57 protein-coding genes (2 of these 57 only partly in view) are annotated in these 55,660 nt (G+C 68.4%); 28 read left to right on the forward strand and 29 right to left on the reverse strand.

Annotated features, from left to right (window positions below):
• The 3 genes in view from GT347_RS03985 to GT347_RS03995 are tightly spaced (at most 2 nt apart) and all read right to left on the reverse strand, a layout consistent with a single transcriptional unit that may run on beyond the window.
• Positions 1–11, reverse strand: partial view of a CaiB/BaiF CoA transferase family protein gene (locus tag GT347_RS03985; protein ID WP_160550728.1) — the start only. It extends 1,096 nt beyond the left edge of the window; only the first 11 of its 1,107 coding nucleotides appear in the window; its start codon is at positions 9–11; its stop codon lies off the left edge, out of view.
• Positions 8–1,171: a CaiB/BaiF CoA transferase family protein gene (locus GT347_RS03990; RefSeq protein ID WP_160550729.1), complete on the reverse strand. Its 1,164-nt coding sequence runs from the start codon at positions 1,169–1,171 to the stop codon at positions 8–10. Before GT347_RS03990 ends, GT347_RS03985 begins: the two co-directional genes overlap by 4 nt.
• Before the next feature lie 2 nt (positions 1,172–1,173).
• Entirely contained in the window at positions 1,174–2,322 is a 1,149-nt protein-coding gene (locus tag GT347_RS03995; protein ID WP_160555211.1) for an acyl-CoA dehydrogenase family protein, read from the reverse strand.
• 168 nt (positions 2,323–2,490) lie between these two features.
• Between GT347_RS03995 and GT347_RS04000 the strand changes: the two genes are divergently transcribed.
• Complete coding sequence (locus GT347_RS04000) at positions 2,491–3,756, forward strand: acetyl-CoA hydrolase/transferase family protein (RefSeq protein WP_160550730.1); 1,266 nt, start codon at positions 2,491–2,493, stop codon at positions 3,754–3,756.
• Positions 3,757–3,787: 31 nt separating this feature from the next.
• Positions 3,788–4,621 carry an HpcH/HpaI aldolase/citrate lyase family protein gene (locus GT347_RS04005; protein ID WP_160550731.1) on the forward strand — a complete coding sequence of 278 codons (834 nt, stop codon included), beginning with the start codon at positions 3,788–3,790 and terminating at the stop codon, positions 4,619–4,621.
• Between the two features lie 2 nt (positions 4,622–4,623).
• On the opposite strand, the gene GT347_RS04010 is transcribed toward GT347_RS04005, so the two are convergent.
• The 5 genes from GT347_RS04010 to GT347_RS04030 form a co-directional block, all read right to left on the reverse strand.
• Entirely contained in the window at positions 4,624–5,604 is a 981-nt protein-coding gene (locus GT347_RS04010) for a tripartite tricarboxylate transporter substrate-binding protein (protein WP_160550732.1), read from the reverse strand.
• A gap of 239 nt (positions 5,605–5,843) precedes the next feature.
• The gene (locus tag GT347_RS04015) at positions 5,844–6,473 is read right to left on the reverse strand and encodes an FMN-binding negative transcriptional regulator (protein ID WP_160550733.1); all 630 of its coding nucleotides are present in this window, start codon (positions 6,471–6,473) and stop codon (positions 5,844–5,846) included.
• Between the two features lie 15 nt (positions 6,474–6,488).
• A complete protein-coding gene (locus GT347_RS04020; protein WP_160550734.1) occupies positions 6,489–7,415 on the reverse strand; it encodes a 2-hydroxyacid dehydrogenase in 927 nt (308 codons plus the stop codon).
• A gap of 6 nt (positions 7,416–7,421) precedes the next feature.
• Entirely contained in the window at positions 7,422–8,384 is a 963-nt protein-coding gene (locus GT347_RS04025; protein WP_160550735.1) for a Bug family tripartite tricarboxylate transporter substrate binding protein, read from the reverse strand.
• 56 nt (positions 8,385–8,440) lie between these two features.
• Complete coding sequence (locus GT347_RS04030) at positions 8,441–9,862, reverse strand: amidase (protein WP_160550736.1); 1,422 nt, start codon at positions 9,860–9,862, stop codon at positions 8,441–8,443.
• An 86-nt stretch (positions 9,863–9,948) separates the two neighbouring features.
• Here GT347_RS04030 and GT347_RS04035 point away from each other — a divergent pair, with 86 nt between their 5' ends.
• Entirely contained in the window at positions 9,949–10,740 is a 792-nt protein-coding gene (locus GT347_RS04035) for an IclR family transcriptional regulator (protein ID WP_160550737.1), read from the forward strand.
• Positions 10,741–10,767: 27 nt separating this feature from the next.
• Here GT347_RS04035 and GT347_RS04040 read toward each other — a convergent pair whose 3' ends face one another.
• The gene (locus GT347_RS04040) at positions 10,768–11,511 is read right to left on the reverse strand and encodes an IclR family transcriptional regulator (protein ID WP_160550738.1); all 744 of its coding nucleotides are present in this window, start codon (positions 11,509–11,511) and stop codon (positions 10,768–10,770) included.
• Between the two features lie 109 nt (positions 11,512–11,620).
• Here GT347_RS04040 and GT347_RS04045 point away from each other — a divergent pair, with 109 nt between their 5' ends.
• Complete coding sequence (locus tag GT347_RS04045) at positions 11,621–12,808, forward strand: multidrug effflux MFS transporter (RefSeq protein ID WP_160550739.1); 1,188 nt, start codon at positions 11,621–11,623, stop codon at positions 12,806–12,808.
• Between the two features lie 14 nt (positions 12,809–12,822).
• On the opposite strand, the gene GT347_RS04050 is transcribed toward GT347_RS04045, so the two are convergent.
• Entirely contained in the window at positions 12,823–13,239 is a 417-nt protein-coding gene (locus GT347_RS04050; RefSeq protein WP_160550740.1) for a hypothetical protein, read from the reverse strand.
• 109 nt (positions 13,240–13,348) lie between these two features.
• Here GT347_RS04050 and GT347_RS04055 point away from each other — a divergent pair, with 109 nt between their 5' ends.
• On the forward strand, positions 13,349–14,020 hold the full coding sequence (locus GT347_RS04055; protein ID WP_160550741.1) for a winged helix-turn-helix domain-containing protein: 672 nt from the start codon (positions 13,349–13,351) through the stop codon (positions 14,018–14,020).
• On the opposite strand, the gene GT347_RS04060 is transcribed toward GT347_RS04055, so the two are convergent.
• Complete coding sequence (locus GT347_RS04060) at positions 13,987–14,418, reverse strand: BLUF domain-containing protein (RefSeq protein WP_160550742.1); 432 nt, start codon at positions 14,416–14,418, stop codon at positions 13,987–13,989. The genes GT347_RS04055 and GT347_RS04060 overlap by 34 nt on opposite strands.
• Positions 14,419–14,556: 138 nt before the next feature.
• Between GT347_RS04060 and GT347_RS04065 the strand changes: the two genes are divergently transcribed.
• The 9 genes from GT347_RS04065 (at position 14,557) to GT347_RS04100 (ending at position 22,845) form a co-directional block, all read left to right on the forward strand.
• A complete protein-coding gene (locus tag GT347_RS04065) occupies positions 14,557–15,081 on the forward strand; it encodes an RNA polymerase sigma factor (RefSeq protein WP_160550743.1) in 525 nt (174 codons plus the stop codon).
• A gap of 1 nt (position 15,082) precedes the next feature.
• Complete coding sequence (locus GT347_RS04070; protein WP_160550744.1) at positions 15,083–15,919, forward strand: anti-sigma factor family protein; 837 nt, start codon at positions 15,083–15,085, stop codon at positions 15,917–15,919.
• A 194-nt stretch (positions 15,920–16,113) separates the two neighbouring features.
• Complete coding sequence (locus tag GT347_RS04075; protein ID WP_160550745.1) at positions 16,114–16,767, forward strand: DUF6088 family protein; 654 nt, start codon at positions 16,114–16,116, stop codon at positions 16,765–16,767.
• On the forward strand, positions 16,760–17,011 hold the full coding sequence (locus GT347_RS27375; protein ID WP_229722668.1) for a hypothetical protein: 252 nt from the start codon (positions 16,760–16,762) through the stop codon (positions 17,009–17,011). The genes GT347_RS04075 and GT347_RS27375 overlap by 8 nt, the downstream gene beginning before the upstream one ends.
• Positions 17,012–17,112: 101 nt before the next feature.
• Positions 17,113–17,250 carry a hypothetical protein gene (locus GT347_RS27380; RefSeq protein ID WP_229722670.1) on the forward strand — a complete coding sequence of 46 codons (138 nt, stop codon included), beginning with the start codon at positions 17,113–17,115 and terminating at the stop codon, positions 17,248–17,250.
• 110 nt (positions 17,251–17,360) lie between these two features.
• Positions 17,361–18,380: a tRNA dihydrouridine(20/20a) synthase DusA gene (gene dusA, locus GT347_RS04085; RefSeq protein ID WP_229722672.1), complete on the forward strand. Its 1,020-nt coding sequence runs from the start codon at positions 17,361–17,363 to the stop codon at positions 18,378–18,380.
• Between the two features lie 94 nt (positions 18,381–18,474).
• The gene (locus GT347_RS04090) at positions 18,475–20,481 is read left to right on the forward strand and encodes a hypothetical protein (protein ID WP_160550746.1); all 2,007 of its coding nucleotides are present in this window, start codon (positions 18,475–18,477) and stop codon (positions 20,479–20,481) included.
• A 35-nt stretch (positions 20,482–20,516) separates the two neighbouring features.
• Entirely contained in the window at positions 20,517–22,349 is a 1,833-nt protein-coding gene (locus tag GT347_RS04095; protein WP_160550747.1) for a M14 family zinc carboxypeptidase, read from the forward strand.
• A gap of 88 nt (positions 22,350–22,437) precedes the next feature.
• The gene (locus tag GT347_RS04100) at positions 22,438–22,845 is read left to right on the forward strand and encodes an RNA-binding protein (protein WP_160550748.1); all 408 of its coding nucleotides are present in this window, start codon (positions 22,438–22,440) and stop codon (positions 22,843–22,845) included.
• Between the two features lies 1 nt (position 22,846).
• Here the strand turns inward: GT347_RS04100 and ybaL are convergent, their stop codons facing one another.
• The 4 genes from ybaL to phaC form a co-directional block, all read right to left on the reverse strand.
• Positions 22,847–24,562: a YbaL family putative K(+) efflux transporter gene (gene ybaL / locus GT347_RS04105; RefSeq protein WP_160550749.1), complete on the reverse strand. Its 1,716-nt coding sequence runs from the start codon at positions 24,560–24,562 to the stop codon at positions 22,847–22,849.
• 165 nt (positions 24,563–24,727) lie between these two features.
• Positions 24,728–25,465, reverse strand: coding sequence for an acetoacetyl-CoA reductase (phbB, locus tag GT347_RS04110; protein ID WP_160550750.1), 738 nt, complete (start codon positions 25,463–25,465; stop codon positions 24,728–24,730).
• 86 nt (positions 25,466–25,551) lie between these two features.
• Entirely contained in the window at positions 25,552–26,730 is a 1,179-nt protein-coding gene (locus GT347_RS04115; RefSeq protein ID WP_160550751.1) for an acetyl-CoA C-acetyltransferase, read from the reverse strand.
• 49 nt (positions 26,731–26,779) lie between these two features.
• Complete coding sequence (gene phaC / locus GT347_RS04120; RefSeq protein ID WP_160550752.1) at positions 26,780–28,384, reverse strand: class I poly(R)-hydroxyalkanoic acid synthase; 1,605 nt, start codon at positions 28,382–28,384, stop codon at positions 26,780–26,782.
• A 91-nt stretch (positions 28,385–28,475) separates the two neighbouring features.
• Between phaC and GT347_RS04125 the strand changes: the two genes are divergently transcribed.
• Positions 28,476–28,766: a hypothetical protein gene (locus GT347_RS04125; RefSeq protein ID WP_160550753.1), complete on the forward strand. Its 291-nt coding sequence runs from the start codon at positions 28,476–28,478 to the stop codon at positions 28,764–28,766.
• Here the strand turns inward: GT347_RS04125 and pgeF are convergent.
• Entirely contained in the window at positions 28,683–29,507 is an 825-nt protein-coding gene (gene pgeF, locus GT347_RS04130) for a peptidoglycan editing factor PgeF (protein ID WP_229722674.1), read from the reverse strand. The two genes, GT347_RS04125 and pgeF, sit on opposite strands and share 84 nt — an antisense overlap.
• A 79-nt stretch (positions 29,508–29,586) precedes the next feature.
• Between pgeF and GT347_RS04135 the strand changes: the two genes are divergently transcribed.
• From GT347_RS04135 to GT347_RS04145, 3 genes are all read left to right on the forward strand, one after another.
• A complete protein-coding gene (locus tag GT347_RS04135) occupies positions 29,587–29,889 on the forward strand; it encodes an antibiotic biosynthesis monooxygenase family protein (RefSeq protein WP_160550755.1) in 303 nt (100 codons plus the stop codon).
• 76 nt (positions 29,890–29,965) lie between these two features.
• Positions 29,966–30,661 carry a fumarylacetoacetate hydrolase family protein gene (locus GT347_RS04140; protein WP_160550756.1) on the forward strand — a complete coding sequence of 232 codons (696 nt, stop codon included), beginning with the start codon at positions 29,966–29,968 and terminating at the stop codon, positions 30,659–30,661.
• Between the two features lie 20 nt (positions 30,662–30,681).
• Positions 30,682–31,230 carry an NUDIX hydrolase gene (locus GT347_RS04145; RefSeq protein ID WP_160550757.1) on the forward strand — a complete coding sequence of 183 codons (549 nt, stop codon included), beginning with the start codon at positions 30,682–30,684 and terminating at the stop codon, positions 31,228–31,230.
• A gap of 6 nt (positions 31,231–31,236) precedes the next feature.
• Here the strand turns inward: GT347_RS04145 and GT347_RS04150 are convergent, their stop codons facing one another.
• The 9 genes from GT347_RS04150 to GT347_RS04190 form a co-directional block, all read right to left on the reverse strand.
• Positions 31,237–32,964 carry a ShlB/FhaC/HecB family hemolysin secretion/activation protein gene (locus GT347_RS04150; protein ID WP_160550758.1) on the reverse strand — a complete coding sequence of 576 codons (1,728 nt, stop codon included), beginning with the start codon at positions 32,962–32,964 and terminating at the stop codon, positions 31,237–31,239.
• 98 nt (positions 32,965–33,062) lie between these two features.
• A complete protein-coding gene (locus tag GT347_RS04155) occupies positions 33,063–34,088 on the reverse strand; it encodes a hypothetical protein (RefSeq protein ID WP_160550759.1) in 1,026 nt (341 codons plus the stop codon).
• A gap of 2 nt (positions 34,089–34,090) precedes the next feature.
• The gene (locus GT347_RS04160; protein WP_160550760.1) at positions 34,091–35,764 is read right to left on the reverse strand and encodes a hypothetical protein; all 1,674 of its coding nucleotides are present in this window, start codon (positions 35,762–35,764) and stop codon (positions 34,091–34,093) included.
• 18 nt (positions 35,765–35,782) lie between these two features.
• On the reverse strand, positions 35,783–36,571 hold the full coding sequence (locus GT347_RS04165) for a fimbrial biogenesis chaperone (RefSeq protein WP_160550761.1): 789 nt from the start codon (positions 36,569–36,571) through the stop codon (positions 35,783–35,785).
• Between the two features lie 64 nt (positions 36,572–36,635).
• Complete coding sequence (locus GT347_RS04170) at positions 36,636–37,148, reverse strand: hypothetical protein (protein WP_160550762.1); 513 nt, start codon at positions 37,146–37,148, stop codon at positions 36,636–36,638.
• Between the two features lie 126 nt (positions 37,149–37,274).
• On the reverse strand, positions 37,275–37,730 hold the full coding sequence (locus GT347_RS04175) for a hypothetical protein (protein WP_160550763.1): 456 nt from the start codon (positions 37,728–37,730) through the stop codon (positions 37,275–37,277).
• A 141-nt stretch (positions 37,731–37,871) separates the two neighbouring features.
• Positions 37,872–39,191 (reverse strand): DUF1501 domain-containing protein, encoded by a 1,320-nt coding sequence (locus tag GT347_RS04180; protein ID WP_160550764.1) that lies wholly within the window; start codon positions 39,189–39,191, stop codon positions 37,872–37,874.
• A 17-nt stretch (positions 39,192–39,208) separates the two neighbouring features.
• On the reverse strand, positions 39,209–40,690 hold the full coding sequence (locus GT347_RS04185; RefSeq protein ID WP_326830383.1) for a DUF1800 domain-containing protein: 1,482 nt from the start codon (positions 40,688–40,690) through the stop codon (positions 39,209–39,211).
• A 178-nt stretch (positions 40,691–40,868) separates the two neighbouring features.
• On the reverse strand, positions 40,869–41,507 hold the full coding sequence (locus tag GT347_RS04190) for a glutathione binding-like protein (protein WP_160550766.1): 639 nt from the start codon (positions 41,505–41,507) through the stop codon (positions 40,869–40,871).
• Between the two features lie 111 nt (positions 41,508–41,618).
• Between GT347_RS04190 and GT347_RS04195 the strand changes: the two genes are divergently transcribed.
• Positions 41,619–42,626 carry an aldo/keto reductase gene (locus tag GT347_RS04195; protein WP_160550767.1) on the forward strand — a complete coding sequence of 336 codons (1,008 nt, stop codon included), beginning with the start codon at positions 41,619–41,621 and terminating at the stop codon, positions 42,624–42,626.
• Positions 42,627–42,669: 43 nt separating this feature from the next.
• Here the strand turns inward: GT347_RS04195 and icd are convergent, their stop codons facing one another.
• Positions 42,670–43,923: an NADP-dependent isocitrate dehydrogenase gene (gene icd, locus GT347_RS04200; protein WP_160550768.1), complete on the reverse strand. Its 1,254-nt coding sequence runs from the start codon at positions 43,921–43,923 to the stop codon at positions 42,670–42,672.
• 192 nt (positions 43,924–44,115) lie between these two features.
• On the opposite strand from icd, the gene GT347_RS04205 reads away from it, so the two are divergent.
• Positions 44,116–44,328: a hypothetical protein gene (locus tag GT347_RS04205; RefSeq protein WP_160550769.1), complete on the forward strand. Its 213-nt coding sequence runs from the start codon at positions 44,116–44,118 to the stop codon at positions 44,326–44,328.
• A 99-nt stretch (positions 44,329–44,427) separates the two neighbouring features.
• Positions 44,428–44,895 (forward strand): DUF192 domain-containing protein, encoded by a 468-nt coding sequence (locus tag GT347_RS04210; protein ID WP_160550770.1) that lies wholly within the window; start codon positions 44,428–44,430, stop codon positions 44,893–44,895.
• Between the two features lie 10 nt (positions 44,896–44,905).
• On the opposite strand, the gene GT347_RS04215 is transcribed toward GT347_RS04210, so the two are convergent.
• The 3 genes from GT347_RS04215 to xseA form a co-directional block, all read right to left on the reverse strand.
• Entirely contained in the window at positions 44,906–46,774 is a 1,869-nt protein-coding gene (locus tag GT347_RS04215) for an alkaline phosphatase D family protein (protein ID WP_160550771.1), read from the reverse strand.
• A gap of 120 nt (positions 46,775–46,894) precedes the next feature.
• The gene (locus GT347_RS04220) at positions 46,895–47,476 is read right to left on the reverse strand and encodes a superoxide dismutase (protein ID WP_160550772.1); all 582 of its coding nucleotides are present in this window, start codon (positions 47,474–47,476) and stop codon (positions 46,895–46,897) included.
• 49 nt (positions 47,477–47,525) lie between these two features.
• A complete protein-coding gene (xseA, locus tag GT347_RS04225; RefSeq protein ID WP_160550773.1) occupies positions 47,526–48,824 on the reverse strand; it encodes an exodeoxyribonuclease VII large subunit in 1,299 nt (432 codons plus the stop codon).
• A 172-nt stretch (positions 48,825–48,996) separates the two neighbouring features.
• Here xseA and GT347_RS04230 point away from each other — a divergent pair, with 172 nt between their 5' ends.
• The 7 genes from GT347_RS04230 to GT347_RS04260 form a co-directional block, all read left to right on the forward strand.
• Positions 48,997–49,629 (forward strand): MotA/TolQ/ExbB proton channel family protein, encoded by a 633-nt coding sequence (locus GT347_RS04230; RefSeq protein WP_160550774.1) that lies wholly within the window; start codon positions 48,997–48,999, stop codon positions 49,627–49,629.
• 38 nt (positions 49,630–49,667) lie between these two features.
• Entirely contained in the window at positions 49,668–50,096 is a 429-nt protein-coding gene (locus tag GT347_RS04235; RefSeq protein ID WP_160555213.1) for an ExbD/TolR family protein, read from the forward strand.
• Entirely contained in the window at positions 50,093–51,124 is a 1,032-nt protein-coding gene (gene lpxK / locus GT347_RS04240; protein ID WP_160550775.1) for a tetraacyldisaccharide 4'-kinase, read from the forward strand. Before GT347_RS04235 ends, lpxK begins: the two co-directional genes overlap by 4 nt.
• Positions 51,125–51,169: 45 nt before the next feature.
• Positions 51,170–51,352, forward strand: a complete 183-nt coding sequence (locus tag GT347_RS04245; RefSeq protein WP_160550776.1) for a Trm112 family protein — start codon at positions 51,170–51,172, stop codon at positions 51,350–51,352.
• Between the two features lie 11 nt (positions 51,353–51,363).
• Positions 51,364–52,146 (forward strand): 3-deoxy-manno-octulosonate cytidylyltransferase, encoded by a 783-nt coding sequence (gene kdsB / locus GT347_RS04250; protein WP_160550777.1) that lies wholly within the window; start codon positions 51,364–51,366, stop codon positions 52,144–52,146.
• Positions 52,147–52,426: 280 nt separating this feature from the next.
• On the forward strand, positions 52,427–53,392 hold the full coding sequence (locus GT347_RS04255) for a hypothetical protein (RefSeq protein ID WP_160550778.1): 966 nt from the start codon (positions 52,427–52,429) through the stop codon (positions 53,390–53,392).
• Between the two features lie 164 nt (positions 53,393–53,556).
• Positions 53,557–55,660, forward strand: the beginning of a protein-coding gene (locus GT347_RS04260; RefSeq protein WP_160550779.1) for a hypothetical protein. Its footprint extends 7,640 nt past the window's final position; 2,104 of the gene's 9,744 nt are visible here — the first part of the coding sequence; the start codon lies at positions 53,557–53,559; the stop codon falls past the right edge of the window.

A 55,660-nucleotide genomic window follows, 5' to 3' on the forward strand; every position in this document is an offset into this window, starting at 1 on the left:
GTGAGCTTCATGGCGCGGCTCCCTGGTCCACCCGCGATGGCAGGAGTTCTTCGTTGTCGGCGCCCAGCGGCGCGCACACCGCCTGCTGCAGGCGCTGGCCGTCGAAGCGCAGCGGATTGGCCAGCATCCGGAAATCCGGCCGCAGCGGATGCGGCACCTGCCGCACCACGCCGCTGTCGCGCACCGCCGGGCTTTCCAGCGCCTCGACCAGGGTGTTCACCGGCGCCACCGGCAGCAGGCCGCCCAGGCGGTCGAGCCAGAAGCGGGTGCCGTGCTTGCGGAGTTCGGCATCGAGCAGCGGTGTCAGCGTCTGCCGGTGTTCGCCGCGGCTGGTCGGCGTGGCGAACTCGGGCCGCGCCAGCAGGTCGGTGCGGCCCAGCGCGTCGAGCAGCGCCAGCCAGAACTTCTGGGTCATGCACATGATGAAGATCCAGCCGTCCGCGGTCGCGAAGGTCTGCACCGGCCCGACCGAGAGATGCCCGCTGCGTGCCTGGCGCGGCGTGACCGCGCCTTCGTTGAGGTACCAGGTGGCGGCATAACCCAGCTGGTGCAGGGCCACGTCGAAAAGGCAGGTGTCCACATCGCAGCCGATGCCGCTGCTGCGTGCGCCCAGGATGGCGCCCAGCAGGCCCACCGCCGCGGTCAGGCCGGTGGTCTGGTCGATGATGGAAGGCGCACCGAAACGCGAGGGCGGGCCGTCCGGCTCGCCGGTCAGGTGCATCAGGCCGGTCTCGGCCTGCATCAGGTAGTCGTAGCCCGGCCAGGCGGCGCGTTCGTTGTCGCGGCCGTAGGCGGAGATGTGCAGGCAGACCAGCCTTGGATTGAGGTGTTTCAGGTCGGCGTACTGCAGCCGGAGCTTGGCCGGCTGGTCACCGCGCAGGTTGTCGACCACCGCGTCCATGTCCGCGGCCAGGCGCTCGAATTGCGCCCGGCCCTCGGCCGATTTCAGGTCCAGCGTGATGCTTTTCTTGTTGCTGTTCCAGGTCTGGAAATACTGGCTGTCCGCCTCGCCCAGCCGGTAGGGGCCGGTGTAGCGGGCGGGGTCGCCGCCGCTTTCGAGGTTCTCCAGCTTGATGACCTCGGCGCCCATGTCGGCCAGGAACATGGTGGCGTAGGGTGCGGCGCCGAACTGCTCGATCGACAGCACCCGCAGGCCTTGCAGCGGCTTCATGCTCAGGCCGCCAGGTTGCGCTTGACCCACTGCCTGGCGATGATGATCCGCTGCAGTTCGTTGGTGCCCTCGCCGATGCAGGTGAGCGGCGCGTCGCGGTAGAGCCGCTCGATGTCGTACTCCTTCGAATAGCCGTAGGCGCCGTGGATGCGCATCGACTCGATGCTGTTCTCCAGCGCCGCCTCCGAGGCGAAATACTTGGCCATGCCGGCCTCCATGTCGCAGCGCTCGCCGCGGTCGAAGATGGCCGCCGCGTCCAGCGTCAGCAGGCGCGCGGCGCGGGCCCGGGTGACCATCTCGCCGAGCTTCAGGCCGATCGCCTGGTGCTCGTGGATCGGCTTGCCGAAGGTCTTGCGGACCTGGGCGTATTCGGTGGCCAGCCGCAGGGCGCCCTCGGCGATGCCGACACCACGCGAAGCCACGTTGATGCGGCCCAGCTCCAGCCCGCCGGTGGCCTGGTAGAAGCCCTGGCCTTCCACGCCGCCGATCAGGTGGTCCGCGGAAATCCGGTAGTTGTCGAACACCAGCTCCGCCGAATCGATGGCCTTGTAGCCCAGCTTCTCCAGCTGCCGGCCCACGGTGAAACCCGGCCCCTTGGGCGCGATGAACAGGCTCATGCCCTTGTGGCGCGGCTCGGCCTCGGGATCGGTCTTGACCAGCAGCGCGAAGCAGGAGCCCTGGATGCCGTTGCTGATCCAGGTCTTGGTGCCGTTGATGACGTAGTCGTCGCCCTCGCGCCGCGCCGTCATGCGGATGCCCTGCAGGTCGGTGCCGGCATCGGGCTCGGTCAGCGCCAGACCGCCGCGCACCTCGCCGCTGGCCAGGCGCGGCAGCCATTGCTGCTTCTGCGCCTCGGTGCCGAACTTCTCGATGGCCAGGGCCAGCATCAGGTGCGAATTGAAGATGCCGGTGATCGACATCCAGTAGGACGAGATCCGCATCACGATCTTGGCGTAGGTGCTGGCCGGCAGGCCCAGGCCGCCGTATTCGGGGCTGATGGTGGCGCCGAAGAGGCCCAGCTCCTGCATCTGCGCCACGATGGGCGCGGGCCATTCGTCGGCATGGTCGTAGTGCTTGACGACCGGCACGACCGACTTCTCGATCCAGCGGTCGATCGCGTGGAGCAGCTCGGCTTCGTCGGCCGGGGTCATCGAATTCATGGAGTGCAACCTTGCTGAGTAGTGGGTGCATCACCGCGATGCGCCTTGAATTCATTGTTGTACGTACATGTCGATGAAGTCCAGAGGCTTTTGCTGGTAGTTTCACTAGGCGCTCTTCTTCCGAAGCCTATAGACTTGTCCGTATGAGATATGCAAAACATGCCGTCCGTGCCTGAGCCGCGGGAACAGCCCGAACTGGCCCGATGGCTGCGTCCCGGCGACCATGTCTGGTGCGGCCAGGGCGCGGCCGAGCCGCTGTCGCTCACCACCGCCCTGGTGCGGCAGGCGCCGCGGATCGGCCGGCTGAATGCCTTCATCGGCATGCTGTTCAGCGACACCTTCGCCGATGCGCGGCAGCAGGGCCTGGCGCTCACCGGCTACGGCGGCATCGGCAACGGGCGGCACCTGCTGAAGTCCGGCGCGATGCAGGTCGTCGCCTGCCACTACTCGCAGATCGCCGGCCTGGTGGCGCGTGGCGAGCTGCGCTGCGACGTGGTGATGCTGCAGCTCTCGCCCCGCGGACCGGACGGCCGCCACAGCCTGGGCATCGCCCACGACTACCTGCCGCTGCTGGCCCGCCATGCACGGGTGGTGATCGCCGAGGTCAACGAACAGATGCCCTGGACCCACGGCAGCGCCGAGGCGCTGGACGCCCTGCGGATCGATGCCAGCGTGCAGGTCTCGCGCCCCCTGCTGGAAACCGGCGGCCCGGCGCCCGGCGATGTGGAGCGGCGCATCGCCGCCCATGCCGCCGCCTTCGTGGAGGACCGCTGCGTGCTGCAGCCCGGCGTCGGCACGGTGCCCGACGCCATTCTGGAAAGCCTGGGCGACCGCCGCGACCTGGGCATCCATGCCGGTCTGGTGGGCGACGGCGTGCGCAAGCTGATGCAGTCCGGCGCGGTCAGCAATGCCTTCAAGGAGTTCGATGCCGGCCGCAGCACCACCGGCCTGGCCTTCGGCAGCCAGGCGCTCTACCGCTTCGTGGAACGCAATCCGGACATCGTGATGCGCGACCCGGACACCACCCACGCCGCCGCCTCGCTGGCGCGGCTGTCGCGGCTGGTCACGCTGAACTCGGCGGTGGAGGTGGACCTCGGCGGCCAGGTCAATGCCGAGTTGGCCGGCCGCGCTTATGTGGGCGCCATCGGCGGCCAGGGCGACTTCGTGCGGGCGGCGCTGAACAGCCCGGGCGGCCGCTCCATCATCGCCCTGCCCTCGCTCACCAAGGACGGCGCCAGCCGCATCGTCGGAGCGCTGGCCGGCGGCGTCGTCACCACGCCGCGCAGCGATGCGGATATCGTCGTCACCGAATGGGGCGCGGCGCAGCTGCGCGGCCAGACCATGGCCGAACGTTGCCGCCGCCTGATCGCGATCGCCGCGCCGCAGCACCGCGAGGCGCTGGAGCGCGGCGCCACAGCCCCTTGACCCGACGGAGACCCGAACCGAGATGCCACCCATGAACCCAGCCCGCGCCTTCGAGGCCCGCACCCTGCTCTTCGTCCCCGGCGACCGGCCGGAGCGTTTCGCCAAGGCCGTCGCCAGCGGCACCGACTGCATCTGCATCGACCTGGAAGACGCCGTCGCATCCGACCGCAAGGCCGCCGCGCGCGCCGAGGTGATGCAGTACCTGCAGCAGCGCCAGGGCGGGCCTTTCGTCTGCATCCGCGCCAACGGCCTGCGCACCGCCGAGGGCCTGCGCGACCTGCTCGCCCTGCTGGAGGTGCCGCCGCCCGATGCCGTGCTGCTGCCCAAGACCGAAAGCGCCCAGGAGCTGCAACTGGCCAGCGAAGTGGCCGGCGACGGCCGCCTGCGCTGGATCGCCCTGATCGAAAGCGCGCAAGGCCTGCGTAATGCCGACGACATCGTGCTGCACAGCCCCCATCTGGCAGCGCTGATGTTCGGCGGCGTGGATTTCAGCGTGGACATCGGCGCCGCCTTCCAGTGGGAATCGCTGCTGTACGCCCGCCAGAAGCTGGTCTGCGCCGCCGCGCTCAAGGGCCTGCCGCTGATCGACGTGCCCTTTCTCGACCTGGACCGGCCCGAGGCCCTGGCCGAAGAGACCCGGCGGGTCGCCGCCCTGGGCTTTGCCTGCAAGTCGGCCATCCATCCGCGCCAGGTGGCCGACATCCACCTCGCGCTGCGGCCCACCGATGCCCAGCTCGACAAGGCCCGCCGCATCGTGGAGGCCGCCGAGGCCGCGGGCGGCGGCGTGTTCACCGTGGACGGCAAGATGGTGGACGCCCCGGTGATCGCCGGCGCACGCCGCACCCTGGCGCTGGCGCCGCGCTGAGTTCACTCGGGCACGATGCCCGTGTCCTTCACCAGCTTCTCCCAGAACTTGGCTTCGCTGCGGCTCTGGGCGTTGAACTCGGTCACCGAGTTGGCCACCGGCACGGCGGCCTGCTGGGCCAGGATCTCCACCATCTCGGGCGACTTCACCACCGCCGCCACCTCGTGCTGCATGCGCTCCAGGATCTCGCGCGGGGTTTTGGCCGGCGCGTAGATGCTGTAGGTGATGTAGATCTCGAAGTCCTTCATGCCGCTCTCCACCATGGTCGGCGCCGAGGGCAGCAGCGGCGAGCGGGTGCCGCTGGTGATGCCGATGGCCTTCAGCCGCCCGGCCTCGATCAGCGGCTTGGCCGAGAGCAGCGTGGTCACCGCGAAACCCAGGTTGCCGGCCGCCGTGTCGGCGACCAGCGGCGCGCCGCCGCGGTAGGCGATGTGGGTCACGTCGGCCAGGTGTTGCTTCTGGTTGAACATGGCGCCGACCAGGCGGGTCATGCTGTCGGAGCTGCCGTAGGAGCCGTAGGCCTTCAAGTCCTTGCGGATCGCCGCCGCCAGCTCCTGCGGATTCGAATACGGCGCATCGGCCTTGGCCGCGAACACCATCGGCGACTGGGCCACCCGGGTCACGCCGACCAGGTCTTCCAGGGTGTCGAAGGGCAGCTTCTTCTTGATGTAGGGGTTGACCAGGTGCGCGGTCACCACCAGCACATAGGTGTAGCCGTCGGGCGGCGACTTGGCCACGTATTCGGTGCCGATGATGCCGTCGGCGCCGGTGCGGTTGTCCACCAGCACCGGCTGGTTGTCGAGCCGCGGGCCGAGCCGCTGCGCCAGATGCCGCGCGATCGCGTCGGTGCCGCCGCCGGCCGCATAGGGCACGACCAGGCGTATGGGTTTGTCCGGGAATGCCGCATGGGCGACGGTGGCGCAGGCGGCCAGCAGCAGCGCTGCGAGGCGGGAGGCCGGGCTCGGCCGGGATGGGATGGGCAAGGCGGTCTCCTGTGCACCGGATTCGATGGTGTCCGGCATGCAGGCCATGTTGTACGTACATATCCGATGGCGAATCGGGATTTGCCCTGAATTCCAGCAACAGGCCTCAATGCGTCCTCACCTTTGGAGACCTTCGCCGAACGCAAAAGTCCCGAGCCTAAAAGATACGTACAAGCCACGGATTCCGACACGCGTCCGTCCGTCAGAGGAACTCGGATCGAAAGACGAGCCCGCGGACCTCATGCAGCCGGTTCGCGCTGCCGCATGAACTCGGCCGCGGCCTGGTCGCCGCGGTCCGGCGAGGACGCCAGCGCCTGCATCACGCCCAGGCGGTCGGCCGGCGACTTGTCCTGGTTGAACTTGAACTTGCCTTCCAGCGAGTCGATCGGGATACGCACCGCGACGATGGCCTTGAGGCGCGAGGCGATCAGCTCGGCCGGCATCTCCGGAAAACGCCAGGCGCCGCCCAGGGGCTCGTCGTACTGGCGCACGGTGCGGTCGAGCACGGCCCGCACTTCCTCCGGGCCCTCCAGGCACAACGGCAGGCCGCGCGCGTGGATGGCGGCGTAGTTCCAGGTCGGGAAGGTCAGCTGCTGCTGGTACCAACTCGGCGAGACATAGGCGTGCGGGCCCTGGAAGATCACAAGAGCGGGCGCACCGGCCAGCAGGTCGGCGAGCTGCGGATTGGCCCTGGCCAGGTGGGTGGTGAGGGTGCCGGCCGCACCGTCTTCGGCATCGAAGAGAAAGGGCAGATGGGTGGCCTGGGTGCCGCTGGCACCGTGGGTGATCAGGGTGGCGAAACTCCACTGGCGCATGCAGCGGTGGAGTTCGGCCAGGTCGTGGTTTTCGTAGGCTTTGGGGGTGTACATGGGTCTCTATCTTGATCAATAGCCGCGTGCGGCATCCACCAGGTTGAGCAGGGGCTGGCCACCCTGCAGGCGGCGGATGTTCTCGGCCACCTGCCGCACCACCGCGGCCGGCGAGGCCATGGTGGCCATGTGCGGGGTGACGACGATCTGCGGCATGTCCCACAGGGGGCTGGCCGCATCGAGCGGCTCTTGCGGGAAGACATCGAGTACCGCGCCGCGCAGATGGCCGGATTGCAGCGCGGCGATCAGGTCCTCGGCCACCAGATGCTCGCCCCGGCCGCAGCCGACCACGCAGGCGCCCTGCGGCAGGCGGGAGAACAGCGCCTGGCCGAGGATGCCGCGGGTGTCGTCGGTCAATGGCAGCAGGTTGACGAGGATGTCGGTGGAGGCCAGGAAGTCCTGCAGGCCGGTCGGACCCGCATGGGTGGCGACGCCGTCGATCGCATGCGCGCCGCGCGCCCAGCCGCCGACCCGGTAGCCCTCGGCCAGCAGCCTGGCCGCCACGCTGCGGCCCAGCGCGCCCAGGCCCATGATGCCGACCCGGCATTCGCCGGCCGGGCGCAGCGGGGGCCGGCTCCAGCGGTGGCTGCGCTGCTGGCGCAGGGCCAGGTCGAAGCCGCGATGGAAATGCAGCACGGCCCACATCACGTACTCGACCATGCCGCGTGTCAGGCCTTCGTCCACCACCCGGCAGACCGGCAGGCCGGTGCCGCTGCTGCCGGGCAGGATGTTGTCCACGCCGGCGGCGATGCTGTGCACCAGCCGCAGCCGCGGCATCTGCTCGTAGAGGCCGGGCGGCGTGTTCCAGCAGACGGCCACTTCGGCATCCAGGCAGGCCGGATCGGGCCAGACCGAACAATGCGCTGCCGGCAGCGCGGCCTGCAGCAGGGGGCCCAGGTATTCCAGCTTCGAGGTCTGGCTGAGCAGGGCAATGTGGGTCATCGAATGTCAGTCCGCCTTGATGTTGGCGGCTTCGATGATGCGGGCATTGCGCTTCAGCTCACGCTGCACCTGGTCGCGGAACTGGCGTGCATCGGAATAACGCGGATCGAAGCCGGCCGCCTCCAGCGCTTCCTGCGTGGCCTTCTCGGCCATCATGTCCTTCAGTTCGTGCTGCAGGCGTTCGACGATCTCCGGCGGCGTGCCCTTGGCGGTGACGATGCCGAACCAGGTCTCGAAATCGAAGTCCGCGATGCCGCTTTCCTGCATGGTCGGCACATGGAGAAGCTGCACCGCGCGCTGGCGGCCCAGCACCGCGATCGGCTTCACCTTGCCGCCGCGGATCTGCGGCATGGCGGCGACCATGGTCTCGATGGTCAGCGGGATCTGGTTGCCGATCAGGTCGGTCATGGCCGGGGCGCTACCCTTGTAGGGCACATGCACCAGGTGGGCGCCGGTCTTCTGCGCGAAGTACTCGCCGGCCACATGCGGCAGCGAGCCGGTGCCGAAGGAGCCGAAGCTCAGGGACTCGGCGGCAGACTTGCTCACCACGTCCTTGACCGTGGCGATGCCGGTCGCCGGATTGGTCAGCATCACCAGCTGCGATCCGCCGGCGATGCCCAGGTAGTCGTAGCTGGCCAGCGGGTCGTAGCCCATGTTCTTGTAGAGCAGCGTGTTGACGGTGTAGGAAGAGCCGCCCATCAGCAGGATGGTGTAGCCGTCCGGCCTGGCGCGAGCCGCGGCGGACGCGCCGATGGAGCCGTTGGCGCCCGGCTTGTTCTCGATCACCACCGGCTGGCCCAGGCGGCTTCCCAGGCGGGTGGCGAGGATGCGGGCCAGCACGTCGGTCGAGCCGCCGGGCGGGAAAGGGGCGATCAGGGTCACCGGCTTGGACGGATAGGTCTGGGCCAGGACGGGGGCGGCGCCGAGAACGGCCAGGGAGGCCACGGCGGTGCAGAGAAGTCGTTTCATTCGAAGGCTCCGGTACGGTGATGAGGGTGGAGGGACGGGACGGGATTCGGAAAGACTCACAGGCCTGCCAGCAAGGGCGGCAGCCGGTGGCGGCAGGGCACGGCCTGCTCGAAGGCATGGGCGAAGGCCAGCAGGGCGCGCTCCTGGCGGTAGCGGCCGACGATCTGCAGGCCGACCGGCAGGCCGTCGGCGGTGAAGCCGCAGGGCACGGAGATGGCGGGCAGGCCGGTCAGGGAGAGGTAGTAGCCGGAGCGCATCCAGTCGATGTAGTTGCCCATCGGCGTGCCGGCGATCTCCTGCACATGCTCCCACTCCACCGGGAAGGGCGGCACCTGGCTGACCGCGCCGACCAGGAAGTCGTGCGACTGCATGAAGCCGTGCATCTGCTGGAACAGCGCGGCGCGCGCCTTCTCGGCCCGGGCGATGTCGGAGCCGCCGGCCTCGCGGCCCACGCCGATGTTCCAGTGGATGGCGGGCTTGAAGGCATCGGGATGGCGGTCGGCGAGTTCGCCGTAGGCCAGGTCGAAGGCGACGCCGCGCAGGGTCTGGAATGCGTGGTCGGCATCGGAGAAGTCCGGGCAGGCCCGGCTCACTTGTGCGCCCATGGCCTCCAGCACCGAGGCCTGCGCCTCTATCACCTGCGTGACAGCCGGATCGGTGGGCAGGCCGCCCCAGGTCGGCGCGAAGGCCACCCGGCTGCCGGCCACGCCGCCCTCCAGCGAGCCGAGGAAAAGCGCCGGGTCCTGCTCGATGGACATGGGGTCGCGCGCATCCGGCCCGGCCATCGCCGCCAGCAGCAGGGCCACGTCGCCCACCGTGCGGCCCATGGGACCGACGACGGTCAGCAGGTTGTAGGGATTGAGCGTGGGCCACTGCGGCACTCGCCCGGGCGAAGGCCGCAGGCCCACCACATTGCAGAAGGAGGCCGGATTGCGCAGCGAGCCGCCCATGTCGCTGCCATCGGCCAGCGCCGCCATGCCGCAGGCCAGCGCGGCCGCCGCGCCGCCGCTGCTGCCGCCGGCGGAGCGGCGCAGGTCGTAGGGATTGCGGGTCGCACCAAAAAGGGTGTTGACGGTGTGCGAGCCCGCACAGAATTCGGGAATATTGCTTTTGCCCAGGGTGATCGCGCCGGCCGCCTGCTCGCGCTGCACCAGCAGGCTGCTGACCGTGGGGACGAAATCGCGGTACAGCGGCGAGCCCTGGGTGGTGCGCATGCCCTGGGTGGCGAAGCAGTCCTTGTGCACCATGGGCAGGCCGTGCAGCAGGCCCAGGGGCTCGCCGCGTGCCTGGCGCTCGTCGGCGCGGGCCGCCTCGGCCATCGCGGCATCCAGGTCCAGGGTGACCAGGGCGTTCACATCCGGATTGCAGCGGGCTATGCGTTCGATGTGCGCAGCCAGCAGTTCGCGGGCGCCGAGATGGCCGTCCTGTATTTCCTGGCGCAGTTCGGTGGCCGGGCGGTCGCAGAGTTCCATGGTCATCAGTCTTGAAGTATTGACATACAATACAAACTATTTTCTATAAATACTTTTAAGCCAGATTCGTGCCTGGCGAAAGAGGAATGACCATGTCCGAAGAAGCGCAGGACGGCTTTGCCGAGGAAGCCGGCGAGAAGAAGGAGTACCTGTACGTGGCGGCGGTGGAGCGCGCGATGCGGGTGCTGGAAGCCTTCGCGACCCGGCCGGGCGACCTGGGCCTGACCGAACTGGCCGACATGACCGGCCTGGGCAAGAGCGCGGCCCAGCGCTTCGTCTTCACCTGGGAAAAACTGGGCTATCTCAGCCGCGACGGCGGCTCGCGCCGGCTGCGCCTGACTTCGAAGGCGGTGGAACTCGGCCACTCCTATCTGAAAGGCGATCCGCTGATCGCCCAGGTAGCCCCCCACCTGGCGGTGCTGCGCGACCAGTTCGGCCTGGCGGTCAACCTGAGCCTGCGGCGCGGCGACGACATGGTCTATCTGCTGCGCCTGCCGAGCCGCCAGCTCACCCTGGCCGAGATGCTGCCCGGTCGGCGCCTGCCGGCCTGGTCCAACGCCAGCGGCCGCATGCTGCTGACCGGCTGCCGCGAGGACGAGCTGCGCGAGATGTACCGCCGCCAGCCGCCGATCGCCTTCACCCCGCGCACCACCACCGACCTGCCGACGCTGCTGGCCGAGATCGCCCAGGCCCGCGAAGACGGCTACGTCATCACCCAGCACCAGGTGAACATGCACCAGATCGCGGTGGCCATCCTGGCCACCGTGTCCTCCGGCGCGCAGGTCGCCATCGGCATGGCGACCACGCTGGACGACTATTCGCCGGCACGGGTGCAGGCCGAGCTGATTCCCGCGCTGTTCCGGGCGGCGGCGGCGCTGCGCTGAGGCGGCGGACCGTCCCGGCCATCTCGGCTATCGCGGCTGAACCCAGGCCTTCAAGGCCTGCTCCACGCCGGCGCGCGCCGCCGCGAAGCGGCCGGCGGGCACCACCACCGACACGGCCAGCGGCATGCCTTCCCGCGGCGGCAGGCCGATGCCGATGGCGCAGATGCCGAGCGCATGCTCTTCCAGGTCGTAGGCGAAGCCGCCGTCGCGGATCGCCTGCAGCTGAGCGATGAGGGCGTCCGCATCGGCCAGGGTGCAGGGGGTCATGCGGTCGAGCGCGCCCGCGCCGTAGAGCCGGCGGATCGCCTCGTCCGGCAGCTGGGCCAGCAAGGCCTTGCCGCTGGCCATGCTGTAGGCGGGATAACGGCGGTCGATGCGGGGAACGGCGCGCTCCTGCTGATCGCTCAGGAAACGGTCGAGGAACAGCACTTCGCTGCCCGCCAGGCTGGACAGGTCGACCGTCTCGCCGGTGGACTCGAACAGGCGATAGAGCCGGGGCCGCAGCTCCCGCGCCACGCCCGGTCCGGCCAGTTCGCCCAGCCTGCGCAGGCCCCAGCCCGGGCGCACGCCGCCGATGCCGGCCTGCACCAGGTGCTCGGCCTCCAGCGCATCGACGATGCGCTGCACGGTGGAGCGCGCGAGGCCGGTGGCGGCGGCCAGCTGGCCCAGGCTGCGGCCATCGCCGTGGGAGGTGACCTCACGCAGGATCGCGGCGGCACGCGCGATGACCTGCACGCCGGAGGCAGGAATATCGGGGGAATCGGAAGACATGTGCACGGACTGTACCGCATTGCGGTACGATGCCTGTACCACAATACGGTACACCCACTCGGTCATGGCTTCCCGCTCGATTTCCCCAACCTCTCCTTTCTACGTCGTCATGCTCGGGCTCCTGTCCGCCCTGCCGCCCATCGGCACGGACGCCGGCCTGCCCGCCCTGGCCAGCATGGGCGCCGAACTGGGCGTGGCGATACCGCAGGCCGCGCAGACGCTGACCATCTTCATGCTGGGATTTGCCATCGCGCCCGTGCTCTTCGGCCCCTTGTCCGACCGCTACGGCCGCAAGCCCATCCTGATGCTGGGCGTGCTGCTGTTCTCGGTGGCGGCGCTGGGCTGCGCCATGGCCGGCAGCATCGGCACCCTGCTGCTGATGCGTTTCCTGCAAGGCGTGGCGGCGGGCGCGGCTTCTTCGCTGCCGGCGGCCATCGTGCGCGACGTCTACCACGACGATCTGGCGCTGTCGCGCCAGTCCTATGTGGCCCTGGTCAACGGCGTGGCGCCGCTGGTGGCGCCCATCCTGGGCGCGGCGGTGCTGATGTTCGCCGGCTGGCGCACCATCTATGCGGCGATGGCGGTCATCGGCGCCGGCCTGCTGCTGCTGGCGGCCACGGGTTATGCGGAAACCGCGCCGCAGCCCGCGCCCGGCGTGCGCCGTCCCTCGGTGCTGCGCGCGGCGCTGCAAGGCTACGGCACCGTGCTGGCCGACCGGGGTTACCTGGCATCGACCGGCCTGCTGGCCGCCACCTTCGGCGTGATGTTCGCCTACATCACCGGCTCCTCGGCGGTGTTCATGGGCATGCTCGGCGCCTCGCCGGCGCTCTACAGCCTGCTCTTCGCCTGCACGGCCAGCGGCACCATCATCGGCGCGGCCAACAACGCGCGGCTGGCGCGGCGTTTCGGCGGCGGCCGGACACTGGCCACCGCCGCGGTGCTGAACCTGCTGGTGTCGATCGCCCTGCTGGCCGTGGGCCGGCTCGGCATCCATTCGCTGGTGCTGACCGCCGCCTTGATGGTGCTGAGCAATATCTGCGCGGGCGTCATCATGCCGACCGCCACGCATGGCGGCCTGCGCCGGCTCGGCCATGTGGCCGGCAGCGCGGCCGCCCTGCAGCGCTGCATGCAGATGGTGGCCGCCTCGGCCTTCGGCACGCTGGTGGGCCTGGTCGGCGGGCAGTCGCTCGCGGCCATGGGCACGGCCATGACCGCGGCCTCGCTGCTGGCCCTGGGATTCCTGCTGGCCGGGCGGCGCGCCGCAAGCGCCACCCTGGTGCCCTCGGGCGGCGCCTGACGGGCCGTGTCCGCTCAGCCCCGGCAGGCGGCCGCCAGGATCCGTTCGCGCGGATCCGGCACCAGGCCGCCGAAAGCCATGGGTTTGGCCGGCGGGAAGACTTCCCTGCGCACAGGGCCCGACCACTGGGCGTCGCGATAGCGGAGTTGTTCCTCGTGGAATATCGATCCGCTGGAACACTCCACCAGGACGGTCGAGAGATAGGACTGGAAAGACTCCCCGTCCGCATCCTGCCGGGGCTTGGCCAGCGTCACGCGGAAAAGCAGCCTCTGGCGATCGCTCCGTCTGCCGATGGAAGCGGTGTCCAGTTCGGTCGCATCCGCATGCGGATCGCCGCGGTCACCGGCAATCGCAAACCAGTTGCCGGCGCGGGACGTCGAACAGAAGAGGCAGATGGCAAGGCCGGCCACGAGCCGGAAATCGAGCTTCATGCCGCCAGTCGCGTCGGATGTGACAATAATTCCGTCATATGTGACGAATTATAACGAGGACATACGGCGCTTCCCGGGGTTTGCCCGCAGGGCGAGATAGCATTTGCACATGGGTGAAAAACAACAGTCGGCGCATGCATGGATCGGGACGCCGCCGCGGTCGCTGGAAAGGCTGGCGTCCAGAGGCGTGCGCTTCGACGACAGCGACGATTTCCTGCTGAGCGCCGAGCCGTTCGAGCATCGGCTCTACGTCGTCGACCTGCAGCAACGAGGCGTGCCGGGCGCCGACCTGGTCCGGCTGATCCGCCGCCGCAGCCAGGCCGGGCTGGTGGCCTTGAGCGCCGCGCCGCATGCGCAATTCGTCCAGGTGCTGGAAAGCGGGGCCGACTGCATGGTGGACCGCCTGGCCCCCGCCGCGCATGTCGAGGCGGTGATCGCGGCGCTGCGCAGGCGCCTGGAGATGGCCGCCGCGCCGTCCGGCCCCTGGAAACTCAAGCAGGAGCAGGCCCGGCTGCAGGCGCCCGACGGCACCGAGATCATGCTCAGCCGCAGCGATGTGACCCTGCTGAGCGCCTTCGTGCAGGCCGAGGGCGGCGTGGTCGCCCGCGCCGACATCACCCGCAGCTTGTGGGGCCCCGAAGCCACCGACATGGACGGCGCCCTGCATGCCGCCCTCTACCGCCTGCGCAAGAAAGTCGAACAGGCCGGCCAGACCGCCTGGCCCGCCCATGCGGTCGCGGGCGTGGGTTATGAATTCCGCGCGCCCTTGCTGCTCGGCTGAGCCGGCGCCGCGGCGACGCCGCTGAACATCAGCTGCACCAGCCGCAGGGCGCGCGAGGGTTCCACCGGCTGCAAGCCCACCAGATGCTCGACCAGATCGTCGGCGCCCGGCCGCTCGGTGAATGCCATGGACCAGTCCGCGAAGCGCCGCGCATCCAGCCCGGCCTGCAGCAGCCGGGTGACATCCGCATGCCGGGCATCGGCATCGATGCAGGCCATGGTGCGTTGCAGCGCCTCCCGCGGCCCTTCGAGCACCTGGGCGAAGAAGCCGCCGGTGCACAGCAGGGCGCCGGTGATGCCGGCCTGGGCATTACGCACGCGGGCGACCAAGAGAATGTCCGATACCTGCCCGGGCAGGGCCAGCGACCGGCTCACGTAGAAGATTTGGTGCAGCGGCATCAGGCGGCCATTGTGCCGCCAGCGTCCTCGAAATTTTCCGCCCGGCAGCGGAATAAGCGCGGCAGGCCGGGCGTCTATCCCCATGTCGCCGCCCGCGCCTTGAGAATGGCGGCCTGATCTCCACCCCCGACCCGCCCCATGCGTGACCAGGACGAAGCCGCCATCGTCGCCTGCATCCCCAACCTGCGCCGCTACGCGCGCGGGCTGCTGGCCGACGCCACGCTGGCCGACGACCTGGTGCAGGACACCCTGGAGCGCGCCTGGAGCCGCTTCTCCCTGTGGCAGAAGCGCGGCGACATCCGGGCCTGGATGTTCGGCATCATGCACAACCATTTCATCGACGGCGTGCGCGCCCGGGGCCGGCGACCGGAAGACAGCATGGGCGACACGCTGCCCGAAGCGCCGCAGCGCGCCAGCCAGTCCGACGGCATCGAGCTGCGCGACCTGGACCGGCTGCTGCAGCGCCTGCCCGCCGAACAACGCGAGGTGATGCTGCTCGTCGCGGTCGAGGAGATGAGTTATGCCGAAGCCGCCGCAACGCTCGGCGTGCCGATCGGCACGGTGATGTCCCGCCTGGCGCGCGGCCGCGAGAAGCTGCGCCAGGAACTGCAAGGCCGCGAACCCTCCGCGCATGCCGCGGCGCCCTTGCGCAGGATCAAGTGACATGGACGCTTCCCCACTCAAACCCCTCTCCGGCGACGGCGGCAAGCCGGTGACCGAAGCCGACCTGCACGCTTATGCGGACGGTCTTCTGGACGCCGCGCGGCATGCCGAGATCGATGCCTTCCTGGCCGCCCATCCGGCCGAGCGCGAACGTGTGGACGACTGGCGTGCCCAGAACCTGGCACTGCGGCAAATGCTCGATCCGGTCCTCTCCGAACCCCTGCCCTTGCGCCTGCCGCTGCAGCCCGCGCCCCGCGCCGGCTGGCGGGAATGGCCCTGGCGCTCGCTGGCGGCCGGCGTGGCGGTCGCGATCGTCAGCACCGGCTCGGCCTGGTGGGGCCGCGGCGCCTACGACGCCCGGCTGCAGCGCAACGCCACGCTGGCGGCGGCGCAGGCCGGCACGCTGCAGGGCTTCGCCCACCGCGCGGCCGTGGCCCATGTGGTCTACAGCCCGGACCTGCGCCGGCCGGTGGAGGTGGGCGCCGACCAGGAGCAGGCCCTCGTCACCTGGCTGACCAGACGTTTGGGCGCCGCGGTGAAGCCGCCGGACCTGCGGGCCCTGGGCTACGCCCTCATCGGCGGCCGGCTGCTGCCGGGCGACAAGGGGCCGGTGGCGCAGTTCATGTTCGGCGGCGCGCAGGGCGAACGGCTGACGCTGTACGTCACCCGCGAGGACGCCGGCCGCGAAACCGCCTTCCGCTTCGGCCAGGACGGGCCGGTGAATGTCTTCTACTGGGTCGACAAGGACTTCGGCTACGCGATCTCGTCGAGCGACAGCCGGCCGGAGATGCTGCGCGTGGCCGAGGCGGTCTATCGCCAGCTGGATACGGGCAGGTAGGCTGCCGACTCCCGTCAGCACGGGGGTTGAAGTGCCCCTGAGAATTCAGAGCGTCCCAGGCTGCTGAATGCCTGGAAAAAGTGTGCATGACTGGCCCGCGAGCCGGCATGTCTTGCACGTCTAAGTAATTGATGGTGTTTGATTTTTTAACAAAATCAACTCCAAGCTGTTAAAATGGGCGAATGGGTTACGCCATGAAGCTCGCCGACCGCATGCGCCAGTCGATTCGACGTCGCTCAGGCCATGTCGTGCTGCGCGCCGAGCTCGCGCCACTGGGCAGCGCATCGCAGGTTTCCGAAGCCTTGAAGGAGCTCCAGCGCGACGGGGAACTGCTGCGACTGGGCGCAGGCGTCTACGCCAAGGCCCGCCGGGACGAATCCACCCACGAGGTGACCCCGGTCGCGGATGTCGAGACCCTGGGGCGCGAGGTGGCGCACAAACTCAAGGCCCGGGTGACCGACAGCGGGAATGGCACGCTGGTGCTGGACACAGGTGACCGTCGTCTCTCCCGCAAGCTGGCTCTGGGCCCTGGCAGCGTTCAATACGTCAACAATCGCAGCCGCAGGGCCCTCACTGAAAGCAGAAGAAAGCCATGGGACATGGCGATTTTCCCGACCTCCGATGTGGGCGACTATGTGCGCCGGCTAGCTAGCTTTCATGGGGTCAGGTATATGCCGACGGCTGCCGATCAATGGGCCGAGACGGTGACCCGACTGGCAGGAGACGAAGTACGTTCCGGCCCGGTGCAGGATCTGTTGGTCGCTCTCAAGCGTGCAGGCAAGCTCACCAAGGACGACATGGCGAGCTTGCTCGTGAACTACCTGCGGGAGCGCAAGCAGGGTGTTTGATCCGTTCAAGGATTTCGAGACGTCCGGCTACCTGCGCAACAAGTTCGCCGAGAAGGATCCGCAGATCGTCCAGGAACTGGAACACCAGATGTTCCGCGCCAGTCTGGACGAAGCCATCACGCACCTGGCGAAGCGGCGAGGCGCCTTGCGTTATGAAGATTTCCTCGCCGTCCATCGCATCCTCTTCGAAGGCTTCTATCCCTGGGCATCGAATGGCACCGTGGCAGCAAGTCGGATTACCTGACCGCACTGAGCGCCGAGATCGCTACGCCGGGCAAGGGCATCCTGGACGCCTATCTGCTGCCATTCGTGGGCAAGAGTCAGGAACGCCAAGCATGGGGCGGCATGATCGGCGGACTGCCGGGCCTGGACGGCAACGGGGTGGGCGACGCCGTTGCGGGCAACTACGAGGACGCGCAAGTCTCCGAGCAATATCGCGAATTCGAGCGGCGGCGCGGATACCGCATTGATGAGTGCTCTTGAAGTCGAGCCCATGGTCTCCCGACACCCGGCTCCGCCCGGGGTTGAAGCGCCTCTGAGAAAATAGCGCCCCGCCGCTTCGATGTGAACCCGGCGCAGGACCGCCCCGCCAGATGAATCCCCAAGACGCCCCCCGGCCCGCCAGCCAGCCGACGCCCGCACGCCTGAGCGTGGCGCCCATGCTCGACTGGACCGACCGCCACTGCCGCTATTTCCACCGCCTGCTCAGCCAGCGCGCCCTGCTCTACACCGAGATGGTGACCACCGGCGCGCTGCTGCATGGCGATGTGGCGCGGCACCTGCGTTTCGACGGGAGCGAACATCCGATCGCCCTGCAGCTCGGCGGCAGCGAGCCGGCCGAGCTGGCGCAGGCCGCGCGCCTGGGCCAGGACTGGGGCTACGACGAGATCAACCTCAACTGCGGCTGCCCGTCGGAGCGGGTGCAGCGCGGCGCCTTCGGCGCCTGCCTGATGCGCGAGCCGGCGCTGGTGGCCGACTGCGTGAAGGCGATGGTGGATGCGGTCGGCATCCCGGTCACCGTCAAGCACCGCATCGGCGTGGACCGCGAGGACAGCTATGCCTTCGTGCGCGACTTCGTCGGCACCGTCGCCGAGGCCGGCTGCACGCGCTTCATCGTGCATGCCCGCAGCGCCTGGCTGCAGGGCCTCAGCCCCAAGCAGAACCGCGAGGTGCCGCCGCTGCGCTACGAGATGGCGCGCCAGCTCAAGCAGGACTTCCCGCGGCTGCACATCGCGGTCAATGGCGGCATCGCCAGCCACGAGCAGATCGCCGAGCGCCTGGCCGAGGTGGACGAGGTGATGGTCGGCCGCGAGGCCTATCACAACCCCTGGAGCCTGGCCGGCTGGGATGCCGCCTTCCTGGGCGGCGCGCCGCGTGAACTCAGCCGCGAAGCGGTCGAGGAAGCCATGGTCGATTACATGGAGCGCGAAGCCGCCGAACACGGCACGCCCTGGTATGCCGTGGCCCGCCACATGCTGGGCCTGCGCCACGGCCTGCCCGGCGCACGCGGCTGGCGACGGGTGTGGAGCGACCACCGGCTCAAGGGCTTGCCGGCGCGCGAGGTGCTGGCCATGGCCCGCCAGGCGCCGCCGGTCGCCGCGGAAGTCGACTGAGGATTCCTGCGCAGGGACATCGCTTCGCCAAGCCGGGCGCGGGGGGCGGCGCGCACGCAGAGACTGCGAAGGCTCTTCAGCGCGAACGATTCTCATGCTCACACTCGACCGGCTCCCGACTTCCTCGCCCGATCAGGCCCGCAGGCCGATCCCCAGCTCCCCTTCCGAATCCGCCGGCATCAGCCCGTTGACGCAGTACCGCGCGCAGCATGTGCTGGCGCAGCTGCCGCCCGCATCCGGCACGGCCTGCAAGGACGACTATTCGGCCGCCTCGTCCACCGCCACGGGTACGCCATCCGTGGCCGAGCTGCGCATCGGCAGGCGCTGGCTGACCCGCCAGCTCAGGCTCGTCGACGAACACGCGCCGCACGGGCTGCTGGCCACGCTGGAGCGGGTGCGCCTGCTGCGTTTCCTGCTGCGCCTGCGCTACCAGGACGGCTGGGACGACCTGGCCAGTCTGCTGCCGCTGGTGCTGGCCAAGTCGCGCCAGCCCTATGTGGAGATCGCCCTGCTGACGGGCTTTCTGCTGTTCGTGCTGATGTCGTCCAGCGCCGCCGTCCGGGCCACGATCCAGGGCTTTTGGGTCGACTATCCGGAGGCCATGGACACCCTGCTGCGGCAGCAGCAGCATCTCATCGACAGCCTGCTGCGTGCGCCCGACGGCGTGGCCCGGGACGCCGGCATCGCGGCGCTGCGGAACCTGCGCGAAGGCAGGAAGCTCCAGCAGCAGGCACCGGGGCCCGATGACAGCCCGGCCGCCGTCGAGATCCGCTACCAGGCCCGCCTGCTGCAGCGCCTGCAGGACGCCGCCACGCGGGCCGACCTCAAGCGCAAGTCGGCCCTGCTGTCCAACGCCATGCTGCTGATGCTGGGCGGCATGCTGGTGTCGATCGCCAAGGCCATGACCGGCGCCATCCTCGCATCGGCCGAGGAAGCGGGCCGGACCGGGCAGGTGGGGCGGCTGACGCCGGTGGAGCAAAGGCTGCAGATGGCCGTGCCCATCGTCATGGCCACGGCACAGCTGCTGCAGGCCGGCTCGGGCGCCATCGGCCTGCGCACGCACCAGCTGCAGCACCGGCAGCTGCGGGCCGACCTCGCGGCGGCGCGGCAGGCCTTCGGCGAGGCACCGTCGCAGGCGCTGGACCTGTACCTGCAGGAGCAGCGGTTCCGCGCGCGCACCGCCGGCTTCGGCCAGCTCTGGAGCGGCAGTCTCAGCCTGGGGCAGCTGATGATGCTGGTCGCCAACATCCTGTTCTTCCTGCGGCCCGCCGTGGTGCTGCCGCTGGCGATACCGGGCGCCCTCCTCACGCTTGCTAGCAGCGTGCTGATCGGCGCGAACGAGGAGCGCGAAGAGGACTTCGACGGCGCCGGGGCGCCCCGGCATCTGCACACCGGCCCGCGCAACCAGGGACTGCAGCTGCATGAGCAGGGCCTGGACGCCACCTGGCAGGCCGGCATGGCCGACTATCTGCGCGAGCAGGAATGGGTGGTGCGGTCGCAGCTCTGGAGCGCCCTGCTGGCCATGCTGGAGGCCAAGGAAGACCTGCTCGCCCCCTGGCCCCGCTGCTCGGCGCGGGAAAGGCGCGCGGCGGTCGCCCGGCACATCGGCAGGAGCCAGCGCAGGCACCTGCTGCCCGCGGGCGTCGAACGCATCGCGGAGCTGCTGCGGCAGGAGTACCCGATCGATTTCTTCGACCGGCCGGTGCGCGCCATCCACCAGGCCATCCACACGCAGATGCAGGCCCATCCGGACGCGGCGGCGATCCAGCGGCATTTCGATTTCCGCCAGGAGGTGTTCGCCGCCACCATGGACATCCTCTCGCGGCGCCCCGAGGCCCGGTGCTCGGCCCTGCTGCAGCGGGTGGCCGCCATGCCGGGCGACCGGCTGCGGGCCGATGCGGATTTCTTCGACCATCTGGCGCAGGATCCGGTCGCCGACGCCATCCACCTGCAGGTACGCAACCAGCGCCTGGCCGGTCACCTGGCGCGCCGCTCGCTGGCACGCCGCGCCGACCATCACGAGATGCTGTCGCGCCTGGCCCGGCTGCGCGGGCCCGCCCGGGCGACGTCCGCTCACGAAGTCGGCGATTCGGCGGTCTAAGATGCGCGCGGTCCAACGCATTCCAGGAGAACCGCATGCCCTCGTCCCATGATCTGCCAGACGCGTCCGCCGCCACGAACCGGCCGCCGCGACTGGCCCTGGCGGGACCCCTGACCCTGACGCTGCTGCTGGCGGCCTGCCAGTCCACGCCGCTGCCGACCTGGCAGAACACCCAGCCCAGCGCCCCCGGCTACCGCGCGCCGCCCGCCCAGGTCATGCCGCCGGCCGCCCCGCCGGTGGTCGACATGGCGCCCGGTGTGCAGGTGACGCCGGTGCGCCCGCTGGACGCGGTCGACCCCGGACTCGCGCCCACGCCCGCCCCGGCGCCCGCCGAGCCCTTCGTGCAGACCGAGGTGCCGCCCTACGGCCCGGCCGTGGCCGCGCGTTTCCCCGCTCCCACCGTGCGCTACGCCACGCCCGGCCTGGCCGACGGCCGCAACACCTTCAGCAGCAGCGCCGAGATCCACGCCTGGCTCACCGGCCTGGGCAGCGCCACCGGACGCGGCAACGAGATACGCGCCGGTGTCGTCAGCATCGGCAACTCGCAGCGTGGCGAGCCGCTGGAGGCGCTGGTGCTGACCCGTTCGGCCAATACCGAGCCGAGCACCCTGCTGGCCGATGGCCGGCCCACGGTGCTGCTGATCGGCCAGCAGCGCGGCGACGAGCCGGCCGGCGCCGAAGCCCTGCTGGTGCTGGCCCGCGAGGCCGCCGCCGGCCTGCTGCAGCCGCTGCTGGGGCGCATCAACATCGTCATCGTGCCGCGCGCCAATCCCGATGGCGCCGCGGCCGGCAGCGCCGCCACCGCCGACGGCACCGACCTGGCGCGCGACCACCTGGTGCTGCGCACGCCCGAAGCCCGCGCCATCGCCCACCTGGTGCGCGACTACCGGCCGCTGGTGATGGCCGATGCACGCGAATACCCGGTCACCCGCGCCTTCGCCGAGAAGTTCGGCGCGGTGCAGCGGGCCGACGTGCTGCTGCAGTACGCCACACCGGGCAACGAGCCCGAGTTCGTCACCAAGGCCGCCGAGGAATGGCTGCGCCGCCCGGTCAGCGCCGCGCTGGAGCGCTCCGGCCTCAGCCAGGACTGGTATTTCCACGCCGCGCTGGACCCGGCCGACCGCTCGCTGACGATGGGCGACGCCCTGCCCGGCGACCTGCGCAACGCCGAAGGCCTGAAAAACGTGGTCAGCCTGCTGGTCGCCACCCGCGGCCAGGGCCTGGGCCGCATGCACCTGCAGCGCCGGGTGCACAGCCAGGTGGTGGCCCTGTCGGCGGTGCTGCAGGGCGCCGCCACCAAGGCCGACGAACTGCGCCAGCTGCGCGAGTTCGTGGACCGCGATGTCGCCTCCCAGGCCTGCCGCACCGATGCCGCGGTGGAGGTGCTGCCCACCACCCAGCGCCGCAAGGTCACCCTGCTCGACCCCGAGACCGGCGTGGACCGCCCCACCGATTTCGACTGGAATTCCTACCTCATCCCGCGCACCGTGCACAGCCGCCGCAAGCCCTGCGGCTACTGGCTGGACGCCTCGGCCTCCGGCGCCATCGATCGGCTGCGCGATGCCGGCGTGCAGGTGATGCGGGTGGCCGAGCCCTCCTCCCTGCTGATGGACAGCTACCGCGAGACCGCGCGCCGCGACGACACCGACCGCGGCACCGTGCTGGTCGATGTCTCCGTCAGCCGCGCCCTGGCCGATGTGCCGCAGGGCAGCTTCTACATACCGCTGTCGCAGCCGCTGGGCAATTTCATCTTCGCCGCGCTGGAGCCCGACGGCCCGGACAGCCTGTTCGCCCGCCGCGTGATCCCCAAGCTGGAATCGGTGGGCCGGGTGGCCAACCTGCCGACCCTGCGGCTGGAGGAATATTGATTCCTTGTCCTACAGCTGGGGCGGCAGGCGCCGCCTAAGCTGCCTCGCTCAGCGCCACGTCGGCGTGAAGACCAAGAGGAGACAGGCCATGAGCGAGTTCGTGATGGATCCCGGAATGCTGACCATGGGCGGTGTGTTCTACCCCACCGGCCATGCAGTCATCATGTTTCCCGACAAGGCCGATGCCGACAGCACGGCCGCCGCCCTGGTGACCGAGGCCGGCTTCTCGGGCGACCAGGTGCGCACCCTGTCGCCCGCCACCTTCCTTCGCGATATCGCCAAGTCCGAGGAAGGCAGCGATATCCCGCTGCCCTCGGTGGGCACCGAAGGCGCCACCGTGCGCTCCTTCGAATCCCTGGCCCGCCAGGGCCATCACGGCCTGGTGGTGGCGGCCGATTCGCGGGAAGACACCGAGCGCCTGATGGCCGTGGCCCGCCGGGTGCCCTTCTCGCTGGCGCAGAAGTACCGCAGCCTGGTCATCGAAGACCTGAAATAACTCAGCCGTGCGCGCCGGCGCTGCCCGGCCGCGCGGCCCGCGCCAGCACATGGCGCACCATGGCCTGGGCCAGCTCCTGCTCGCCCAGGAACACGGTGCCGGCATGCTCCTGTTCCAGCAGGCGGGCTTCCTCCTCGTTGTGGCTGCGCACCACGACCTCGATCTCCGGATTGAGCGTACGGGCCGTCTCGATCATGCGGCGGATGTCCATCGACTCCGGCACCGCCACCACCAGCATGCGGGCGCGGGCGATATGCGCCTGGATCAGCACCGAGGGCTCGGCGGCATTGCCGAACACCGCCACCGTGCCCTGCTCGCGCAGGCGCTCGACGATCTCGCGGTTCTCCTCGGCGATCACATAGGGCAGGCCCTGTTCGGCCAACGCGGCGGCGATGCGCCGGCCCACACGCCCATAACCCACCAGCACCACCTGGCTGGAGAGATAACGCTCGTGCGTGCCCATGGGCAACTCGGCCAGCGGATCGTCGCGCTGCTCCAGCTTGCGGGCGAAGGCCGAGCGCTTGAGCAGCCAGTTGCTCAGCGGCGCGCTGGCGCCGAAGATCAGCGGATTGATCGAGATCGAGATCAGCGCGCCGGCCAGCACCAGGCTCTGGCCCTCGGCCGGCAGCAGGCCGAGCGAGCGGCCCAGCGCCACCAGGATGAAGGAGAACTCGCCGATCTGCGCCAGGCTCGCCGAGATGGTGAGCGCCATCTGCAGCGGATAGCGGAACAGCATCACCAGCGCCGCCGCCGCCAGCGACTTGCCCACCACGATCACCGCCACCACCGCCAGCACCTGGAAGGGCCGCTCCACCAGCACATGCGGGTCGAACAGCATGCCGACCGACACGAAGAAGAGCACCGCGAACGCATCGCGCAGCGGCAGGGATTCCTCGGCCGCGCGGTGGCTGAACTCGGACTCGCGCATCACCATGCCGGCGAAGAAGGCGCCCAGCGCGAAGGACACGCCGAACAGCGCCGCCGCGCCGAAGGCGATGCTCACCGCCGCCGCCACCACACACAGCGTGAACAGCTCGCGCGAGGCGGTGCGGGTGACCTGCCACAGGATCCAGGGGAACACCCGCCGCCCCACCACCAGCATCAGCGCCACGAAGATGCCGACCTGCAGCAGCGTGAAGCCCACCGTCTTGAGCAGGGTCATGACATCGGCCGAGCCGCCACCGTTGCCGCCCAACACGCCGGCCAGCGGCGGCAGCAGCACCAGCACCAGCACCATCGCCAGGTCTTCCACCACCAGCCAGCCCACGGCCACGCGGCCGGTGAAGCTGTCGAGCAGGTTCAGCGTCTCCAGCGCCCGCAGCAGCACCACCGTGCTGGCCACCGACAAGGCCAGGCCGAAGACCAGGGCGGCGCCGACCGGCCAATCCCACCACCAGGCCAGGCCCATGCCCATCAGCGTGGCCGCGGCGATCTGCACCAGCGCCCCCGGCAAGGCGATGCGCCGCACCGCCAGCAGGTCGTCGAGCGAGAAATGCAGCCCCACCCCGAACATCAACAGCATCACGCCGATCTCGGACAGCTGCGCGGCGATCTCGGCATCGGCCACGAAGCCCGGCGTGAACGGTCCGATGATGACCCCCGCCAGCAGATAGCCGACCAGCGCCGGCAGCCGGATCTTGATCGCCAGGAAGCCCAGGATGAGCGCCAGGCCCAGCCCCGCTGCGATGGTGTTGATGAGGGAGACGTTATGGGGCATCGGTCGTGGAGTCCTCTTCCGGGGAGTGAATGGGTATCGATTGGATCGCCCACTTATAACCGCTGATGCCTTGCGAACCGCCCAATTCCGGCCTTCATCACGGGCTTTGCCGCCATGAAAAAAGCCCGCCGGGTGGCGGGCTTCGTCGTCGCGGTGCCGTGCGGCTCAATGCATGTGCAAGCCGCCGTTGACCGCGAACTCGGCGCCGGTCGTGTAGCCGCCTTCGTCCGAGGCCAGCCAGGCGATGATGGAGGCGATCTCCGTCGGCTCGCCCAGGCGCTTGACCGGGATGGTGGCGACGATCTTGTCGAGCACGTCCTGGCGGATCGCCTTGACCATGTCGGTGCCGATATAGCCAGGGCTCACGGTGTTCACCGTCACGCCCTTGGTGGCCATCTCCTGCGCCAGCGCCATCGAGAAGCCGTGCATGCCGGCCTTGGCGGCCGAGTAGTTGGTCTGCCCGGCCTGGCCCTTCACGCCGTTGACCGAGCTGATGTTGATGATGCGGCCCCAGCCCTTTTCCACCATGTCGCCCACCACCTGCTTGGTGACGTTGAACATGCTGTTGAGGTTGGTCTCGATCACCGCGTCCCAGTCCTCGCGGGTCATCTTGAGGAACATGCGGTCGCGGGTGATGCCGGCGTTGTTCACCAGCACGTCGATGGCGCCATGTTCGGCCTTGGCCTTGGAGAAGGCCTCGACGGTGGATTCCCAGTCGCCGACATTGCCGACCGATGCGTGGAAGGTGAAGCCCAGCGCCTTCTGCGAGGCCAGCCACTTCTCGTAGTCACGCGTCGGGCCGCAGCCCGCGATGACCTTGAAGCCGTCCTTGTGCAGGCGCTGGCAGATGGCGGTACCGATGCCGCCCATGCCGCCGGTTACGTAAGCCACTTTCTGGCTCATGGATCACTCTCCTGAATCTTGTGTGTTGTGGATGCCGCCTGCGCCTGGATCGGTGCATGCGGCCTGAGGACTAGTTTGGCGCAAGTTCAGCGCTCGATGGTCAGGGCAACCCCCATGCCGCCGCCGATACACAGCGATGCGATGCCTTTCTTGGCATCGCGGCGCTGCATTTCGTGCAGCAGGGTGACCAGGATGCGGCAGCCCGATGCACCGATCGGGTGACCGATGGCGATCGCACCGCCGTTGACGTTGACCTTGGAAGTATCCCAGCCCATCTCGTTGTTGACCGCGCAGGCCTGGGCCGCGAAAGCTTCGTTGATTTCCAGCAGATCCAGATCGGCTGCCTTCCAGCCGGCCCGGGCCAGCGCCTTGGTGGAAGCAGGAACCGGGCCCATGCCCATGATGGCCGGGTCCAGGCCGGCCGTGGCGTAGCTGGCGATGCGGCCCAGCGGCTTCAGGCCCAGGGCCGCCGCCTTCTTCGCGGTCATCACCATCACCGCCGCGGCGCCGTCGTTGATGCCCGAGGCATTGCCCGCGGTCACGCCGCCGGCCTTGTCGAAGGCGGGGCGCAGGCCCGACAGGGCCTCGGCATTGGTCTTGCGGTTGATGAACTCGTCGGCCGAGAACACCACCGGGTCGCCCTTTCGCTGGGGGATGGAGACCGGCACGATCTCGTCGGTGAAGCGGCCGGCGTCCTGCGCGGCCGCGGCCTTCTGCTGGCTGGCCAGGGCCAGCGCGTCCTGCTGTTCGCGGGTGATGCCGTACTGCTTGGCCACGTTCTCGGCGGTGATGCCCATGTGGTACTGGTTGTAGACGTCCCAGAGACCGTCCACGATCATGGTGTCGACCATCTTCCAGTCGCCCATGCGCTGGCCGTCGCGCGAGTTGGGCAGGATGTGCGGCGAGGCGCTCATGTTCTCCTGGCCGCCGGCGATGACGATCTCGCTGTCGCCGGTGGCAATCGCCTGGGCCGCCAGCATCACCGACTTGAGGCCGGAGCCGCAGACGGCGTTGATGGTCAGGCCCGGCACCTCGCGCGGCAGGCCGCCCTTGAGCAGGGCCTGGCGTGCCGGGTTCTGGCCGGCGCCGGCGGCCAGCACCTGGCCCATGATGACCTCACCGACCTGCGCGGCCTCCAGGCCGGAACGCGAGAGCAGCTCGCGGATCACGATGCTGCCCAGCTCGGTGGCGGGAATCTTGGAAAGCGAGCCGCCGAACTTGCCCACCGGTGTGCGGGTGGCGGCGACGATGACGATGTCTTCCATGGTGGTCTGCTCCTGGCGAAGATATGGATGAAGAAGATGGGAAGGAGGCTCAGGCCTTCTGCCGCACGTAGCGGCCGGGCGCCGCCTCGATGGCGGTGTGGCCATGGCCGCCGTAGGTGCGCGGCGCGGCATGGCGGCGGCCGGCGTGGCCGGCGAGCCATTGGCTCCAGTCGGTCCACCAGCTGCCCGGACGTTCCTCGGCGCCCGCGAGCCAGGCCGGCTGGGTGAGCGGCAGCACGCCGTCCTCGCGCACCCAGTAGCTGCGCTTGTGTTTGGCCGGCGGGTTGATGACGCCCGCGATATGGCCGGAGGCGCCCATGACGAAACGGCAGGGCCCGGTCAGCAGCTGGGTCGAGGCATAGGCGCCGCCGCCCTGCGCGCCCACCGGCACGATGTGGTCCTCGCGCGAGCCGTAGACATAACTCGGCAGGTCGAGCAGGCGCAGGTCCACCGGCTGGCCGCAGACGGTGGCCGCGCCCGGCCGGCACAGGCGGTTTTCCAGGTAGGTGTTGCGCAGGTACCAGGCGTAGAAGGGGCCGGGCAGGTTGGTGGCGTCGCTGTTCCAGTAGAGCAGGTCGAAGGGCGCAGGCGTCTCGCCCTTGAGGTAGTTGCCCACCACGTAGTTCCAGACCAGCTCGTTGGGCCGCAGGAAGCTGAAGGTCGATGCCAGCTCCTGCCCGCGCAGCAGCCCGCCCTGGCCGAGGCTTGCTTCACGGGCGCGCACCGCCTGCTCGTCGATGAAGATATCGAGCACGCCGGTGTCGGAGAAATCGAGGAAGGTGGTCAGCAGCGTCATCGACTGCGCCGGCTTCTCGCCCTGCGCGGCCAGCACCGCCAGCGCGGTGGCCAGCATGGTGCCGCCGACGCAGAATCCCAGGGTGTTGATCGTCTTGCTGCCGGTGATCTCCTGCACCGTGTGGATGGCGCGGATGACCGCGTCCTGGATGTAGTCGTCCCAGCCGGCCCGGGCCAGCGATTCGTCCGGATTGCGCCAGCTGATGACGAAGGTGCGGTGGCCCTCGGCGACCGCATGGCGGATCAGCGAGTTGGCCGGCTGCAGGTCGAGGATGTAGTACTTGTTGATGCAGGGCGGCACCAACAGCAGCGGGCGGGCGAAGACCTTGTCGGTCAGCGGCTTGTATTCGAGCAGCTGGAACAGCGCGTTCTCGAAGACGACCGCACCCTCGGTGGTGGCCACGTTGCGGCCCACCTCAAACTGGCCTTCGTCGGTCTGGCTGACATGGCCGCGCCGCAGGTCGGCGGCCAGGTTCTGCATGCCCTGGGCGATGCTCTGGCCCTGGCTGTCGACCGCCTTCTGCAGCGCATCGGCGTTCAGCGCCAGCAGGTTGCTGGGCGCGGTGGCGGCGGCCCACTGGTCGACGGCGAAGCGGATGCGCTGGCGGGTCTTGTCGTCGGCCTCCACCGCATCGGCCATGGCGGCCATGGTGCGGCTGCCCAGCAGGTGCGCTCTTGCGGCGAAGGTCGCCAGCGGGTTGTGCTGCCAGGCCTCGCCGGCATAACGGCGGTCGGCGATGGGCGGCGCATCCTGCGGCGGCGCGCCCAGTTCGGCCAGGCCGCGGAGGTAGTCGGCCTGCAGGGCCAGGAGCCGGGTCGGATCCAGCCGGGGCAGAAAGCCAGTAGGTTCAGAATCCATATGTCTCTTCAACGGCGCTTGCTGCCAAACATCGGGTCCGGCATCGGCCAAGGGCAGTCAGCCAGGATCATGATGCACGCGAATTCATTGTATGTACCTCGTGGTAATCGCCTGGGTCTATGTGGCTTTGATGATGGCGGTGGCCGAGGCCACGGCCAGCACCGGCACGCTGCTCGGCGCCATCATGACCTTTGTTCTTTACGGCTTGCTGCCGGTGGCGCTGGTGGTCTACCTGCTGGGCACGCCGCGCAGGCGCCGGGCCTTGCGGCGGCAAGCCCTGGCCGAACGCCGGGCGGCCTCAGCCCAGCTGCCAGATGCTGGCCGCCATGCGGCCGGTGCTGCCGAGCCGGGCGGCATCGCGCCGGTGCGAGAAGAACCTTGATGCATCGCTGACGGTGCACCAGCCCTGGCCGCCGTCGTTGCCGTAGGCCTGCGCCACACCCGCGGCCATGAGCCGGCGCCGCGCCAGCGCGGCCAGGTCGGCCCACCATTTGCCCGGGGCGGCGCCGGCACGAAAGCAGCCCGAGGCCAGCGGATCGCTCGCGACAAAGGCCAGCCGCACCTCATCGCCCACCTCGAAGGCCTGCGGCCCGATGCAGGGCCCGAGCCAGGCCAGCAGCGGCGCCTGCGGCTCGCCCAGGCGCTGGCGCAGCGCCGCCACACAGGCTTCCAGCACGCCGCCGGCCAGCCCGCGCCAGCCGGCATGGGCCGCGCCGACGATGCGGCCACCGGCATCGCACAGCAGCACCGGCAGGCAGTCGGCCACCATGACGGTGCAGGCGCGGCCGGGCACGGTGGCGGTGCAGGCATCGGCCTGGGGCATCTCGGCGCCTGGCTGCAGCAGGTCGAGGTCCACGCAATCGCTGCCGTGCGGCTGGCGCATGAAGACCGGCGCGGCGCCCGTGGCCGCGCAAAAGATCGCGCGGTTGGCCGCGACGGCCTCCGCGTCATCGCCCACATGGTCGCCCAGGTTGAGGCTGTCCCAGGGCGCTGAAGAAACGCCGCCGTTGCGGCCGCTGCAGACCGCCCGTACGCCAGCCGGCGCGGGCCAGTCGGGAATCAGCCAGTCCGGGGCGGGGCTTCGGTCGGAATCGATGGGCAGGGCCAAGACGGGTTCGCGCAAGTGGCGGTAGAGTGGCGGGCGGTCGAGCATAGCGCCGGCCCGCGCCTCATCCCTCCCAACAAAGACAAGCAGCATCGCCATGATCCTGGAACACGCCGACATCCGTATCGCACCCGGCCGCAACGCGGAATTCGAAGAGGCCATCAACCGCGGCCTCAACACCGTGCTGTGCAAGGCCAAGGGCTTCATCAACGCCAAGGTGATGCGCGGCATCGAATCGACCGAGCGCTACCTGCTGCTGATCGAATGGGAAAGCGTGGCGGACCACAACGTGGGCTTCCGGGAATCGCCGGCCTTCGCCGAATGGCGCGCCATCATCGGCCCGTTCTTTGCTGCGCCCACCGTGGTCGAGCATTTCGAAGCCACCGCCGCCAAGGCCTGATCGCCCCCAGAGCCGCGTGGCACACTGCGCGGCGCGTTTTTCCATCCCCATCGAACGCCTTCCGTCGGAGACCTTCATGTCCTTTGTTTTCCCGCCGATTCCGCAGCCGGCCGTGCCGGTGGCCGGCCGCAGCGAACTGTTCCCCGTGCACCGCATCTACTGCGTGGGCCGCAACTACGAAGATCACGCCAAGGAGATGGGTTTCACCGGCCGCGAGCCGCCCTTCTTCTTCATGAAGCCGGCCGATGCGGTGGTGGTGGTGGCCGAGGGCCAGACCGGCTCCCTGCCCTACCCCAGCCTCACCAAGAACTTCCACCACGAGATCGAACTGGTGGTGGCCATCGGCAAGGGCGGCAAGAACATCGCCAAGGCCGACGCCATGCAGCATGTCTTCGGCTACGCCGTGGGCCTGGACATGACCCGCCGCGACCTGCAGAACGAAATGAAGAAGCAGGGCCGCGCCTGGAGCATCGGCAAGGGCTTCGACCACAGCGCGCCCATCGGCCCCATCGTGCCGGCCGCGCAGGCGGGCGATGTGGAGAACGCCGAGATCTGGCTGAAGGTCAATGGCGCCGACCGCCAGCGCAGCCATGTCACCAAGCTGATCTGGAACATCGCCGAGACGATCGAGATCCTCTCGGCCGCCTGGGAGCTGCAGCCCGGCGACCTGATCTATTCGGGCACGCCCGAAGGCGTGGGCGCGGTGGTGGCGGGCGATGTGCTCGAAGGCGGCGTGGCGAGCATCGGCACGCTGAAGCTGCAGGTCGTCTGAGCGGCAGCGGCGCTGTCCTCGTGACCCAACGCACCCCCATCCGCCATTGCCGCGAATGCGGCAGCGCCGTGGTCTACCGGCTGCCGGACGACGGCGACACGCGCCAGCGCGCCGTCTGCCCCGCCTGCGGCACGGTGCACTACGAGAACCCGCTCAACGTGGTCGGCACGGTGCCCTGGCTGGACGACCGGGTGCTGCTGTGCAAGCGCAACATCGAGCCGCGCCGCGGTTTCTGGACGCTGCCGGCCGGCTTCATGGAGCTGGGCGAGACGACCGCGGCCGGCGCCGAGCGCGAGACCGACGAGGAAGCCGGCGCGCAGATCGAGATGCAGCCGCTCTTCACCGTCATCAATGTGGTGCGGGTGGGCCAGGTGCATTTCTTCTACCGCGCGCGCCTGCTGTCGGACCGCTTCGATCCGGGCCACGAGACCATGGAAGCCCGCCTCTTCACCGAGGACGAGATTCCCTGGGACGAGATCGCCTTCCACACGGTGCGCGACACGCTGCGGCATTTCTTCGAAGACCGGCGCGCGGGCAGCTTCGGCCTGCACCATTTCGATATCGGCTGAGCGCCTTCAGAAAGCCAGCGACAGGTTGAAGCCGGCCGCCACCCGCGCGGTGCGAAAGCCCTCGGGCTTGTGCAGCGGCCGGCCCAGGAAGAGGTCGTAGGACCAGGCTCCCCGGGCCCCGCGCAAGCCCAGCACGCCGCCGGTGAGCGAACGGCCCAGCAGCAGTTCGGCGGAGGGGCCGCCCACCCGGCCGGTGTCCAGGCCCAGGTAGGCCTCCTGGGCTTCGGCGTATTTCAGGGCGATGTCGTTGCGCCAGAACCAGCCGCGTTCCGCGACCAGGGCGCTTTCCCCGTCGAAGCCGCGCACGCTGTAGCGCCCGCCCAGCGCCAGCCGATCCTGAGGGGTGAGCGGCGTGCGGTTCCACTGCCCATGCCAGCTGCCGCCGTAGCGCAGCGACTGGCCGGCCAGGGCGAAGGGCTGGGTATAGGCCAGGTCGCCGATCAGCAGCTTCAAACGCGAGCTGCCCTCGCCGAAGGCCTCCTCGGGTGCGGCCTGCGCTCCGAAGGCGCCGGTGCCGCGCCGCCAGCCCAGGCTGGCGTCGAGCACCGCATCGCCGATGTATTCGCGATGCGCCAGGCTGGCCTCCCAGCCGGCGGTGACGCGGTGCTGCACATCGATCTCGGTGTCGTCGATGAAATTGTTGGCGCTGCGGCGAAAGCCGCGCAGCGAGGCGGTGGTGCGCCGCGCCGCGTCGCGCCACAGCAGGCGGCTGGCGCGCATCTCCAGGTTGTCGCTGCTGCCGCTGTAGCGATAGGTCTGGCTGGCGCCGGCGACCGACTGGAAGTAGTGGTTGTGGCTGGCCGTGCCGCCGAAGAGCCAATAGCCCCAGGGCAGCGAGTAATGCACGATGGCCGAGCGGGTGCCGCGCTCGTCGCTTTCACTGCGTTTGCCGAGGTTGTGGCCCAGGCTCAGGTAGAACAGGTCGTTGAGTGTCAGCGCGTTGTCGTAGGACAGGGTGGCGCCGGCCTGCTGGCGGCCGGTGGCGCGGGTGCCGCCGTCGTCCAGCGCCAGGTTCAGCCGCAGCGGCAGGGCCTGGCGGTAGGAGACCAGCAGATCGCTCTGGCCGGGCCGGGTGTCGGCACCTTCGTAGGGCTCGACCTGGATGTCGGCCTCCACCGTGGGGATGCGCTGGAGGTTCTCCAGGCCTTGTTCGATATCGCGCAGCTGCAGCAGATCGCCCGGCCGCAGCGGCAGCGCGTTCCAGGTCTGCAGCCGCGGGCTGCTGTCGGGCGTGGGCCGGACCGCATGGACGACGCCCGGCACCAGGGTGACATGGAGCCGGCCATCGACCAGGCTCTGCGCACCGGCAAGCACCCGCGTGGTGACAAAGCCGCGGGCCAGCAGCGCCTGCTGCATCCGCGACAGCACGATCTGCAGGCCGGTGTCGCCCAGGCAGCGGCCGAGGGGCGAGTCGTCCTGCCCGGCGCCGGCAGCGGTCGCGGGCAACCAGGCGAAACGACCGGCCATCGGGCCATCCAGCCGGATGTCATGCACCGGCTGGCAAGGTGTCTCGCTCGCCGGCAGGGTCTGCACGGGGGGCGCCTGCGGCCTTGCGCCGGGCACCTCGCGGCTGCTCTCCTGAACGCCGCGCAGCTGCCGCTCGCGCTCCTGTTGGCGCAGCAGCTGTTGTGTGGCGGGCCCGGCCGGCTGCGCCGCGGCGGCACAGACCCACAGCACGGCAGCGGCGCCGACCAGCGATGACGCCGACCCACTCGATTTCCATTCGTGAAACATCCCATCTCCCTTTGTGAATAGGGTCGAAAGCCTACGTATCCGGGATGGCCGGCCGTCGGGTCCCGGCCGGCGTGCACGACCGTCTGCGCGGCGCTCCCTCACCGGCCGGCGGCGGGCGCCGGCTGGCAGTTCATGCGGATGGGCCGGTAGCTCGAAGCCTGGTCGCCGTCGGCCAGGGCCGCAGCGCCCGCGCTGCAGCGAAGGGGTGCATCGAAGCCCTTGACGGTGATGAAGCGGGTCAGTTCGGGGCTGTCGTCGCGGCTTTCGTACACCAGGCTGCGCAGTTGCCGGTCGGGGTACATACGCACGATTTCCCGGCCCTCGGCCTTGTAGCTGCGCTCCGGCGACAGGGCGACCGAGGCGCCGGATGCATCCTGCAGAAAGAAGGATTCGATGGCCCAGAAGCCTTCCACGATGGTCAGCACCCTCACGTTGCCGCGGTCGAGATAAGCCGATGGCGGCGCCGCGCCGTCCTCGGCCACCGGCCCGGGGCTGGCCAGCAGCTCGCCGACGCGCCCCGGCGAACGCGGCAGCAGGCGCGTGCTGCGGGCCGGCACCTCGAAATTCCGTCCGTCTACCTTGACCTTCTGCACCTCTTCCGAGCGGTTGAGTACCGAGACGCCAGCGGTGCCGCCGTTGTCGTTGAAGAGCTGCAGGCCGACCGGGCTGCTGCCGTCCCGGGTGAAGGAGATGCCTTCGCGGGTCAGGGCATAGGCGGTGGAGAGGCTCGTGCTCGCCGCCGTGCCGCCGCCGTGTCCGGACCAGCTCAGGTTGCTGGACTGGGCCAGCGGCCCCCACTGCCCCTGGACCGACGCGGTTGCGGAGCCGTAGCCGCCCGATGCCGAAGCGCCGCCTTCACCCGAATCCACGCTCCTGGACACCCCGACCGCCACCGAACGCAGGTAGCCCTGCGACTCGGCGTCGAACGTACGGGCGGCGCTCAGGCTGGCGCTCTGGTGGCCGGCGTCGTCGGTGGAGAGGCCGCCGGTCACCACGAGCTGGTTTTCCAGCGGAAACATCAGGGAGACGAACAAGGAATTGCTGCCCAGCCCGAAGTCGTGCACGGCAAAGCCCTGCAAGGTGGTCACGACGGAGCCCAGGCGCAGTCGGGTCGATGCCGTCAAGGTCAGCTGGCGGCTGGCGAAAAAAGGCGTGCGGATCTCCTGCAGGGCCAACCGGACCGGAAAGTCCTTCTTCGACAGGCCCAAACGCCAGGACCGGTAGTCGGAGGAGTTGAAGCACAGCACCTGCCCCAGGCCGCGCAGGCCGTCCTGCCCGGGGTGCCGTACCAGGCGGCCGCATCCGCCGCGGCCACCTGGGTCAGGTCCCGGGGCGCGCCGTACTGTGTGGTGCTGGCACTCAGCCTCAGGTCATGGACCAGCGGCACGGTCGCATCCGCCCGCAGGCCGTACTCGCTGCGGCTACCCGCCATCGAGCTCAGGCTCCAGAGCGAGGCACGATCCCCCATCGAGAACGCCAGGCGCTGGCGCGCGGCGATCCACTGTGCGCTCGCCTGGTAGCGGCGCGCGTCCGAGGCATAGGTGTAGAACGCACTGGCCTGGTAGACATCCGAGCGATCCAGGTGCCGGTTGTCCTGGTCCAGCTGGGACATGACCTGTCCCGCGTCCACATAGAACATCGAGCGGTCCTGCGCCAGCGCCACGGGCTGCGTCTGCCGCTCCTGCGCGGTGGAAACCACCTCGACCGTGCGCTGTTCCACGCGCCCCCCGGCATCGCGCACCGAGGCTTCCACAAAGGCATCGGCATAGCCCTCGAACTCGACCCATTGCTCGCCGGCCGGAACCGGTCCGGCGAAGAGTTCGGTGCCGTTCGACACGATGCGTACATAGCTGTCCGACCTCAGCAGCAGCCGCACCTTGCTGCGCCCGCCATAGGCGGTGAGCTGTCCGCCGTTGCTGCGGTAGGCCAGGCCCAGGATGGACGGCCGGGCAAAAAAGGAACCGGCATCCTGCCAGAGCGCACCGCTGGCCGTCGCCGTGAAGACACCCGCGTAGCCACGGGCCGTGTCGCCGAGCCGGCGTCCCACGGCGAGCAGCCGGTAATTCAGCGCAGTGCTGCGGCCGTTCTCGTCGCTGTAGGAAGCCAATCCCCCGGGGACCGAGGACAGCAGGGTGGCCGACGATGCCGTCGGCGGCGGCACCGGGTTGGCCATCTGCTGGGCCTGCGCGCTCAGGTCGTACTCGAAGGTGGTATCGCCCCGGGAGGCAATGCCACGCGACGCCAGGCCGAGATACTGCGACGAAACCAGACTGCCTCCCCCGCCTGTCCTGCCCAGCCAAAGAGAGGAGGAGCCGATCAGCGCATAGGCCGGATTCGCCGCCTCCACGAACGCCGAGCGCCGGTCGGCCGCGACCAGATCCAGCCGGCGGCCACCGGCTTGCGGCGTGAATTCGAGCCAGACATCGACGCAGGCGCGCGACGAGTCCACGACCGCGATGCAGCGCCGCGCACCGACCTGGAATTCCGGCTGCTCCGCCCAGGCCCGGGCCGCGGCGGGCTCGAACCCCCAGGCGCCCAGATGCTCGACCAGCGGCCCGAGCGAGGCCGGCAGCAGCAGCAGCGCGGGCGCATCTCCACGATCCTGCGCCGGTCCCGGCCCCGGCCCCGGCCGCTGCACGAGCACCACGTCCGGCAGGCTCCTGGCCTGCCAGTGCAGGTGGTATTCCTCCTCGCCCGTCCCGCCGCGAAAGCCTGCGGGCATCTCGCGCAGCATCTGCAGGGGCGCCGCCTGGGCGGCCAGGCACAGCCATGCCGCACCCAGCAGCAGCCATGCAGGCATGGACCGGGCGGCCATCTGTCAACGCCGCTCGGCGCCGGAAGCGGCCACGGGAAGATAGATCGCCTTGAGTGGAGCGCTGAAGCCGAGGTCGCCATACACCAGCAGGCCCACGAACGGACTGCCACGCCGCCGCCGCAGGCCGACCCACTCGCCCGGCATCAGGGACTGCTTGGGAAAATCGAGAATTTGCTCGCAATCCGTCAGCTTCTGCCGATCGGAGGCGCATTCATAACCGCCGGCGAGGAATATATGCTGGCCCGACCTGTTTTCCAGGCGCCAAACCGGCGCCGCCGCATCGGGCATCAGATGGAAACTTTCGGCATCGATCGCGCGATATTCCGTCTTTTTCACGACCACCATGATTTCATACGCCATGGCATAACCGAAGACCGAACCGCTGGCGGCTCCCTGAGACTTCATTCTGGAAACGTCGGCTACCCGGACGTAATATGCGTGCGAGTCGTCCTGCTGGCGCCGCGGATCGGCGATGATCCGCAGAGGAAAGGACTTCCCGGCCCCCAATGTGAATTCATCCGGCGACGCCAGCACTGCCTCGCCATTTTCGGGGCGGGTTTTCCGGATATTTCCTTCGAGATCCAGGCTGTAAATCGTGACCGCCAGAAAGACCGGCTCCGTGCCGCGGTTGGTGACGCCCACCGAATCGAAATACCGGTTGCCCGGGCCGAGCGTCGCATAATTCTTCTCCAGCACCCAATCGACTGGCGCAGCGTGCGTAGCCGCGCAGGCGCCGAAGGCAGCCATTGCGCACAGCAGGCGCGCCGTCCGGATGAATATTGAATTCGTCATGGGAATCGTGATTCGGCAAAAAGAGGGCCACCGATATCGGTGGCCCATGGCGAAACTCTGATATTCAGATGGGGGAAGCGACAATCGTGATGACGCTCTCGTAGACGTGGACCTCGTCCAGAGGCGCATCGCCCAGCGTCGCCATCTTGCGGACATTGCCGATGCCGCAGGCGGCCGCGGAGGTGACGGTCCTTCCGGCGGGGACATCGAAGCTGATCCCGGCGAATTCGAGACGCGCCCAGGGTCCGTCGATCAGGCTCACATTGAGCAGATAGGGGAAGGTCTGGCCATCGGCGGCGGTCGCCACCCAGAACGGACTGCTCTGCAAACCGCTGAAGGCGAGGTGCACGGCGCCGCCGGTGGTATCGACCACGCAGAAGGAGTCGATCACGCCTTTGCGCTGCACCCCGCCTGCTTCCGGCACGAGCGGAGAACTGGAGGTGACGAAGGCATCGACCAGCTGCAATATCTGAACCTGGCGCGGCGTGGCCACGCCGAAATTGTTGGCATAGGACCCGGTACTGGTCGAACCGAGGGTGCCCTGGGTCGCGGCGCTGGCCGCGAGCACCAGGCCCATGCCGCAAGCCAGGGCGGCATATCTCGAATATCTCATGATGACTCCTGCAAATGAATGAGGCTCTTCGAACCTGGACGGGAGAGCCTCATGACCCGCCATTCAACAGACTTCGGCAAGCGGCCCGGATCAGATCGGCGCGGCCAGGACCGTGACAATATCGACATAAGGCCCACGCGCCGGCAGGGGCAAGCCGGCGTCGCGCACCACACGTTTGACCAGGGTGCCGGCACCGCATTCCGCCGCCGACCTTGAAACACGCACCGGATCGACCAGAAACACACCCTTGGCAAGGCCTGAAACTTCAACCGGCGCGGTGCCGTCGAGATATTCGACGAACTGGCGATATTCGATGGCTTCGCCCGCGGCATTACGCGCCAGCCAGTGCAGGGAGTCCGCGGCGGAGCCGGAACTGTTGACGAAAGTCAGTCGAACGCCATGACCCGCCGCGGCCGCCACCACGCAGAAGGCATCGCTGCCCGAGGCATTATCTTGAAGATGCAGGATTTGCACCTGCGCGTGGCAAAAATTGCCCAGCAGATAAAAAGCACCGATCAGCGCCAGTGATTTGCAGCGAAAAAGCATAGGGTCGTGCGAGGCATGAAGCCATATTTTCGGCTTGATTCTCGCGGCCACCCCGGACGCGCACGGCACAGGATTTCAGATTTATCCAGAATCATCATCCATGGAATGGATGACTCCATCCATCGGCTGGCGCGAAGAGGCCTACAAAAGACCCAGGTCGAGCGGCGCACTGCCCGGGAAGATGCGCGCCAGCTGCACGGCATCCAGCCCGTACTGCCGCCGCAGCAAGCCGCCGATGACGGCCCGGTATTCATTGAGCACGGGAAAGTCGCGGTCCTGGTTCAGGGCGCCCGGCCGCAGCACGGCCTGTTCGCCGGCCAGTCTGCCGCCGCGCAATCCGCCGCCGGCCACCCAATAGGCGCTGCCGTGTCCGTGGTCCGTGCCGCGGGTGCCGTTCTCCCGGAAGGTGCGGCCGAATTCCGAGACCACCACGACCACGGTGCGGTCCCAGGCCGGCCCCAGCTCCTGGGCGAAGGTGGCCAGGCCGCTGCCCAGGTTCTGCAGCAGATTGGCCAGTTGGCCTTGGGCGCCGCCCTGGTTGACATGGGTGTCCCAGCCGCCCACGTCGATGAAACCCAGGGTGTAGCGCTCGCGCATGAGCTGCGCCATGCGCCGCGCCTCCAGTTCGAAGCCGCGTGCGCTGATGGCCTGGCGGCTGGCGGCCTGCATCTCCTGCATGCGCGCGGCCATGGCGGGATCGGCCGCCATGGCGCTGGATCGATCGCGCTGGCGTGCCGCCTCGGCTTCCACCTCCTGCGCCACGGTCTGGCGCAGTTCCAGCCCTTCGGCCAGCACGGACGAGAACCGGCTGCCGCGGTACATGCCGGCGTAGACGGCGGACTGGCGCTCGTCGAAGGGCGCGCGCAGCGAGCCTTTCAGGGAGACGTTGGGGATGGCCGCGGGCCCGGCCATGGAAGCCGGCAGCACGTCGGTGAAGGCCACCGGCGCCGCCTGCGCGCCCAGCGTGGAGGCCAGCCGGTTGAGGAAACCGCTGCCGCGCAGCGCGGCGGCGGCCGATCCCGGCGCGGAGCGGTCGCCAGGGATCGGCAGGCCGGCCTCGATGCTGTCCTGCGTCTCGAAATGGCTGCGCGACAGGTCGTCGGTGCCGGCGAAGGGCACGAAGGCCAGCTGGCCCTGGCGCCAAAAAGGCAGCAATCGTTCGGCCACGGAAGGGTGCAGGCCCCAGCCGCTGGCGCCGTCGCCCGGCAGTGCGATGGCCGCCTGCGGATCGGGAGTACCGCCCTCGGCCACCGGGCGCTTGATGGCGATGGTGGGCCGCGAGGCATAGTAGAAATCGCTGCCGGTGGGCACCAGCAGGCTGTTGGCGTCGTAGCCGCCGCGCAGGAAGACCAGCAGGAAACGCGCATCGGCCTGCCCGGCCGGCAGGGCCCAGGCGCGCGAGGCCAGCGGCATGGCGGCGGCGGCCAGGCCGGCGCGGCGCAGGAGTTCTCTTCTGTCCATGGTGGGCTCCCGGGTGCTCATCGCTGCATCCATTCGGGCGATGCCAGCAGCACCGCATTCCATTCACCCTGCGACGCGGTCTGCAGCAAGGCGGCGCGGGTGGCGGGACCGAGCTGCGGCTCGATCTGTTCGTAGTAGAGCCGGCTGCTCAGCAGCGGAAAGCCGACCCGGGCGGGCCGGCTGCCGGCCTCGGCATACAGGGCGCCGGGGCCGCTGCCGATGGTGCGGGCGATCTCCAGCCGGCGCACCAGCTGGCCGGAGCTGGCCCAGGCGGCTTCCGATGCCGGATAGCCATCGGGCGAGATGCGGCCGTAGAGCGGCTCGCCGAGCTGCTGCAGCCATCCCACCAGCGGCTGCATGTTGGTGGGCGGCCGCTCGGCATAGGCCCAGCGCACCGAGGAGACGACGAACTGGAACGGGTCCTTGAACTTGCGTTCCGGCGCCTGCAGCGCGGCCTCGAGTTCGGGCGAGAGGAACATCGCCTGCAGCACCGCCGCGATGTCGCCGCCGCTCTGCTGGAAGCGCCCGGCCATGCGTTCGACCAGTGCCGGCGGCGCCGGATCCGCGACGAAATAGGCGGCCAGCTTCTGCGACACGAACATCGCGCAGGCCCGCTGGCGCACCAGCAGCGCCACCGCCTGGCGCACCTCCTCGAAGCCGCTGCCGGCTATTGCGTGGCCGAGCAGCTTCTTGCTTCCGAAATCGTGCCGGTTGGGATTGAATTCGAACAGCCCTTCATGCCGGTACAGCGCCTGGCGCTGCGGCCCCAGGCGCGGCGGCCCGTTGGCCTGCTCGATGCCCACGCCCGTCAGCACCCGCGCCAGTTCCTGCACATCCTGCTGGCTGTAGCTGGAGCCGCTGGGCCCGCCCGAAACACCCAGGGTGTGCAGCTCCATCAGCTCGCGGGCGTAGTTCTCGTTGACCTTGCCGACGGCGCTCTGGGCGTTGTCCAGGTAGTCGAGCATGGCAGGCGCGCTGAGGCTGGCCATGACCAGGTCCTCGAAACGGCCGAAGACACGCGGGCGTATCGCCTGCTCCTCGTACTCCGGCAGCAGCCAGCGCACCTGGGCCTTGCCGGCATAGACGCTGAAATGGTTCATCCAGAACCAGGTCATCTGCTCGCGCAATTGCCAGGGCGAGCGCAGCGCGCGCAGCAGGTGGCGGTGCTGGGTGGCGTTGCTCAGCTCGTTGCCGCTGCGGTTGAGTTCGCTGCGCGCGCGCTGCTTCTCGTCGGCATCGGCGATCTGGTTGATGCGCTGGTTTTCCGCGCGCAACTGGCGCAGTCCGTCCGGGCCGCCGGCCGCCAGGGGCAGCGCGGCGATGGCGGCGGCGAGTTCGGGCGGATCGGCCGGCGGCGCGGCCAGTTGCCGGCCCAGGTAAGCCGCCCGTCCCTGCTGCCTCAGCTCGGCCAGGGCGGCCGCATCGCCGGCGAAGCCGACGCGGCCCAGCCAGCGCCAGTCGGTCGCCGTGCTGCCGGCCGCGGTACCGCCGGTCGGCATCGGAGCACAGGCGGACAGCCACCAGGGCGCGCCCAACAGGGCCAGACGAAAGCGCGACGAAAGGAGGGGAGCATCGGATCGCATCGCGCGATTCAAAGCCCGGAACGCCGCCGCGTCCAGCCCCGGGCGTGAAGCGCACGCAAAGCTGTGAAAAGCTTTGCGCCGCGCAGGCGCCGGTTCAGGCCTTGGGCTGGAAGCGCTCGACCAGCGCGTAGGCCCGCTGCACCGCCGGCCGCGCGGCGATCGCCTGGAACCAGCGCTGCAGGTTCGGGAAGTCCGCCAGGTCCTGCTGCTGGCGGGTGTGCGGCACGATCCAGGGGTAGATCGCCATGTCGGCGATGGAGTAATCGCCCGCCACGAACTCCCGGTCGGCCAGGCGCCGGTCGAGCACGCCGTAGAGCCGCGCCGTCTCCTTCACATAGCGTTCGATCGCATAGGGAATCTTCTCCGGCGCGAAGGTGCCGAAGTGGTGGTTTTGCCCGGCCATCGGCCCCAACCCGCCCATCTGCCAGAACAGCCATTGCGACACCTCCTGCCGCCCGCGCAGGTCGGCCGGCAGGAAACGGCCGATCTTCTCGGCGAGATACATCAGGATGGCACCCGACTCGAACAGCGAAAGCGGCGCACCGCCATCGGCCGGCTCGTGGTCGACGATGGCGGGGATGCGGTTGTTGGGCGCGATGCGCAGGAACTCGGGCTTGAACTGCTCGTTCTTGCCGATGTTCACGCCGTGAACCTCATAAGGCAGGCCGGCCTCTTCGAGAAAGATGCTGATCTTGTGGCCGTTGGGCGTGGTCCAGTAATACAGGTCGATCATGGTGTTTTGGGGTATGCCGCGATGAACAAAAAGTCACGGCGGCGTATCGTCGCAGACTTCCTGCGCCGGCGCTGGCCGGCCTCCTCCTACTCCGCTTAAGGCTAGAAGCCCATGTCCATTCCCTCGATCCGTTTCGGCCGCACCGGCCTCACCGTCTCGCGCCTGGCGCTCGGCACCATGACCTTCGGCCTGCAGACCGAGGAGATCGTCTCCCACGCGGTGCTCGACAAGGCCAGCGAGGCCGGCATCAACTTCCTCGACACCGCCAACGTCTATCCCCTGGGCGGCGATACGAAGACGGCCGGCCGCACCGAGGAGATCATCGGCCGCTGGCTCAAGGCCTCGCCCGGCCGCCGCGCCAGCCACATCGTGGCGACCAAGGCGGTCGGCATCATGGGCCCCCAGGCCTGGGAGCGCGGCGCCTCGCGCAAGCATCTGCTGGATGCGATCGACGCCTCGCTCAAGCGCCTGGACACCGACTATGTCGACCTCTACCAGCTGCACAGCGACGACCCGGACACGCCGCTGGACGAGACCCTCGACGCCCTGGACACCATCGTGCGTTCGGGCCGCGCCCGCTACGTGGGCGTCTCCAACTTCCTGGCGTATCGCCTGGCCCGCGCCCTGGGCCGCTCGGAGGTGCTGGGCCTGGTGAAGTTCGTCTCGGCGCAGCCGCGCTACAGCCTGCTGTTCCGCGAGATCGAGCGCGAGCTGCTGCCGCTGTGCGCCGAAGAGGGCCTGGCCGTCATCCCCTACAACCCGCTGGCCGGCGGCCTGCTCACCGGCAAGTATGTGAAGGCCTCGGCGCCGGTGCATGGCACCCGCTTCACCCTGGGCACCGCCGCCGGCCGCTACCAGGACCGCTACTGGAACGACCGCGCCTTCGATGCGGTGGAGGAGCTGCAGAAGATCGCCGACGAGGCCGGCATACCGCTGACCACCCTGGCCGTGGCCTGGGTGATGGCCCAGCCGACGATCACCGCGCCGCTGCTGGGCGCCAGCCGGCCGGAGCAGCTCGATGCGACCCTGGCGGCCGCCGAGCTGAAGCTGGCACCCGAGCTGCTGAAGAAACTGGAAGAAGCCACCCACGGCTTCCGCATGGGCGACTCGGTGCGCTGAGCCCCCGCTGCCCGAAACCCGCCGGCCCGCGGCCGGCAGGGCCTCACATGTTCTCGATCACCACCTGGCCGAAGCCCGAGCAGCTGACCTGGGTGGCGCCGGCCATGAGCCGCGCGAAGTCGTAGGTCACCCGCTTGCTCTCGATGGCCTGCTCCATGCCGCGGATGATCAGGTCGGCGGCCTCGGTCCAGCCCATGTGGCGCAGCATCATCTCGGCCGACAGGATCTCGGAGCCGGGGTTCACATAGTCCTTGCCGGCGTACTTGGGCGCGGCGCCGTGGGTGGCCTCGAACATGGCCACCGTGTCGCTCATATTGCCGCCCGGGGCGATGCCCACGCCGCCGACCTGCGCGGCCAGCGCGTCGGAGATGTAGTCGCCGTTCATGTTCAGCGTGGCGATCACGCTGAACTCGGCCGGGCGCAGCAGGCTCTTCTGCAGGAAGGCGTCGGTCAGCGCGTCCTTCACCGTGATCCAGCGGCCGGTGCGCGGGTTCTGCAGGCGCATCCAGCGTTCGCCGTCCACCGGCTCGGCCTGGAACTCGCGCTGCGCCAGGGCGTAGGCCCAGTCGCGGAAGGCACCCTCGGTCAGCTTCATGACGTTGCCCTTGTGCACGATGGTCACGCTGGGCTTGTCGTTGTCGATGGCGTACTGGATGGCCTTGCGCACCAGGCGTTCGGTGCCCTCGCGCGAGACCGGCTTCAGGCCGATGGCCGAGGTGCCGGGGAAACGGATGTTGGTGACCCCGAAGTCCTCCTGCAGCACGCGGATCAGGCGCTGGGCCTTCTCGCTGCCGGCGGCGAACTCGATGCCGGTATAGGTGTCTTCCGAGTTCTCCCGGAAGATGGCGATGTTGGTCTTGCCCGGCTCCAGCAGAGGCGTGGGCACGCCCGGGAACCAGCGCACCGGCCGCAGGCAGGCGTAGAGGTCGAGCTTCTGGCGCAGCGCCACGTTGAGCGAGCCGACGGCGCCCGGCACCAGCATCAGCGGGCCCTTGATGGACACCACGTAGTCGCGCACCGCCTGCAGGGTTTCCTCCGGCAGCAGCGTGCCGGCGCCGTAGAGGGTCTCGGCCTTCTGGCCGGCGTAGACCTCCATCCAGTGGATCCTGCGCCGTCCCTCGTAGGCCTTGGTCACCGCCGCATCGACCACGGTGATCATCACCGGCGTGATGTCGACGCCGGTGCCGTCGCCTTCGATGAAGGGGATGATCGGCTCGTCCGGTACGTTCAGGGTGTTGTCGGCGTTGACCGTGATCTTCGCGCCTGCGGCGGGCACCTGGATGTGCTGATAGGACATGGACGGGCAGTCTTTCGGGTACGGACGGAGGAGGCGGACGCGGAGCGGCCGAGGCCGGCATGCAACGGGGAATTCTATGTCCGAACGAATGAGCCTGCCCTGTCAACCGGCCTGCTTCGGGCGGCGTTGCAGTGTGACCTTGCGCAATTGCGCAAGGCAGCCTCCCAACGACTGAATCGCAGGACACACATCATGAAGAAACTCCTCGCTCCCCTGATCGCCGGCCTGCTCGTCACCGGCGCATTCGCACAGTCTCCGGCGGCCCCCAGCGCCGCCACCACCGGCCCGTCCACCGTCGCCCAGGGCGAGGGCACCAAGGCCAACGTGGCCAAGACGACACCCAAGGCCAAGCACATGAAGAAGATGAAGCACGGCGCGAAGTCGGCCGACACCGCAGCCAAGTAAGCACCACACGGCACCCGCCGCATCACCAGACCAGCGCCCTTCGGGGCGCTTTTCTTTTGCCTGGGCCACAATGCCGCGTCTTCGGCTCCCGTCCCTGCGATGCACCCCATGCCCTCCTCCTTCCGGCGCCTGATCGCCGCCACCGCCCTCCTCTGCTGCGCCGCCGCCCAGGCGCAGGAAAGCCCGCAGATGGACCTGCCGCGCGTGCCGCTGACCCTCGGCATGTACCGCATCGACACCCAGGTCGCCGCCACGCCCGCCTCGCGCGAGACCGGCCTGATGTACCGCCGCGAGATGCCGCAGGCCGAGGGCATGCTGTTCGCCTTCAGCGTGCCCGCCGTGCAGTGCTTCTGGATGAAGAACACCATCCTGCCGCTGACCGCCGCCTTCATCGCCGATGACGGCACCATCGTCAACCTGGCCGACATGCAGCCCCAGACCACCGACTCGCACTGCTCCACCAGGCCGGTGCGTTTCGTGCTGGAGATGAACCAGGGCTGGTTCGCCCACAAGGGCTTCAAGGCCGGCGCCCGCCTGGCGGGGCCGCCTTTCGAGGCCGGGCGCTAAAAGCGCCGGATCAGGCGATGACCGGCGCTGCCGTGCCGGTCGTCGTCGTGGCCACCGTGACGGTGCGGCCGATGGTCGCCGTATAGGTCGGCAGCTTCACGCTGCTGACGAACACGTACTCGCACTTGGCCGCCGCCGCGCTCAGCGTCACCAGCATGTAGCCGCGCTGGGTGGTGTCGCTGTAGCCCACGTCGTCGATCAGGCCCAGGCCGGCGCCGATGGCGGCGCTGCCCAGCTGCGCGGTCAGGATGCTGCCGTCGATGGAGCTGCCGGCCGAGCCCAGGCCGACGCTCTCGAAGCCGGTCGAGGTCACCGAGGTGCCGGCGAACTCCACGCCGATCTGCTCGCCGGCCAGGCTGGTGAGCTTGTTGAACCAGGCGTCGTGCGAGTCGCCCGACAGGGTGATCAGGCGCTTGCCCTGGGTCTTCACCGTCTGCAGGATGGCCTCGCGCTGGGCGGGATAGCCGTCCCAGGAGTCGAGGTTGTAGGGCAGGCGCGGGTTGGTCGTGGTGTCCAGCAATGCCGTCTGGGTCGGCGTCAGCGCGCCGGTGCCGGCCGCCGCGCGGGTGGCCTTGGCGGTGAGGAAGGCGGTGATGGCCGCCGGCGCGCCGGCCGGGTTGCTGGCGAAGGTGGTCAGCACCGAGGCCGGGAACCACATGCGGCCCATGATGGTCTGGTTGCCCAGCACCTGCCAGGTGGCGGTGGAGGCGCCCATGCCGGTGGTCAGCCAGTTCTGCTGCTCCGAACTCATCATCTGGCGCGAGGCGTCCGGGCGCACGCCGGAGCCGTTGGGCGTGATGCCGGCCAGGTAGCGGGCGATGCCGCCGTCGGTGTCGCCGAAGTTGTCGTACTGGCGGTCGCGGCCCTCGATGCGGGTGTCGAGCATGTGCAGCGAGAGGATGCTGCCGAAGTCGAAGCGGCGGTAGATCTTCAGCAGGTTGCTGGCGTCCGGCGTGCGGATCGGCATCCACTCGTGATAGACCCGCGCCGCGATGTTCTTGCGGGTGACCCAGTCGCCCTGGGTGGCCGGGTTGTGGTTCTCGGCGCCGTTCACATAGCTGTTGTTGGCGAACTCGTGGTCGTCCCAGATGGCGATCCAGGGCATCTTCGCGTGGGCCGCCTGCAGGTTGGCATCCGACTTGTAGAGCGCGTAGCGCGTCCGGTAGTCGTTCATGGTGACGATGTCGTTGGCCGGGCTCGCCACCCGGTTGCCCGGCACGTTGTCGTTGCCGTACTTGGCAGGATCGGAGCCGTATTCGTAGATGTAGTCGCCCAGGTGCAGGGCGTACAGCGCGTCGGACTTGGATGCGGCGTCGTAGGCGTGGAAATAGCCTTCCGAATACAGCGAGCAGGAGAACACCGCGAACTTCACCGAGGTGATGCCCGCCGCCGGCAGGGTGCGGGTGGTGCCCACGGTGGAGGAGGCGCCGGTGGCATCCAGGAAACGATAGAAGTAGCTGCTGCCCTGGGCCAGCCCGGTCACGTCGACCTTGCCGGTGAAGGAGCTGGCCGCGGTGGTGGTGAGGCTGCCGCTGGTGACGATCTGGGTGAAGGCGGCGTCGCGCGCCACCTGCCAGGTCAGGGCCACGTCGGCGGTGCTGTCGGCCACCTTGGCGTGGGTCCAGAGGATCACGCGGTCGGTCAGCGGATCGCCGCTGGCCACACCGAAGGCGAAGGCGGCCGAGGCGGCGGGTGCGGGAGACGGCGCCGGGGCCGGAGCGGCAGCGATGATCGGATCGTTGCCTCCGCCGCAGGCCGCCAGCGATGCGGTCGCGCCGGCGGCGAGCACGCTGGCCGAGGAGCGGGTCAGGAAATCGAGGAAGTCGCGGCGGCTGTGCCGGGCGCGTTCACGCGGATCGAGGGAGTCGGCTGCGGACATGCGGGAAACCTTTTCGTGGGAATCCCGACATGGAATCGACACTCTGTGTCAGAGGCGTGAAGCTCCCAGCAAAAAGGGCCGGACAAACGAATGTCCGGCCCTTTCAAGAAGCGCGAAAGATCAGGCGAAGTTGGCTTCGGCGAACTTCCAGTTGACCAGCTTGTCCAGGAAGGTCTCGACGAACTTCGGACGCAGGTTGCGGTAGTCGATGTAGTAGGCGTGTTCCCAGACGTCGACCGTCAGCAGCGCCTTGTCGGCGGTGGTCAGCGGCGTGCCGGCGGCGCCGGTGTTGACGATGTCGACCGAGCCGTCGGCCTTCTTCACCAGCCAGGTCCAGCCCGAACCGAAGTTGCCCACGGCCGACTTCACGAAGGCTTCCTTGAAGGCGGCGTAGCTGCCCCACTTGGCGGTGATGGCCGTGGCCAGCGCGCCGGTCGGCTCGCCGCCGCCGTTGGGGGTCATGCAGTTCCAGAAGAAGGTGTGGTTCCAGGTCTGCGCGGCGTTGTTGTAGATGCCGCCCGAGGACTTCTTGACGATGTCTTCCAGGGACATGTTCTCGAACTCGGTGCCCTTTTGCAGGTTGTTGAGGTTCACCACATAGGCGTTGTGGTGCTTGCCGTGGTGGTACTCGAGGGTTTCCTTCGAGTAGTTCGGAGCGAGCGCGTCGATCGCGTAAGGCAGGGGCGGCAGCGTATGTTCCATGGATTCCTCGTGGGGACTTCGTTGTGGGGAACAGCGATTGTAGGCAGCGTTACACCTTGTCTGCAGGCGGGCCGTCCACGGTCAGTGCGACCGTGCCGTCGCTGAGGGTGGCGCGCAGGCGCTGGCCCGGCCGGGTCTGCGCCGCCTGCTGCACCGTGGCGCCGGCCTCGTCTTCCAGGAAGGCATAGCCGCGCTGCAGCACGATGCCCGGATCGAGCATCTGCAGGCGCAGCGCCGCACGGTCCAGGCGCTGGCGATGGCGCTCCAGCCCGCCGCGCACCGCCAGCGGCAAGGCCTGCTCCACAGCCTCGCAGCGGCGCCGGGCGATGCCGGCCTGCGACTGCAGCGCATGCAGCAGCGACTGCCCCTGGCGCTCCAGCCGCAGGCGCTGCGTGGCGACGATGGCCGAGGGGCGCGACAGGCGCGCCGCCACGTTGTCGAGCCGCTGGCCGTGGCGGTCCAGCCGGCGCATGACGGCGGCTTCCAGCGCCTCGCCGGCCAGGTCGAGCGTGCGGCTGAGCATGCTCAGCTGCGGCGCGGCGAGTTCGGCCGCGGCGGTCGGCGTGGGTGCCCGCAGGTCGGCGACGAAATCGGCGATGGTGAAGTCGGTCTCGTGCCCCACGCCGCTGACCACCGGCACCGGGCTGGCGGCGATGGCGCGCGCCAGGGCCTCGTCGTTGAAGGCCCAGAGGTCCTCGATGGAGCCGCCGCCGCGCACCAGCAGGATCAGCTCCGGCGGCTCGGCCCTTTCGTTCAGGGCGGACAGGGCCGCGATCAGCTCGCCCGGCGCCGCCGCCCCCTGCACCGAGGCCGGCGCCACCAGCACGGCAACATGCGGCGCACGGCGCGCCAGCGCGGTCAGCACATCGTGCAACGCCGCCGCGCCCAGCGAGGTGACCACGCCGATGCGGCGCGGCATGGCGGGCAGCGGGCGCTTGCGGTCGGCATCGAAAAGCCCTTCTGATTCCAGCCGCGCCTTGCGCTGCAGGAACTGCTCGAAGAGACCGCCCTGCCCCACCCGCGACATGGACTCGGCGATCAGCTGCAGATCGCCCCGCGCCTCGTACACACCGAGCCGGCCGCGCACTTCCACCAGCTCGCCGTCGCGCGGCGCGAAGTCCAGCATCTGCGCCGCGCGGCGGAACATGGCGCAGCGGATCTGGCCGCTCGCATCCTTCAGCGAGAAGTAGCAGTGCCCGCTGGCCGCACGCGAGAAACCGCTGATCTCGCCGCGCACGCTCACCGGGTTGAAACGCGCATCCAGCGCATCGGCAATGGCGCGGCAGAGCGCACCGACGGCCCAGACACGGGAGGCGGGAAGAGAAGGCGAGGCTGCTGAAAAATTCATCGATCTGTGCAGAGGCAGCGTGGGCGCGGCTTGCCGGACTTGTCCGCCGGCTTGCTCACAAACTTATCCACACAAACTGTGGGCGGGGACTCGCACCGCAGGACGGGCCGAGGACGGCATGCATTGGGGGTGGGCCATAATCGCCGCCGTCATCGGCACGGGGGATCCATCCTTGTTTTCCATCATACAAGCGGCAGGTTGGCCGATCTGGCCGCTGCTGCTCTGCTCGGTTCTGGCATTGGCCCTGGTGATCGAACGGGCGCTCGCCCTGCGCACCGCCAAGGTGGCACCACCCAAGCTGCTGGACGAAGCCATCGCCGTGTCGGCGCGCGGGCTTCCCCCGCCGGACGTGATCCGCCAGCTCGAACAGAATTCCGCCCTCGGCGAGGTGCTGGCCGCCGGTTTCAAGGCCCTGGTCGAGCGCCCCAACAGCAGCGAGGACGACCTGCGCGCCGCCACCGAAGGCGCCGGCCGCATCGCCGCCCACCGGCTGGAGCGCTACCTGGGCGCGCTCGGCACCATCGCCTCGGCCGCGCCCCTCCTGGGCCTGCTGGGCACCGTGATCGGCATGATCGAAATCTTCGGCTCGCAATCGGCCGGCGCCAGCGGCGGCGCCAACCCGGCGCAGCTGGCGCAGGGCATCTCGATCGCGCTCTACAACACCGCCTTCGGCCTGGTGGTGGCCATCCCCTCGCTGATCTGCTGGCGCTATTTCCGTGGCCGGGTCGATGCGCACCTGATGGCGCTGGAGCTGGCCGCCGAACGCTTCGTGCGCCACCTGGTGTACGTGCGCCGCCTGCCCTGAGACAGGTCACCGCCATGAACTTCCGCTCCCGCTCCCGCATGGACTTCCGCGACCATTCGCGCGGCGAGCCCGAGATCAACCTGATCCCCTTCATCGACGTGCTGCTGGTCATCGTCATCTTCCTGATGCTGTCGACCACCTACAGCCGCTTCACCGAGCTGCAGCTGCGCCTGCCGGTGGCCGACGCCCAGGCCCAGCGCGACTATCCGAAGGAAGTGCGTGTCGGCATCACCAGCGACGGCCGCATCTCCATCAACGGCCAGCAAGTGGCCAGCAACGCGGTCGAGCCGCTGTCGCGCGCCCTGGAAGCCGCGGCCACCGCCGGGCCGCAGAGCGTGGTCATCATCAGCGCCGACGCCACCGCCGCCCACCAGAACGTGATCACCGTGATGGAAGCCGCGCGCCGCGTCGGCCTGGGCCAGATCACCTTCGCCACCCAGCGGACCGGCTCGGCCGCCGGCAAGTGAGCGGCCTGGCCGAGCGGCTGCAGGCCGCCTGGCGCCGGCGCGGGCTGACGGCCTGCCTGCTGTGGCCGCTGTCCCTCGTCTACCGGGCGGCCTGGGCCTGGCGCCTGGCCGGCTACCGCAGTGGACGGCGCCCGAGCGTGAAGCTGCCGGTGCCCGTGGTGGTGGTCGGCAATGTGATCGTCGGCGGCGCCGGCAAGACGCCCACCGTCATCGCTCTGGTGCAACACCTGCAGTCGCGCGGCATCGCCGTCGGTGTGGTCTCGCGCGGCTACGGGCGGACGCTGCCGCCGGGCGACGACGACGGCGGGCTGGAGATCTCGGCCGGCAGCGATCCGCAGCATGCAGGCGACGAACCGCTGCTCATCCACCGGCGCACCGGCGTCCCCGTCTTCGTCGGCCGCGATCGCGTCGAATCGGCCCGGCGCCTGCTGCGGGCCCATCCCCAGGTCCGCCTGCTGGTCTGCGACGACGGCCTGCAGCACCTGGCGCTGGCGCGCGACATCGAAGTCTGCGTATTCGACGACCGCGGCGTGGGCAACGGCTGGCTGCTGCCCGCCGGCCCGCTGCGCGAGCCCTGGCCCCGGTCGGTGGACCTGGTGCTGCACACCGGGCAGTCGCCCGCCTTCGCAGGCTATCGCGGCGAACGCCGCCTGGCCGACCATGCCCTGCGCACCGATGGCAGCCAGGTGGCGCTGGCCACGCTGGCCGCCATGACCGGAAGCCGGACGCGGCTGATCGCCATCGCCGGCATCGCCCGCCCCCAGGCCTTCTTCACGATGCTGCGCGAGCGAGGCCTGGTGCTGGCCGAAACCCACGCCCTGCCCGACCACGCCGACTTCACCCGCGACCTGCCGCCCATCGCCGCCGACAGCACCCTGCTCTGCACCGAAAAGGATGCCGCCAAGCTCTGGCAGCAGCGGCCGGACGCACTCGCCGTGCCCCTGCACTTCACGCTCGCGGCCGACTTCCTCGCGCGCCTGGATCGCCTCGTCGATGCGCAGCTATCATCCTGCGTCCGCGTTGCCTGAGCGCCTCGCCCCCATCCTCCTTCACCCGCGTCAACCACCAACGCCATGGACAGCAAACTCCTCGCCCTGCTCGTCTGCCCCGTCACCAAGGGCCCGCTGATCCTCGATCTGGAGCGCAACGAACTCGTCTCGCGCAGCGCCAGACTGGCCTACCCCATCCGCGACGGCATCCCCATCCTGCTGGAAGTCGAAGCCCGCACCTTGAGCGACGAAGAACTGGGCCTGTGAGCATGGAGCCCATGTCCACGCCCGCCACGCCCGCCGCGCCCCCTGTCTTCACCGTCCTCATCCCCGCCCGCCTCGCCTCCAGCCGCCTGCCGGACAAACCCCTGGCCGACATCGGCGGCCTGCCCATGGTGGTGCGGGTGGCGCGCCAGGCGCAGATCTCCGGCGCCGCGCGCACCGTGGTCGCGGCCGACAGCCCCTCCATCATCGACGCCTGCCGCCGCCACGGCGTGGAAGCCCTGCTCACCCGCATCGACCACAGCTGCGGCAGCGACCGCCTGGCCGAGGCCTGCGACCTGCTGGGCCTGTCCGACGACGCCATCGTCGTCAACGTGCAGGGCGACGAGCCCCTGATGCCCGCCGAGCTGATCGCCTCCGTCGCCGAACTGCTGCACCAGCGCCCCGAGGCCGACATCGCCACCGCCGCGCACGCCATCGAATCCCTGGAAGACTTCCGCAACCCCAACGTGGTGAAGGTGGTGACCGACCGCAGCGGCCTCGCCCTCTACTTCAGCCGCGCGCCGATTGCCTGGCAGCGCGACGGCAGCGCGGCCGGAGCGCCCATCCTGCCCACCCCCCGGCCGCTGCGCCACATCGGCATCTACGCCTACCGCGTGCGATTCCTGCGCGCCTTTCCGACACTGGAACAAGCGCCCCTGGAACTCAGCGAGGCCTTGGAGCAGTTGCGCGCGCTCTGGCACGGACGGCGCATCGCCGTTCTGGATGTCGAACACCCCCCCGCCGGCGGCGTCGACACCCCCGAAGACCTGGCGCGCGTACGGACCTTGTTCCTCTAGCTGAGCACACCACCGGCGTCCATTCCATTCGGCCCGGCAGCATCCCGCCTTCGAATATCAAGAATACCGTGCTTCGTGAGAGGCTGCGGTCATTCGGAGCGCCCGCATAAAACTGACGATCGGGCAGCGGCAATCGGCTCATGACGGCGCCATCTGAATTTTCCCTTCGAATATCGAGAATATTCCGCTTCGCATGGAACGGGCGGCATTCGTATCCCCCCGTCGAAGTCATGGCGTGGCTCAGCAGAGTGAAGACCCCTTTGTCACTCATGCCATTCCCATGCACCTCTATCCCATTTCCACGCCTTCAAACAACAGTTCGGCGCCGTCTGTCGTTTCGACTTTGGCCCTGCTGGCCCAAGGCGTGATCCAGCGATATCTCCCAAGCCATGTAAACCCGACCCCGCGCGTCGTTGAAAACGATCAACTGCCATCCCAAGGCATCAGCCACGAAATGGCGGGACTGCTGGCGCTGGATGAAACACATGCCAAAACCCAATCCAGGTCGAAGCGCGAGTCCTCAGCATCAGATTATCGAAGAAAGGAAACAACAGAGCCAGACTACGACGCAAATCAAGGTGGCCGGGCTTTTGACAAGCCATCGAGCATCCCTCGCACAAATGCGCTCCCGTCAGATCCGGTACCGCGCCATGCGTATTATCAGCGAGCCCTGAACAAAGCACCGCAGAAGCCAGAACAAAGCGATACCGTCACGGATTATTATGGTCGGCCGGTCAACCCACCGCCTGGCGCATACGGTTTTAATAGCGAAACCCACCCCAGCGGAAGGGGCCGCAAGCAGTTCCTTGGATATGACATGACAGGAAAGCCCATCTACCGTGCCGATTCACGCTATCTCGTCGGCTGGGACGAGCAGAGAAAACCCATCTACAGCGATGACGTCCGTCCGCAACCTTCGATCGACCCGAGCTTGATTGGCAACATTCCCAGCACGCCGGCCTACGGCAAAGGATTTGAATTTGCAGACACCAATTGGTGGGATTACACAACCACCACCCGACAGCCCCGCAAGAAAGCGCCCGCCAAAAAGCCAAGCCATCTGAATCAGTACGATGCAGACGGCAATATCCTTCCAAGCAAGGCAACGCGGCGAGAAGGAAAAAATCAATATATCGACGGCGGCACAGGCACCGTGCTTGCATCCAGCGAACCCATGCTGCACAACTTCATACATGATCCAGCACCGTCGGACTCTCCCAAAAAACAACACAGATTCTTTATCTAACACTCAATCAAAGCGGCCTGCATCGCCGGAGTCAGCTGCAGCTGACTCCGGCCCCAGAAAAAATACGTCGTTTCGCAATAAACAAGCGGCATTCGGTTAGCCCTGAATAATTCCCGTCATGACTCCGCAAAGTAAAGCCCTCCTCATAAACAAGGCACACTTTCATGACTGCGGAATTCAACCCTTCCTCGTTTCCCAAGCATGGATCGACAAATTCGAACATCACGGCCTTGACAGTTTTGGCCAAGGGTTTGATTCATCCAGCCCAACGACATTCGCAAAACCCGCTCGAAACCAACCCACAAAAGACCCCGATCATTGCCGCAAGCAATTTGCCGCCCCAAGACATCAATGGCGAAATGACAAGCCTGCTGGGTTTGCGACACGGCGCGTCAGCCCATGACAGCATATACACACCAGCGAATGTAGTCGCAAACGACGAATCGGACCACGCCCGCCGAGTCAGATCGAGACGTGATCTGCGGACCATATCGGATCAATATGGGCGCTACCATTATGTCAGTGCCCAAGTGGAGGCCCAGCCCCATGGCCAATTCGCACAGTGGGCGGACGGCTTTTACCGCTACTACTACAAAGGTGGCCTGCAAGGTCAAGCACGCTACATCGTCGGTGTGGACGGCCTTATTTATCAGCTCTTCGAACCGAGCCATACGGGCACATCGCACGCCCACGCTCATGCACAGGATCGAACAGCGGTTCAACCGACACAAGCCCCTGCATCGCCGACCACCAGCCGAAACCCCATCTTGCCAAATTGGGGCCCCAACCAAAGCGATGGGCCGCCCGCCGGCACCGTGAACCCGAGCAAGGCGGATTACAAGAATTTTGGCTGGGATGATCCCCATCCCGCCCGCCCTGATCAGCGACTGAATCACCCCACGGTTCGTCCCGGGTTCCAGCAGCCCAAGCCTGCTTATCCAGCCTCGCTCGGCGTTAATGAGCAGCCGGCGGCACCGACACGCCCCGCCTACGTCGCGAGTGCAAGCACCAGGGATCCAAGCAAGGCGTTTTATGGTTCACACCAGAGTGATCAGCCGGACCCGGGCACGCGCAAGCCACTCCAGACATACAAGCACCCCGGCTTTACCCAGCCCTCGAGCCGGATTGCGGGGCGGCCCTTCACAAAGCCACCCGCGCCACTTTATCACTCGCGTTATGACGAAAACGGCCAGCCTGTTGATGATTCCGAAGACTACACCGCAGTGACCGACTATTACGGCAGAACCATCAAGACGCATGTTGTAGGTTACGACATGAACAGCAAGAAAATATTCAGCCATCTCGGCCCCAGAAAACTCATCGGCATTCTGCCAAACAAAACCGCTGTCTATGGCGACTACGAGCGTGTTCTGATCGGCTGGGACGAAAACAGACGTCCGGTTTACAAGGGTGATAATTTCAAGCAAGGCACCATAGATCCGCAATACCTGGGTAGAACAGCCAGCACTCCCTCATATGGCAAGGGATTTGAATTTGCCGACACGAATTGGTGGGAGCACAACTACACGACCACCACCCGCGCACCACGCATCTACATATCCGCATCCAGACCCAGCTATTTAAACAAATATGACAAGTACGGCCATGTCTTGCCAGACCACGAAAATGGCCGAAACCGGAATCCTGCTTTCAACCGGAACAGCCAGGCAGGAGCAGGCTCGCCGCAGAGACAAGCGAATTTCATCGCCCGAGAACGGCCCAAAGCACGTTACCCCTTATATTTTTTCGAAGACATCACCTGCCAGGATGAGGGCTGGGAACTTCCAACCGTAAAAAGCAAGCGGCAACTTGGCGTGTCTTTAATGCCTCCGGCAGCCCCGCCACTGCCAACTGGAAACAAGACCATCGATGGACAGCATTTCGCGGAATATACCGCCGAAATGAATATCCATCGCATGCAGCAAAAATACTTCAACCGAACACTGGAATCCGAAAAGCCCCTGATGGAACTGCTCAAGGAAGTGGAGCAGGAAGTATTAGACGCAGAACAGGCCCAGATCGAAAATTTACAAGAAAAACGAGAAAGCCCCGAGCAGGCCGTTTTTGCAAAATTGCCCATCGCACATTTCACATCCGACACACTGGAAAGCTTTCTGGAAGAAGTCCTGCCCCGATACCAGGATGCATATGGGCAACCCCTCACGATCGGACAAGCAGGCAGCAGTTTTCACAATTACGTAGCCGAGGAAATAAAAACCACGGTACTTGGGTATTTCAAGAATCCAACCCCTGAGCCAAGAAAACAAA

Source organism: Xylophilus rhododendri (assembly GCF_009906855.1).
GTDB lineage: Bacteria > Pseudomonadota > Gammaproteobacteria > Burkholderiales > Burkholderiaceae_C > Xylophilus > Xylophilus rhododendri.

Coding starts and splice junctions, on each gene's coding strand:
- GT347_RS03990 (WP_160550729.1), bottom strand. CDS start 1,171: ATGAAGCCGCTGCAAGGCCTGCGGGTGCTGTCGATCGAGCAGTTCGGC.
- GT347_RS03995 (WP_160555211.1), bottom strand. CDS start 2,322: ATGACCCCGGCCGACGAAGCCGAGCTGCTCCACGCGATCGACCGCTGG.
- GT347_RS04000 (WP_160550730.1), top strand. CDS start 2,491: ATGCCGTCCGTGCCTGAGCCGCGGGAACAGCCCGAACTGGCCCGATGG.
- GT347_RS04005 (WP_160550731.1), top strand. CDS start 3,788: ATGAACCCAGCCCGCGCCTTCGAGGCCCGCACCCTGCTCTTCGTCCCC.
- GT347_RS04015 (WP_160550733.1), bottom strand. CDS start 6,473: ATGTACACCCCCAAAGCCTACGAAAACCACGACCTGGCCGAACTCCAC.
- GT347_RS04020 (WP_160550734.1), bottom strand. CDS start 7,415: ATGACCCACATTGCCCTGCTCAGCCAGACCTCGAAGCTGGAATACCTG.
- GT347_RS04025 (WP_160550735.1), bottom strand. CDS start 8,384: ATGAAACGACTTCTCTGCACCGCCGTGGCCTCCCTGGCCGTTCTCGGC.
- GT347_RS04030 (WP_160550736.1), bottom strand. CDS start 9,862: ATGACCATGGAACTCTGCGACCGCCCGGCCACCGAACTGCGCCAGGAA.
- GT347_RS04035 (WP_160550737.1), top strand. CDS start 9,949: ATGTCCGAAGAAGCGCAGGACGGCTTTGCCGAGGAAGCCGGCGAGAAG.
- GT347_RS04040 (WP_160550738.1), bottom strand. CDS start 11,511: ATGTCTTCCGATTCCCCCGATATTCCTGCCTCCGGCGTGCAGGTCATC.
- GT347_RS04045 (WP_160550739.1), top strand. CDS start 11,621: ATGCTCGGGCTCCTGTCCGCCCTGCCGCCCATCGGCACGGACGCCGGC.
- GT347_RS04050 (WP_160550740.1), bottom strand. CDS start 13,239: ATGAAGCTCGATTTCCGGCTCGTGGCCGGCCTTGCCATCTGCCTCTTC.
- GT347_RS04055 (WP_160550741.1), top strand. CDS start 13,349: ATGGGTGAAAAACAACAGTCGGCGCATGCATGGATCGGGACGCCGCCG.
- GT347_RS04060 (WP_160550742.1), bottom strand. CDS start 14,418: ATGCCGCTGCACCAAATCTTCTACGTGAGCCGGTCGCTGGCCCTGCCC.
- GT347_RS04065 (WP_160550743.1), top strand. CDS start 14,557: ATGCGTGACCAGGACGAAGCCGCCATCGTCGCCTGCATCCCCAACCTG.
- GT347_RS04070 (WP_160550744.1), top strand. CDS start 15,083: ATGGACGCTTCCCCACTCAAACCCCTCTCCGGCGACGGCGGCAAGCCG.
- GT347_RS04075 (WP_160550745.1), top strand. CDS start 16,114: ATGAAGCTCGCCGACCGCATGCGCCAGTCGATTCGACGTCGCTCAGGC.
- GT347_RS27380 (WP_229722670.1), top strand. CDS start 17,113: ATGATCGGCGGACTGCCGGGCCTGGACGGCAACGGGGTGGGCGACGCC.
- dusA (WP_229722672.1), top strand. CDS start 17,361: ATGAATCCCCAAGACGCCCCCCGGCCCGCCAGCCAGCCGACGCCCGCA.
- GT347_RS04090 (WP_160550746.1), top strand. CDS start 18,475: ATGCTCACACTCGACCGGCTCCCGACTTCCTCGCCCGATCAGGCCCGC.
- GT347_RS04095 (WP_160550747.1), top strand. CDS start 20,517: ATGCCCTCGTCCCATGATCTGCCAGACGCGTCCGCCGCCACGAACCGG.
- GT347_RS04100 (WP_160550748.1), top strand. CDS start 22,438: ATGAGCGAGTTCGTGATGGATCCCGGAATGCTGACCATGGGCGGTGTG.
- ybaL (WP_160550749.1), bottom strand. CDS start 24,562: ATGCCCCATAACGTCTCCCTCATCAACACCATCGCAGCGGGGCTGGGC.
- phbB (WP_160550750.1), bottom strand. CDS start 25,465: ATGAGCCAGAAAGTGGCTTACGTAACCGGCGGCATGGGCGGCATCGGT.
- GT347_RS04115 (WP_160550751.1), bottom strand. CDS start 26,730: ATGGAAGACATCGTCATCGTCGCCGCCACCCGCACACCGGTGGGCAAG.
- phaC (WP_160550752.1), bottom strand. CDS start 28,384: ATGGATTCTGAACCTACTGGCTTTCTGCCCCGGCTGGATCCGACCCGG.
- GT347_RS04125 (WP_160550753.1), top strand. CDS start 28,476: ATGTACCTCGTGGTAATCGCCTGGGTCTATGTGGCTTTGATGATGGCG.
- GT347_RS04135 (WP_160550755.1), top strand. CDS start 29,587: ATGATCCTGGAACACGCCGACATCCGTATCGCACCCGGCCGCAACGCG.
- GT347_RS04140 (WP_160550756.1), top strand. CDS start 29,966: ATGTCCTTTGTTTTCCCGCCGATTCCGCAGCCGGCCGTGCCGGTGGCC.
- GT347_RS04150 (WP_160550758.1), bottom strand. CDS start 32,964: ATGTTTCACGAATGGAAATCGAGTGGGTCGGCGTCATCGCTGGTCGGC.
- GT347_RS04160 (WP_160550760.1), bottom strand. CDS start 35,764: ATGCCTGCATGGCTGCTGCTGGGTGCGGCATGGCTGTGCCTGGCCGCC.
- GT347_RS04165 (WP_160550761.1), bottom strand. CDS start 36,571: ATGACGAATTCAATATTCATCCGGACGGCGCGCCTGCTGTGCGCAATG.
- GT347_RS04170 (WP_160550762.1), bottom strand. CDS start 37,148: ATGGGCCTGGTGCTCGCGGCCAGCGCCGCGACCCAGGGCACCCTCGGT.
- GT347_RS04175 (WP_160550763.1), bottom strand. CDS start 37,730: ATGCTTTTTCGCTGCAAATCACTGGCGCTGATCGGTGCTTTTTATCTG.
- GT347_RS04180 (WP_160550764.1), bottom strand. CDS start 39,191: ATGGACAGAAGAGAACTCCTGCGCCGCGCCGGCCTGGCCGCCGCCGCC.
- GT347_RS04185 (WP_326830383.1), bottom strand. CDS start 40,690: ATGCCGACCGGCGGTACCGCGGCCGGCAGCACGGCGACCGACTGGCGC.
- GT347_RS04190 (WP_160550766.1), bottom strand. CDS start 41,507: ATGATCGACCTGTATTACTGGACCACGCCCAACGGCCACAAGATCAGC.
- GT347_RS04195 (WP_160550767.1), top strand. CDS start 41,619: ATGTCCATTCCCTCGATCCGTTTCGGCCGCACCGGCCTCACCGTCTCG.
- icd (WP_160550768.1), bottom strand. CDS start 43,923: ATGTCCTATCAGCACATCCAGGTGCCCGCCGCAGGCGCGAAGATCACG.
- GT347_RS04205 (WP_160550769.1), top strand. CDS start 44,116: ATGAAGAAACTCCTCGCTCCCCTGATCGCCGGCCTGCTCGTCACCGGC.
- GT347_RS04210 (WP_160550770.1), top strand. CDS start 44,428: ATGCACCCCATGCCCTCCTCCTTCCGGCGCCTGATCGCCGCCACCGCC.
- GT347_RS04215 (WP_160550771.1), bottom strand. CDS start 46,774: ATGTCCGCAGCCGACTCCCTCGATCCGCGTGAACGCGCCCGGCACAGC.
- GT347_RS04220 (WP_160550772.1), bottom strand. CDS start 47,476: ATGGAACATACGCTGCCGCCCCTGCCTTACGCGATCGACGCGCTCGCT.
- xseA (WP_160550773.1), bottom strand. CDS start 48,824: ATGAATTTTTCAGCAGCCTCGCCTTCTCTTCCCGCCTCCCGTGTCTGG.
- GT347_RS04235 (WP_160555213.1), top strand. CDS start 49,668: ATGGACTTCCGCGACCATTCGCGCGGCGAGCCCGAGATCAACCTGATC.
- GT347_RS04245 (WP_160550776.1), top strand. CDS start 51,170: ATGGACAGCAAACTCCTCGCCCTGCTCGTCTGCCCCGTCACCAAGGGC.
- kdsB (WP_160550777.1), top strand. CDS start 51,364: ATGTCCACGCCCGCCACGCCCGCCGCGCCCCCTGTCTTCACCGTCCTC.
- GT347_RS04255 (WP_160550778.1), top strand. CDS start 52,427: ATGCACCTCTATCCCATTTCCACGCCTTCAAACAACAGTTCGGCGCCG.